Raw genomic sequence first — 57,671 nt, 5'->3', positions numbered from 1 at the left:
CAGCAAATTGCAGCCCTTGAAAAAGACTGGGCTGAAAACCCGCGCTGGAAAGGCGTGAAGCGCAATTATTCCGCTGCTGACGTCGTCCGTCTGCGTGGCTCGGTTCAACCTGAGCACACCTTTGCGAAGATGGGCGCCGAGAAGCTCTGGAACCTGGTCACCCAGGGCGCCAAGCCAGCCTTCCGTCCCGAGAAAGATTTCGTCAACTGCATGGGCGCCCTGACCGGCGGCCAGGCTGTGCAGCAAGTCAAGGCCGGCATCCAGGCGATCTACCTGTCGGGCTGGCAAGTGGCCGCGGACAACAACTCCGCCGAGTCGATGTACCCCGACCAGTCGCTGTACCCGGTGGACTCGGTTCCAACCGTGGTCAAGCGCATCAACAACTCATTCCGTCGCGCCGACCAGATCCAGTGGAAAGCCGGCAAGAACCCGGGCGACGAAGGCTACATCGACTACTTCGCACCGATCGTGGCTGACGCTGAAGCCGGTTTCGGCGGCGTCCTGAATGCCTACGAGCTGATGAAGAGCATGATCGAAGCTGGCGCCGCTGGCGTTCACTTCGAAGACCAACTGGCCTCGGTGAAAAAATGCGGCCACATGGGCGGCAAGGTCCTGGTACCGACCCAAGAAGCCGTGCAGAAGCTGACCGCTGCCCGCCTGGCCGCCGACGTTGCCGGTGTACCGACCATCATCCTGGCCCGTACCGACGCCAACGCCGCTGACCTGCTGACCTCGGACTGCGACCCGTACGACCAGCCGTTCGTCACCGGCACCCGCACCCAGGAAGGCTTCTACAAAGTGCGCGCCGGTCTCGACCAGGCCATCGCCCGCGGCCTGGCCTACGCGCCGTACGCCGACCTGATCTGGTGCGAAACCGCCAAGCCGGACCTGGACGAAGCCCGTCGTTTCGCCGAAGCGATCAAGAAGGAATACCCGGACCAACTGCTGTCGTACAACTGCTCGCCTTCCTTCAACTGGAAGAAAAACCTGGACGACGCGACCATCGCCAAGTTCCAGCGCGAACTGTCCGCCATGGGCTACAAGCACCAGTTCATCACCCTGGCCGGCATTCACAACATGTGGCACAGCATGTTCAACCTGGCGCACGACTACGCCCGCAACGACATGACTGCCTACGTGAAGCTGCAAGAGCAAGAGTTCGCTGACGCCGCCAAGGGCTACACCTTCGTGGCTCACCAGCAGGAAGTGGGCACCGGCTACTTCGACGACATGACCACCGTGATCCAGGGCGGCACTTCGTCGGTGACCGCACTGACCGGCTCCACCGAAGAAGAACAGTTCCACTGATCCATGAGGTAAACGGCCCTTGCGGACCGAATAAAAGCTAACCGCAAAGCCGACGATCTGAGGCCCCGACTGGTTCGGGGCTTTTTTTTGCCCATGCTTTGGCAGGCAACACACATCCCTTCAAAAGCAAACCTATGGGAGCAAGACCAGTGAGAGCAAGACCTGCGAGAGCAACCTGTGGGAGCAAGGCTTGCCCGCGATGAACGATAACGCTGTCCGCCTGGAAAGATCCCGTCGCTGGCATCGCGAGCAAGCTTTGCTCCCACAGGGGCATTTCCATACACAAATCTACGAACCGACAAAAAAATTGATCGAACGCAGTATCAGGCAGTCTGAAAAAGAGTAAAACGGCCGGCGCTGACAACTGCAGTTAACGAGCATGTAAGAAAAGTTCTCAGCCACTGCACCGCAGTATTGTTCAAAAGCAACGCCAAACAATAATAATTATCATTTAGCCGGGGCTTTCCTTGTTACAGCCTGCACGAAATATTATTGCTGAATAAACGGTCAATGCCCGCCCCGCCGGGGCTGCGGGGTCATGGAGGCGCGCTATGTCCTTATTCCAATAAATAATTTCGCTATAGGAATTTTACTTGCCCGGTGTTTAGCCATAAAATCACCGCGATTGATTGCTGCGACATATCGTCACTGCGTTATTTCATTCAAGCTCAGAGACCTTTGCTCTCTGTTAAGGATTTCCAGCATGTCCGAAGCGACAGGACTCATGGCCCACAACTGGGGCTTTGCCATTTTCCTTCTGGGCGTTGTTGGCCTGTGTGCTTTCATGCTCGGCGTGTCGAGCCTGCTTGGGTCAAAAGCCTGGGGCCGCAGCAAAAATGAACCGTTCGAGTCCGGCATGCTACCTACCGGTGGCGCCCGCTTGCGGCTCTCAGCCAAATTCTATCTGGTCGCGATGCTGTTCGTGATCTTCGATATCGAAGCCCTCTTTCTCTTTGCATGGTCTGTGTCCGTCCGCGAAAGCGGCTGGACCGGATTCGTCGAAGCTCTCGTTTTCATAGCAATTCTGTTGGCAGGTCTTGTCTACCTTTACCGGGTGGGGGCACTTGATTGGGCTCCGGAAGCTCGGCGCAAGCGGCAAGCGAAGCTGAAACAATGAGGCTTTGGCAATGCAATACAATCTCACCAGGATCGACCCCGATGCTCCTAACGAGCAGTATCCGATTGGCGAACGGGAAACCGTCGCCGATCCGTTAGAAGATCAAGTCCACAAGAACATCTTCATGGGCAAGCTCGAAGACGTGCTGAACAGCACGGTCAACTGGGGTCGCAAGAACTCCCTGTGGCCGTACAACTTCGGCCTTTCGTGCTGCTACGTGGAAATGACCACCGCCTTCACGGCGCCCCACGACATCGCGCGCTTTGGCGCCGAGGTCATCCGGGCATCGCCGCGCCAGGCGGATTTCATGGTTATCGCCGGTACCTGCTTCATCAAGATGGCGCCGATCATCCAGCGTCTCTACGAGCAAATGCTCGAGCCCAAGTGGGTCATCTCCATGGGTTCGTGCGCCAACTCCGGTGGCATGTACGACATCTATTCCGTCGTTCAAGGCGTGGACAAGTTCCTGCCCGTGGACGTCTACGTGCCTGGCTGCCCACCTCGCCCTGAAGCGTTCCTGCAAGGCTTGATGCTGTTGCAGGAGTCGATTGGCCAGGAGCGTCGCCCACTGTCCTGGGTTGTTGGTGATCAAGGCGTCTATCGCGCCGAGATGCCATCGCAAAAGGAACAGCGCCGCGAACAGCGTATCGCAGTCACCAACCTGCGCAGCCCCGACGAAGTCTGATCCAGCTCTGCTCTGCACAAGAAACGAGAACCTGGCTTCATTCTTTACGTTGACCGAAAGCGATAAATAACCATGACTACAGGCAGTGCTCTGTACATCCCGCCTTACAAGGCAGACGACCAGGATGTGGTCGTCGAACTGAACAACCGTTTTGGCCCCGAGGCGTTCACCGCCCAGCCGACCCGCACCGGCATGCCGGTGCTTTGGGTTGCCCGCGCCAAACTCGTCGAAGTCCTGACCTTCCTGCGCAACCTGCCCAAGCCGTACGTCATGCTCTATGACCTGCACGGCGTGGACGAACGCCTGCGCACCAAGCGTCAAGGGCTGCCCGACGGCGTCGACTTCACCGTGTTCTATCACCTGATGTCGATCGAGCGTAATAGCGACGTAATGATCAAGGTCGCCTTGTCCGAGAGCGACCTCAGCGTGCCGACCGTGACCGGCATCTGGCCGAACGCCAACTGGTACGAGCGTGAAGTGTGGGACATGTACGGGATCGATTTCCCCGGCCACCCGCACCTGACCCGCATCATGATGCCGCCGACCTGGGAAGGTCACCCGCTGCGCAAGGACTTCCCGGCCCGTGCCACCGAGTTCGACCCGTTCAGCCTGTCCCTGGCCAAGCAACAGCTCGAGGAAGAAGCCGCGCGCTTCAAGCCTGAAGACTGGGGCATGAAGCGTTCGGGCGCCAACGAGGACTACATGTTCCTCAACCTGGGCCCGAACCACCCTTCGGCCCACGGTGCGTTCCGCATCATCCTGCAGCTGGACGGCGAAGAGATCGTCGACTGCGTGCCTGACATCGGCTACCACCACCGTGGCGCCGAGAAAATGGCCGAGCGCCAGTCCTGGCACAGCTTCATCCCGTACACCGACCGCATCGACTACCTCGGCGGCGTGATGAACAACCTGCCCTACGTGCTCTCGGTCGAGAAACTCGCCGGGATCAAGGTGCCGGAGAAGGTCGACGTCATCCGCATCATGATGGCCGAGTTCTTCCGCATCACCAGCCACTTGCTGTTCCTGGGGACCTACATCCAGGACGTCGGCGCCATGACCCCAGTGTTCTTCACCTTCACCGACCGCCAGCGTGCGTACACGGTGATCGAAGCCATCACCGGTTTCCGCCTGCACCCGGCCTGGTACCGCATCGGTGGTGTGGCCCACGACCTGCCCCGCGGCTGGGAAAAACTGGTCAAGGACTTCGTCGAGTGGATGCCCAAGCGCCTGGACGAATACACCAAGGCAGCCCTGCAGAACAGCATCCTCAAGGGTCGTACCATCGGCGTCGCCGCCTACAACACCAAGGAGGCCCTGGAATGGGGCGTCACCGGTGCCGGCCTGCGCTCCACCGGTTGCGACTTCGACCTGCGCAAGGCGCGCCCGTACTCCGGCTACGAGAACTTCGAGTTCGAAGTCCCGCTGGCGGCCAACGGTGATGCCTACGACCGCTGCATGGTCCGCGTCGAGGAAATGCGCCAGAGCATCAAGATCATCGACCAGTGCCTGCGCAACATGCCGGAAGGCCCGTACAAGGCGGATCACCCGCTGACCACGCCGCCGCCCAAAGAGCGCACGCTGCAGCACATCGAGACCCTGATCACGCACTTCCTGCAGGTTTCGTGGGGCCCGGTCATGCCGGCCAACGAATCCTTCCAGATGATCGAAGCGACCAAGGGCATCAACAGTTATTACCTGACGAGCGATGGCGGCACCATGAGCTACCGCACCCGGATTCGTACCCCAAGCTACCCGCACCTGCAGCAGATCCCTTCGGTGATCAAAGGCAGCATGGTCGCGGACTTGATCGCGTACCTGGGTAGTATCGATTTCGTTATGGCCGACGTGGACCGCTAAGCATGAACAGCACGCTTATCCAGACTGACCGTTTCGCCCTGAGCGAAACCGAGCGCTCGGCCATCGAGCACGAGCTGCATCACTACGAAGACCCGCGCGCGGCGTCGATCGAAGCCCTGAAGATCGTCCAGAAGGAACGTGGCTGGGTGCCTGATGGCGCGCTCTACGCCATCGGCGAGATCCTCGGCATCCCGGCCAGCGACGTCGAAGGCGTAGCCACTTTCTACAGCCAGATTTTCCGCCAGCCCGTGGGCCGTCACATCATTCGTGTCTGCGACAGCATGGTCTGCTACATCGGCGGCCACGAATCGGTGGTCGGCGAGCTCCAGAGCAAACTGGGCATCGGCCTGGGCCAGACCACCGCCGACGGCCGCTTCACGCTGCTGCCGGTGTGCTGCCTGGGCAACTGCGATAAGGCACCGGCGTTGATGATCGACGACGACACCTTCGGTGACGTCAAGCCTGACGGCGTCGCCAAACTGCTGGAGGGCTACGTATGACCCTGACTTCCTTCGGGCCCGCCAACCGCATCCAGCGTTCGGCCGAAACCCATCCCCTGACCTGGCGTCTGCGTGACGACGGCGAAGCGGTGTGGCTGGACGAATACCAGGCCAAGAACGGCTACGCCGCCGCACGCAAGGCGTTCGCCGACATGGCCGCCGACGACATCGTCCAGACCGTCAAAGACGCCGGCCTCAAGGGCCGCGGCGGTGCGGGCTTCCCCACAGGGGTGAAGTGGGGCCTGATGCCCAAGGACGAGTCCATCAACATCCGCTACCTGCTGTGCAACGCGGATGAGATGGAACCCAACACCTGGAAGGACCGCATGCTGATGGAGCAACTGCCCCATCTGCTGATCGAAGGCATGCTGATCAGCGCCCGTGCGCTGAAGACCTACCGTGGCTACATCTTCCTGCGCGGCGAATACACCACCGCCGCCAAGCACCTGAACCGTGCCGTGGAAGAAGCCAAGGCCGCGGGCCTGTTGGGCAAGAACATCCTGGGCAGCGGCTTCGACTTCGAACTGTTCGTCCACACCGGTGCCGGGCGTTACATCTGCGGTGAAGAAACCGCGCTGATCAACTCCCTGGAAGGCCGCCGCGCCAACCCACGCTCCAAGCCGCCCTTCCCTGCCGCCGTCGGCGTGTGGGGCAAGCCGACCTGCGTGAACAACGTCGAGACCCTGTGCAACGTGCCGGCGATCATCGCCGACGGCGTGGACTGGTACAAATCCCTGGCCCGTGACGGCAGCGAAGACATGGGCACCAAGCTCATGGGCTTCTCCGGCAAGGTCAAGAACCCTGGCCTGTGGGAGCTGCCGTTCGGCGTCACCGGTCGCGAGCTGTTCGAAGACTACGCCGGCGGCATGCGCGACGGCTACACGCTCAAGTGCTGGCAGCCTGGTGGCGCCGGTACCGGCTTCCTGTTGCCGGAACACCTGGACGCACAAATGTACGCCGGCGGCATTGCCAAGGTGGGCACCCGGATGGGTACCGGCCTGGCCATGGCGGTGGACGACAGCGTCAACATGGTCTCGCTGCTGCGCAACATGGAGCAGTTCTTCGCTCGCGAATCCTGCGGCTTCTGCACCCCTTGCCGCGATGGCCTGCCCTGGAGCGTCAAGCTGCTGATGGCCATCGAGAACGGCGAAGGCCAGCCCGGCGACATCGAGACCCTGCTGGGTCTGGTGGGTTTCCTCGGCCCAGGCAAGACCTTCTGTGCTCACGCACCGGGTGCCGTGGAGCCGTTGGGCAGCGCGATCAAATACTTCCGCTCTGAATTCGAGGCCGGCATCGCGCCAACCCGCGCGGGCGACCTCAATCAGGTGGTCACGCCGACCATGGTCGGCGCGTAACGACGCTTTAAAAGGCGCAGGGTCCGTGCCCTGCGCCTTTCGTCCGATGACGCCTTTACCCAGGCTGTTTGGATTCGGACGAACGACAAGATTCCATTAGCCACGCCCGCTGACACCGGGCCAACGAAGAACTTTGAACCATGGCCACTATCCACGTAGACGGCAAAGAGCTCGAAGTCGATGGCGCAGACAACCTGTTACAGGCATGTCTGTCGCTGGGCCTCGACATTCCTTATTTCTGCTGGCACCCCGCCCTTGGCAGCGTCGGCGCTTGTCGCCAGTGCGCGGTCAAGCAGTACACCGACGAAAACGACAAGCGTGGTCGGATCGTCATGTCCTGCATGACCCCTGCCACCGACGGCAGCTGGATCTCCATCGACGACGAAGAAGCGAAAGTGTTTCGCGCCAGCGTCGTCGAATGGCTGATGACCAACCACCCTCACGACTGCCCGGTCTGTGAGGAAGGCGGCCACTGCCACCTGCAAGACATGACCGTGATGACCGGCCACAACGAGCGCCGTTATCGCTTCACCAAGCGCACCCACCAGAACCAGGACCTCGGCCCTTTCATCTCCCACGAGATGAACCGCTGCATCGCCTGCTACCGTTGCGTGCGTTTCTACAAGGACTACGCCGGCGGCACCGACCTGGGCGTGTTCGGTGCCCACGACAACGTGTACTTCGGTCGCGTTGAAGACGGCACCCTGGAAAGCGAGTTCTCCGGCAACCTCACCGAGGTCTGCCCGACCGGTGTGTTCACCGACAAGACCCACTCCGAGCGCTACAACCGCAAGTGGGACATGCAGTTCTCGCCGAGCATCTGCCATGGCTGCTCCAGCGGTTGCAACATTTCCCCGGGCGAACGCTACGGCGAACTGCGTCGCATCGAAAACCGCTACAACGGTTCGGTGAACCAGTACTTCCTGTGCGACCGTGGCCGTTTCGGCTACGGCTATGTCAATCGCAAGGATCGCCCACGCCAGCCGCTGCTGGCGGGCGGCGCCACGCTGAGCCTGGACGAAGCGCTGGACAAGGCCGCCGAGCTGCTGCGCGGTCGCAACATCGTCGGCATCGGTTCGCCTCGCGCCAGCCTGGAAAGCAACCACGCCCTGCGTGAGCTGGTCGGCGCCGAGCACTTCTACAGCGGCATCGAAGCCGGCGAGCTGGAACGCATCCGCCTGGTGCTGCAAGTGCTCAAGGACAGCCCACTGCCCGTGCCGACGATGCGCGACATCGAAGACCACGACGCAGTGTTCGTCCTTGGCGAAGACCTGACCCAGACCGCCGCCCGCATGGCCCTGGCCCTGCGCCAGTCGGTCAAGGGCAAGGCCGAGGACATGGCCGACGCCATGCGCGTGCAGCCATGGCTCGACGCCGCCGTGAAGAACATCGGCCAGGACGCGCTGAACCCACTGTTCATCGCCAGCCTCGCTGAAACCAAGCTCGACGACGTGGCCGAAGAATGCGTCCACGCTGCCCCAGACGACCTGGCCCGCATCGGTTTCGCCGTGGCCCACGCCCTGGACGCCAGCGCTCCGGCCGTCGACGGCCTGGACAGCGAAGCGGCCGCCCTCGCCCAACGCATCGCCGACGCCCTGCTGGCGGCCAAGCGCCCCTTGATCATTGCCGGCACCTCCCTGGGTTCCAAGGCGCTGATCGAAGCCGCCGCCAACATCGCCAAGGCCTTGAAGCTGCGCGAGAAGAACGGTTCCATCAGCCTGATCGTGCCGGAAGCCAACAGCCTCGGCCTGGCCATGCTCGGTGGCGAATCCGTCGATGCAGCCCTGCAAGCCGTGATCGACGGCAACGCCGACGCCATCGTCGTGCTGGAGAACGATCTGTTCACCCGCACTGACAAGGCCAAGGTCGATGCCGCGCTGAACGCCGCCAAGGTTGTGATCGTCGCCGACCATCAGAAAACCGCCACCACCGACCGCGCCCACCTGGTGCTGCCGGCAGCGAGCTTCGCCGAAGGCGACGGTACGCTGGTCAGCCAGGAAGGTCGCGCCCAGCGCTTCTTCCAGGTGTTCGACCCGACTTACCTGGACGCCAGCATCCTGGTCCACGAAGGCTGGCGCTGGCTGCATGCCCTGCGCGCCACCCTGCTGGACCAGCCGATCGACTGGACGCAACTGGACCACGTCACCGCCGCCGTCGCGTCGAGCAGCCCGCAACTGGCTCGCATCGTCGATGCCGCGCCATCGGCTGCGTTCCGCATCAAGGGCCTGAAGCTGGCCCGCGAACCGCTGCGCTACTCCGGTCGCACCGCGATGCGCGCCAACATCAGTGTCCATGAACCCCGGACTTCCCAGGACAAGGACACCGCGTTCTCGTTCTCCATGGAAGGTTACTCGGGCTCCGCCGAACCGCGCTCGCAAGTGCCGTTCGCCTGGTCGCCGGGCTGGAACTCGCCGCAAGCCTGGAACAAGTTCCAGGATGAAGTCGGTGGTCACCTGCGTGCCGGTGACCCGGGCACCCGCCTGATCGAAAGCCAGGGCGATGGCCTGGGCTGGTTCGCCGCCGTTCCGCGTGCCTTCAACCCGGCACCGGGCACCTGGCAGGTCGTGCCTTTCCATCACTTGTTCGGCAGCGAAGAGAACTCTTCCAAAGCCGCACCGGTGCAAGAACGCATCCCCGCCGCCTACGTGTCGCTGGCCAAGTCGGAAGCCGATCGCCTGGGCGTCAACGACGGCGCCCTGCTGAGCCTGAACGTGGCCGGCCAGACCTTGCGTCTGCCGCTGCGCATCAATGAAGAACTGGGCGCCGGCCTGGTGGCCCTGCCGGCTGGCCTGGCGGGTATTCCACCGGCGATTTTCGGCAAGACTGTCGACGGTCTGCAGGAGGCAGCGCAATGAGCTGGTTCACCCCTGAAGTGATCGCTGTGATCCTGACGGTCCTCAAGGCCATCGTGATCCTGCTGGCCGTGGTGGTCTGCGGCGCGTTGCTGAGCTTCGTCGAACGTCGCCTGCTGGGCTGGTGGCAGGACCGCTACGGTCCGAACCGCGTCGGCCCGTTCGGCATGTTCCAGATCGCCGCCGACATGATCAAGATGTTCTTCAAGGAAGACTGGACACCACCGTTTGCCGACAAGGTGATCTTCACCCTGGCGCCGATCGTGGCCATGAGCGCCTTGCTGATCGCCTTCGCGATCATCCCGATCACCCCGACCTGGGGCGTGGCGGACCTGAACATCGGCCTGCTGTTCTTCTTCGCCATGGCCGGCCTGTCGGTGTACGCGGTGCTGTTCGCCGGTTGGTCGAGCAACAACAAGTTCGCCCTGCTGGGCAGCCTGCGGGCCTCGGCCCAGACCGTGTCCTACGAAGTGTTCATGGGCCTGGCGCTCATGGGCATCGTGATCCAGGCCGGCTCGTTCAACATGCGCGACATCGTCGAGTACCAGGCCCAGAACCTGTGGTTCATCATTCCGCAGTTCTTCGGTTTCTGTACGTTCTTCATCGCTGGCGTGGCCGTGACTCACCGTCACCCCTTCGACCAGCCGGAAGCGGAGCAGGAACTGGCCGACGGTTACCACATTGAATATGCCGGCATGAAGTGGGGCATGTTCTTCGTCGGTGAATACATCGGCATCATCCTGATCTCGGCACTGCTGGTAACGCTGTTCTTCGGTGGCTGGCACGGTCCGTTCGGCATCCTGCCGCAACTGTCCTTCGTCTGGTTCGCCCTGAAGACCGCGTTCTTCATCATGCTGTTCGTCCTGCTGCGCGCCTCGATCCCGCGCCCACGCTACGACCAGGTGATGGACTTCAGCTGGAAATTCTGCCTGCCGCTGACCCTGATCAACATGCTGGTGACCGCTGCGATCGTTTTGATGAACGCGCCCGCGGCCGCGGTTCAGTGAGGATTTGACCCATGTTCAAATATATTGGCGACATCGTTAAGGGTACCGGTACCCAACTGCGAAGCCTGGTCATGATCTTCGGCCATGGCTTTCGCAAACGCGACACCCTGCAATACCCGGAAGAGCCGGTCTATCTGGCGCCCCGCTACCGTGGCCGCATCGTCCTGACCCGCGACCCCGACGGCGAAGAACGCTGCGTGGCCTGCAACCTGTGCGCCGTAGCGTGCCCGGTGGGTTGCATCTCGCTGCAGAAAGCTGAAACCGAAGACGGTCGCTGGTACCCGGACTTCTTCCGCATCAACTTCTCGCGCTGCATTTTCTGCGGCCTCTGCGAGGAAGCGTGCCCGACCACCGCGATCCAGCTCACGCCGGATTTCGAAATGGCCGAGTTCAAACGTCAGGACCTGGTGTACGAGAAAGAAGATCTGCTGATTTCCGGTCCCGGTAAAAACCCTGATTACAACTTCTATCGTGTTGCAGGTATGGCCATTGCCGGTAAGCCAAAGGGCGCCGCGCAGAACGAAGCCGAACCGATCAACGTGAAGAGCTTGCTGCCTTAAGGAAGAAAGATGGAATTCGCTTTCTATTTCGCATCGGGTATCGCGGTGGTGTCCACGCTTCGTGTGGTCACCAACACCAACCCCGTGCACGCCCTGCTCTACCTGATCATTTCGCTGATCGCCGTGGCCATGACCTTCTTCGCCCTCGGCGCGCCGTTCGCCGGTGCCCTGGAAGTGATCGCCTACGCCGGCGCCATCATGGTGCTGTTCGTGTTCGTGGTGATGATGCTCAACCTCGGCCCGGCCGCGGTCCAGCAGGAACGCGCCTGGCTCAAGCCCGGCATCTGGGCGGGACCGGTGATCCTGTCCGCCCTGCTGCTGGGTGAACTGCTGTATGTGCTGTTCGCTCACCAGAGCGGCCAGGCCATCGGCCATACCACCGTAGACGCCAAGGCCGTGGGCATCAGCCTGTTCGGCCCGTACCTGCTGGTGGTCGAACTCGCCTCGATGCTGCTGCTTGCCGCAGCCGTCACGGCGTTCCATTTGGGCCGTAACGAGGCGAAGGAGTAATCACATGCCTGCTATCCCTCTCGAACATGGCCTGGCGGTTGCCGGCATCCTGTTCTGCCTCGGTCTGGTTGGCCTGATGGTCCGCCGCAACATCCTGTTCGTGCTGATGAGCCTGGAGGTCATGATGAATGCCTCCGCCCTGGCCTTCATCGTCGCGGGCGCTCGCTGGGCGCAACCGGATGGACAGATCATGTTCATCCTGGTGATCAGCCTGGCAGCCGCCGAGGCCAGTATCGGCCTGGCGATCCTGTTGCAGCTGTATCGCCGCTTCCACACTCTCGATATTGACGCTGCCAGCGAGATGCGCGGATGAACCTTCTCTTCCTGACTTTCATATTTCCCCTTGTCGGTTTCCTGCTGCTGTCGTTCTCCCGTGGACGCTGGTCGGAAAACCTCTCGGCGCTGGTGGGCGTGGGTTCCATCGGCTTGTCCGCCATCGTCACGGCCTACGTGATCTGGCAATTCAACGTCGCCCCACCGGAAGGTGGCCGTTACGTGCAGGTGCTGTGGCAGTGGATGGCGGTGGAGGGCTTCACGCCGAACTTCGCCCTGTACCTGGACGGCCTGTCGGTGACCATGCTCGGCGTGGTGGTCGGCGTGGGTTTCCTGATCCACCTGTTCGCCTCCTGGTACATGCGCGGTGAAGCTGGTTACTCGCGCTTTTTCGCCTACACCAACCTGTTCATCGCCAGCATGCTGTTCCTGGTGCTCGGCGATAACCTGTTGTTCCTGTACTTCGGCTGGGAAGGCGTGGGCCTGTGCTCGTACCTGTTGATCGGTTTCTACTACAGCAACCGCAACAACGGGAACGCCGCTCTGAAGGCGTTCATCGTCACCCGCATCGGCGACGTGTTCATGGCCATCGGCCTGTTCATCCTGTTCCAGCAACTGGGTACGCTGAACATCCAGGAACTGCTGGTCAAGGCGCCCGAGCACTTCAAGGTCGGTGACTTCTGGATCGTCCTGGCGACCCTGATGCTGCTGGGCGGCGCTGTCGGTAAATCTGCACAACTGCCGCTGCAAACCTGGTTGGCGGACGCGATGGCCGGCCCTACCCCGGTCTCGGCACTGATCCACGCCGCTACCATGGTGACCGCCGGCGTCTACCTGATCGCCCGTACCCACGGCCTGTTCGCCCTGGCGCCGGACATCCTGCACCTGGTCGGCATCGTCGGCGGCGTGACCCTGGTACTGGCCGGTTTTGCCGCCCTGGTGCAGACCGACATCAAGCGCATCCTCGCCTACTCGACCATGAGCCAGATCGGCTACATGTTCCTGGCCCTGGGCGTCGGTGCCTGGGAAGGCGCGATCTTCCACCTGATGACCCACGCCTTCTTCAAGGCGCTGTTGTTCCTTGCGTCCGGTGCGGTGATCGTGGCCTGCCACCACGAGCAGAACATCTTCAAGATGGGCGGCCTGTGGAAGAAACTGCCGTTGGCCTACGCCAGCTTCATCGTGGGCGGCGCGGCCCTGGCGGCCCTGCCACTGGTCACCGCCGGCTTCTACTCCAAGGACGAGATCCTCTGGGAAGCGTTCGCCAGCGGTAACCAGGCACTGCTCTATGCCGGCCTGGTGGGTGCGTTCATGACCTCGCTGTACACCTTCCGCCTGATCTTCATCGCGTTCCATGGTGAAGCCAAGACCGAAGCCCATGCCGGCCACGGCATTGCCCACTGGCTGCCACTGTCGGTGCTGATCGTGCTGTCGACCTTCGTCGGCGCCATGATCACCCCACCGCTGGCCGATGTGCTGCCGCAAAGCGTCGGCCATGCCGGCGGCGAAGCCAAGCACAGCCTGGAAATCGCCTCGGGCGCCATCGCCCTGGCGGGTATCCTGCTGGCCGCCCTGCTCTTCCTGGGCAAGCGCCGCTTCGTCACGGCAATCGCCAACAGCGGCATCGGGCGTTTCCTTTCGGCCTGGTGGTTCGCTGCCTGGGGCTTCGATTGGATCTACGACAAACTGTTCGTCAAGCCATACCTTGCGATCAGCCACATTCTGCGCAAAGACCCGCTCGACCAGACCATTGGCCTGATCCCGCGCATGGCCAAGGGCGGCCACACTGCCCTGAGCCGTACCGAGACCGGTCAACTGCGTTGGTATGCGGCTTCCATGGCGGCTGGCGCCGTGCTGGTTATCGGCGCCATCGTGCTGGTAGCGGTCTGATATGAACCTTGCGAACTTGCGAAAGGAAACGAGCCCGTCATGATTCTGCCCTGGCTAATCCTGATCCCCTTCATCGGCGGCCTGCTGTGCTGGATCGCGGAGCGCTCCAGCTCCACGCTCCCGCGCTGGATTGCGCTGCTGACCATGTCCCTGGAACTCGCGCTCGGCCTCTGGCTGTGGGCGACCGGCGACTATTCATTTGCACCGGCCCCTGGCGCGGATCCGACCTGGGCGCTTGAGTTCAAGCACGCCTGGATCGCGCGCTTCGGCATCAGCGTGCACCTGGCCCTCGACGGCCTGTCGCTGCTGATGATCCTGCTGACCGGCCTGCTGGGTATCCTCTCGGTGCTCTGCTCCTGGAAAGAGATCCAGCGTCACGTCGGTTTCTTCCACCTGAACCTGATGTGGATCCTGGGCGGCGTCGTCGGCGTGTTCCTGGCGCTGGACCTGTTCATGTTCTTCTTCTTCTGGGAAATGATGCTGGTGCCGATGTACTTCCTCATCGCGCTCTGGGGTCATAGTTCTTCGGACGGCAAGAAAACCCGGATCTACGCGGCGACCAAGTTCTTCATCTTCACCCAGGCTTCCGGCCTGATCATGTTGGTGGCGATCCTTGGCCTGGTCCTGGTGAACTTCAACAATACCGGCGTGATTACCTTCAACTACGCCGACCTGTTGAAAGTACAGATGTCCAAGACCACCGAGTACGTGCTGATGCTCGGCTTCTTCATCGCCTTCGCGGTGAAGCTGCCGGTGGTGCCGTTCCACTCCTGGTTGCCGGACGCCCACGCCCAGGCGCCGACCGCCGGTTCCGTGGACCTGGCGGGTATCCTGCTGAAGACCGCGGCCTACGGCCTGCTGCGTTTCGCCCTGCCGCTGTTCCCCAATGCCTCGGCCGAGTTCGCGCCGATTGCCATGACCCTGGGCCTGATCGGGATTTTCTACGGTGCGTTCCTGGCGTTCGCCCAGACCGACATCAAGCGCCTGATCGCGTTCTCCAGTGTTTCGCACATGGGCTTCGTGCTGATCGGGATCTACTCCGGCAGCCAACTCGCCCTGCAAGGCGCGGTGATCCAGATGCTGGCTCATGGCCTGTCGGCCGCCGCACTGTTTATCCTCAGCGGTCAGTTGTACGAGCGCCTGCACACCCGGGACATGCGTGAGATGGGCGGCATCTGGTCGCGCATCGCCTACCTGCCGGCCATCAGCCTGTTCTTCGCGGCCGCTTCCCTGGGCCTGCCAGGTACCGGCAACTTCGTCGGCGAGTTCCTGATCCTAATCGGCTCGTTCGTCAGTGCCCCATGGATCACGGCGATTGCCACCTCCGGCCTGGTGTTCGGTTCGGTCTACTCGCTGATCATGATCCACCGCGCCTACTTCGGTCCGGCCAAGTCGGATGAAGTGTTGCGTGGCATGGACGGTCGCGAACTGATCATGGTGCTCGGCCTTGCGGTGCTGCTGGTTTACCTCGGCGTCTACCCGCAACCGTTCCTCGACACCTCTGCCGCCACGATGCATGGCGTGCAGCAGTGGCTCGGCACCGCCTTCTCTCAACTCGCTTCGGCCCGGTAAGAGCGCTATGGAATTCACGATTCAACACTTTATCGCGCTTGCGCCGCTGTTGATCACCAGCGCCACGATCATCGTGGTGATGCTGGCGATCGCTTGGCGGCGCAATCACTCACAGACCTTCCTGCTGTCGGTGGCGGGGCTGAACCTGGCCTTGCTGTCGATCTTGCCGGCCTTGAAAGTCGCGCCACTGGCAGTCACGCCGTTGATCCAGATCGACAGCTTCGCCTGCCTCTACATGGCGTTGATCCTGGTCGCCACCCTGGCCTGCGTCACCCTCGCCCACGCCTACCTCGGCGATGGCGGTTCGGGTTACCCGGGCAACCGCGAAGAACTGTACCTGCTGATCCTGATGGCCGCCGCCGGTGGCCTGGTCCTGGTCAGTGCGCAGCACCTGGCCAGCTTGTTCATCGGCCTGGAACTGCTGTCGGTACCGGTCTACGGCCTGGTGGCCTACGCCTTCTTCAACAAGCGCTCCCTGGAAGCCGGCATCAAGTACATGGTGTTGTCTGCGGCCGGTTCCGCGTTCCTGTTGTTCGGCATGGCCCTGCTCTACGCCGAAGCCGGCACCCTGAGCTTCGTCGGCATCGGCCAGGCCCTGGCCGCCACCGGCCTGCCTAGCCCGATCGCGCAACTGGGCCTGGGCATGATGCTGATCGGCCTGGCGTTCAAGCTGTCGCTGGTCCCGTTCCACCTCTGGACCCCGGACGTCTACGAAGGCGCCCCGGCGCCCGTGGCGGCGTTCCTTGCCACTGCGTCGAAAGTGGCGGTGTTCGCAGTGATGGTGCGGTTGTTCCAGATCTCGCCAGTGGCCAGCAGTGGTGTGCTGAGCAACGTGCTGACCATCATCGCCATCGCGTCGATCCTGTTCGGTAACCTGCTGGCGCTGACCCAGAGCAACCTCAAGCGCCTGCTGGGTTACTCCTCCATCGCCCACTTCGGCTACCTGCTGATCGCCCTGATCGCCAGCAAGGGCCTGGCCGTGGAAGCCATCGGCGTGTACCTGGTCACCTACGTGATCACCAGCCTCGGCGCCTTCGGCGTGATCACCCTAATGTCCTCGCCGTACAACGGCCGCGACGCCGACGCCCTGTACGAATACCGCGGCCTGTTCTGGCGCCGTCCGTACCTGACCGCCGTGCTGACCGTGATGATGCTGTCCTTGGCCGGCATTCCGCTGACCGCCGGCTTCATCGGCAAGTTCTACATCATCGCCACCGGCGTCGAGGCCCACCAATGGTGGCTGGTCGGCTCCCTGGTGCTGGGCAGTGCCATCGGCGTGTTCTACTACCTGCGCGTCATGGTCACCCTGTACCTGATGGAACCGAACCTGCGTCGCCACGATGCCGAGTTGCACTGGGAACAGAAGGCAGGCGGCGTGATGCTGCTGGCCATCGCCGTGTTGGCGTTCTTCCTCGGTGTGTACCCGCAGCCGTTGCTGACGTTGGTTCAGCAGGCTGGGTTGACGGGTTGATTGCCTGAGCGTCACCGAACAAAAATGCCCGTTTCGTGAGATGCGGGCATTTTTTTTGAGCAGGATTCGAGTGATCAAAAACCGTGGCGAGGGAGCTTGCTCCCGCTAGGCTGCGCAGCAGCCTCGATCAGTTCAACACGGACCATCGGGTAAACGATCGTTACGACTGCTACGCAGCCGAGCGGGAGCAAGCTCCCTCGCCACGGGTTTGGTGTTTTTTCTGAAAGTGAGACGGTTTCTTATTACATCTGATAGTTTTGCCGCAGAGAATATCGGCAACAATCATCTACGATCATCCTTCCAGAAGCGATTGCCTCAGAAGACAGGGCGTGTACCGCCAACTGCAATGGAGAGATCCGCCATGACAGCCACCACGAAAACCCGGTCGGTTACAGCTCACGTCCCGGTGCACCTGGCCGAAAAAGTCGACTTGATGGCCGAACGCCTCGGGCGCTCCAAGGACTGGATCGTTAAACAAGCGCTATCCGCCTGGATAAACCAGGAGGAGGAACGCAGTCTCCTGACTCATGAGGCCTTGGCCGATGTTGACACTGGCCGAGTGATTGAGCACCAGGCAGTCCAGGCTTGGGCCGATAGTCTCAACGGGGATCGATAACTTCGGCTCGACCAGCCTGACTGCCAAAGCGCAGTGGCCTTTCCATTTGGTGATCGGCTGAGATATGTCGATATCGATCGCGCCGTGTCAGGCCATCAGCGCAAACTGCAACGCGTTTTTTCCCCGGCTCATGCAGCTTGCACGACGCTGAAAATCAAGAACACTTCAATACATTGTTTTTAAAGCGTTTTAAAACCCGTCTCGGCTGGCACAGCTCATGCAATTCAGCTCTTACGCGGCGTCGGCGCTCGAAGCCTGCCCGCATCCGTGAATTGCCGAGGAGCTCCCCATGAATGCCATCGATCTGTTGAAAGCCGACCATGAGCGCGTCAAAGCCATCTTGACTCAACTGAGCGAGTCGACCGAGCGCGCCGTGAAAAAACGCACCGACCTGTTGGCGAAACTGGAAATGGAAATTTCCATCCACACCCGCCTGGAAGAAGAAATTCTTTATCCGGCGTTCAAGCAAGCCGGTGGCAAGGACGAGGCTGAAATGTATTACGAGGCCAAGGAAGAACACCGCACCGTCGACTCGCTGGTGCTGCCGGACCTGAAAACCACCGATCCAACCCAGCCGGAATTCGCCGGTCGGGTGAAAGTGGTCAAGGAACTGCTTGAGCACCACATCGAAGAAGAAGAAAAGGAAATGTTCCCCCACGCGAAAAAACTGCTGGGTAAGGCCAAGCTGGACGCCTTGGGCGCGGAAATGGAAACCATGAAAGCGCAGTACAAAAAAGAACTGAGCAGCGCCAACCTCGCCGCCTGATCAAAGCGCCAGATGCTTCAGCCGTCATGTGGCGGCTGAATGCGTTGCGCCCCTTGACTGCATTTGTTCGCGCAAGAATTCCACCAACGCCTGCACTGGGCGTGCACTTTGCCGATGCTGGGGATACACCGCCGATAGCGCCAACGGTTCGGTCTCGAAGCCTTCCAGGACCTTGATCAGCCGACCATCCTTCAAGGCATCGCCGAGGATGAAAGCGGGCAGATAGGTGATGCCCATGCCGGCAATGGCCGCGTCCCTGAGCAAATCACCGTTATTGGCGCGCATGCGCCCCGTGACCTCCAGCGTCAACGGTTTGCCCGCCCCCGCGAAACGCCACTGCACCTGACGACTGTGACCATAGGGCAGGCAGTCATGGTTGCGCAGGTCCTCAGGCCGCGCGGGTGTGCCTTTTTGCGCCAGGTAGGTGGGGCTGGCGCAATACACCCGCTCGATGGTCGCGATACGCCGGGCAATCAGGGTCGAATCCTCCAGCACGCCGATGCGCAGCGCCAGGTCATAGCCCTCCCCCAGCAGATCCACCGAACGGTCGCTCAGGTCCACCTCGACGCTGACGCCCGGATAGCGTTGCAGAAACAGCGGCAACAGGCTGCCCAGGTGCGCCACAGCGAAGGACAGCGGTGCGCTGAGGCGAATCGTGCCGCGGGGCTCGCTGGTCTGGCCGCTGATGCCCTGCTCCACTTGTTCGACGTCATTGAGCAGGCGCAGCGCCGCTTCGTAGTAACGCTGGCCCAACGGGGTGACGTCCAGCCGGCGGGTCGAGCGATTGAGCAGGCGCACGCCCAGGCGCTGCTCCAGTGCCATGAGCTTGCGGCTGACGAACTGCTTGGACAGCCCGAGCTTGTCCGCGGCGGCGGTGAAACTGCCCGACTCCATGACCTGGGCAAAGATGCGCATTTCTTCGAAGGGGTTCATTGTCATTCCTGGGGGGGACAGTCAGGGAGATGAGTTGGGCATTGTGGGTGGAGCAAGGCAGGTTGGGAAGGTGTCGGATGTGCCACCGTCATCGCGAGCAAGCTTTGCTCCCACAGGCCTTCCCCAGATCCCCCGTGGAAGCAAAGCTGATCTGGTCAGGCTGGGTCCCACAGGCTTTCCCCAGATCCCCTCTGGAAGCAAAGCTGATCTGGTCAGGCTTGTTCCCACAGGCCTTCCCCAGATCCCCTCTGGAAGCAAAGCTGATCTGGTCAGGCTTGTTCCCACAGGCTTTCCTCGATCCCATGTGGGAGCAAAGCTTGCTCGCGATAGCGGTGGCTCAGTTGGCAAGGACCTAATGCCAAACACACAAACGCCCGCACAAGGCGGGCGTCATTGAGCATGAACCGCTTACTTGGCCGTCAGCGCCGAGTAGCTGTTCATCAGGTTGCGGTAGTTCGGAATGCGCTGGGACAGCAGGTTGCCCAGGCCTTCGATGTCGTTGCGCCAGTCGCGGTGCAGCTCACAGGCCACCGAGAACCAGTTCATCATCTGCGCGCCGGCAGCGGTCATGCGCACCCAGGCGGCTTGTTGCACGGTTTCGTTGAAGGTACCCGAAGCGTCGGTGACGACGAACACGTCAAAGCCTTCAGCCAGCGCCGACAAGGTTGGGAACGCCACGCAGACGTCGGTGACCACGCCGGCGATGATCAGTTGCTTGCGGCCGGTGGCCTTGATCGCCTTGACGAAATCTTCGTTGTCCCAGGCGTTGATCTGGCCTGGACGCGGGATGTACGGCGCGTCCGGGAACATTTCCTTGAGCTCCGGCACGATCGGGCCGTTGGGGCCCTGTTCGAAGCTGGTGGTCAGGATGGTCGGCAGGTCGAAGAACTTCGCCAAGTCGGCCAAGGCCAATACGTTGTTCTTGAACTCGTTGGGCGAGAAGTCCTGGACCAGGGAAATCAGGCCGGTCTGGTGATCGACCAGCAGGACGACCGCGTCGTCTTTGTTCAGACGGTTGTAGGCGGGAACGTTGCTCATGGGGTGACTCCTTTGGGATGGATGTATTGAAAACCAATGTGGGAGCGAGCCTGCTCGCGATGACGGTGTGTCAGCTTGCGGCGATGTCGGATGTGCCGACACCTTCGCGAGCAGGCTCGCTCCCACAAAGGGAGAATCGGTGTGTTAGTCAAAAGGCAAAGCAGGAACAGCCAAACGCGCCCCAGAAGCCCTGGAAATCGCTGACCGGCACATTCGACAGTCGCGCCCGTTCGTGGCTATGGGAATGCACCTTGCACGGCCCGCTGCACTGGTGGACTTGCGCCTGCAGCGGTGAGGCCGGGCGCCAGTGGCCCGGGACCTTGACCACCGGCGACCAGTCCGGCAGCACCGGGACGCTGGCCGGCCCGAGTTTTTCGAAGTCGTCAGCGGCGTACACCACTTTGCCGTCCACTACGGTCAACACCGACTCGATCCACTTGATGGCTTCTTCCTCGACGCTGAAGAAGTCCGCGCTCAGGGCGGCCAGGTCCGCCAGTTGGCCGACCTTGATCTGGCCCTTCTTGCCTTGCTCCGACGAGAACCAGGCACTGCCGTGGGTGAACAGCTCCAACGCGGTCAGGCGCGGCAGGCCTTCTTCGTGCAACGACAGACCGCCAACGGTGCGACCGCTGACCATCCAGTACAACGAAGTCCACGGGTTGTAGCTCGACACGCGGGTGGCGTCGGTGCCGGCGCCCACCGGCACGCCTTCGGCGAGCATGCGCTTGATCGGCGGCGTGGCTTCAGCAGCCTTGGCACCGTAGCGGTCGACGAAGTATTCGCCCTGGAAGGCCATGCGGTCCTGGATCGCAATACCGCCGCCCAGCGCCCGTACCCGCTCGATATTCTTCGGCGTGATGGTTTCGGCGTGGTCGAAGAACCACGGCAGACCGTTGAACGGAATGTCGCGGTTGACCTTCTCGAAGACGTCGAGCATGCGGCTGATGGATTCGTCGTAGGTGGCGTGCAGGCGGAATGGCCAGCGCTGCTCCACCAGGTGACGCACCACCGGTTCCAGGTCCTGCTCCATGCCCGGTGGCAGGTCCGGGCGCGGTTCGAGGAAGTCTTCGAAGTCCGCCGCCGAGAACACCAACATTTCCCCGGCGCCGTTGTGCCGCAGGAAATCGTCGCCCTGGTGCAGCTTGACGCTACCGGTCCAGTTCTTGAAGTCGGTGAGTTCTTCCTTGGGCTTCTGGGTGAACAAGTTGTAGGCGATGCGCACCGTCAACTGCTGCTCCCGGGCCAACTGCTCGATGACCTCGTAGTCGTCCGGGTAGTTCTGGTAGCCGCCGCCGGCGTCGATGGCGCTGGTCAGGCCCAGGCGATTGAGTTCGCGCATGAACTGGCGGGTGGAGTTGACTTGGTATTCCAGCGGCAACTTCGGCCCTTTCGCCAGCGTCGAGTACAGGATCATTGCGTTGGGTCGCGCCACCAGCATGCCGGTGGGCTCGCCCTTGCTGTCACGGACGATCTCGCCACCCGGCGGGTTCGGCGTGTCGCGGGTGTAGCCGGCGACACGCAGCGCGGCGCGGTTGAGCAAGGCGCGGTCATACAGGTGCAACACGAACACGGGCGTATCGGGGGCGGCCTGGTTGAGTTCTTCCAGGGTCGGCATGCGCTTTTCGGCGAACTGGAATTCGTTCCAGCCACCCACCACGCGAACCCATTGCGGCGTTGGCGTGCGGTCGGCCTGGTCCTTGAGCATGCGCAAGGCATCGGCCAACGACGGCACGCCTTCCCAACGCAGTTCCAGGTTGTAGTTCAAGCCACCCCGGATCAGGTGCAAGTGCGAGTCGTTAAGGCCGGGAATGACCGTGCGGCCCTTGAGGTCGATGACCTGGGTGCCGCTGCCGCGCAAGGCCATGGCCTCGGCGTCGGTGCCCACGGCGACGAAGCGGCCCTGGCTGATGGCGACCGCACTGGCGCGAGGTTTCTCACGGTCGACGGTATGGAACTGGCCATTGAACAGAATCAGATCGGCGTTCATCGGATTTCCTTCAACAATAATGGATATGCGGACTAATCCGTGGCGAGGGAGCTTGCTCCCGCTGGGCTGCGAAGCGGCCCCAAAAGAGCGGACGCTACGCGTCCGGCGGGAGCAAGCTCCCTCGCCACAACAGTGTTTGTCACAAAAGTTCGGCGCTACTTAGGGCTCCAAGTGTTCGTGGGTTGTGGAAGCTTCCAGCCACGGCGCGAACAGCCGGGTCGCCAGCGGCATGCACACGTACACGACCGAGAGCACGATGGTCACGGTGATCAGGAACGTGGCGACCACGTAGTTGGACAGAAAGGCATTGAGTTGCAGCAGCGGGCCCCAGAGCAACGGCACCAGCAAGGTGTGCGGCAGGATGACCAGCAGCGTCACCACCGATTGCTTCCAGCGCGGCGGTGGCGTGGCGGCATCGGCCAACGGGGCGAACCAGAATTCCTTATGGGAACCGACCTCGATCTGATCACCGTCGGCCAACAGTGGCGCAGCCTCGGCCACCAATTCACGGCGCTCGGGAGAGTCCAGCCAGCGCTGCATGGCCTCGGTGGAGCGAAAACGCAGCACGCAGGTAAACAATGACAATCCGTCCTGCTTGCCCCGCACAACGTCGACGCCCAGATGGCCCGGCCACTGGCCTGCCACGGTAACGATGCGCCGCAACCAGGCCTCATAGGCATCGTTCTGCCCGGCTTTGATTCGGTGCTTGACCACCAAGGTGACGATTTCATCGAAACCGGGTACCGCCGGGCTCGCGGTGGATCCGAGGGTTTGGGACTCAGGCATGACGCAGCACTCCATCAAAACGCGCGTTCAGCGCCAGGCGTCCAGGGCCGGCAATGAACACGCTGGTAAATACAATCAACAGCAACCAGCCAAACTGGCCTTCTTCCAGGCTCCACTGCGGGTGCACCACCAGCAACGCCACGGCCAGCAGGAACAGGATCGGCAGGCACGCCAGGCGCACCAGCACACCGGCCATGATCAACAGTGGGCACAGCACCTCGGCGAAAATCGCCAGGACCAGGGTCGGCGCGGCGCCGAGGTGGAACGGGTCTTCGATGCGGGTCAGCTCGCTGCTGTAATTCAAGAGCTTCGGCAAGCCGTGGACCCACAGCAAAAACAATCCGCCACTCAGGCGCAGGAACAACAAGCCCAGGTCCTGCAACGGGCGCTCATCGGTCAGGTTCATCGGTGGGCTCCGTCCGCGGCCGCAGCGGCCGGCAGGGGTTGCGACATGTGGCTGGCGATGCGCGAACGCAGCCAGCGTTCGGCGGGGTCGTTGTCATGCACGCCGCTCCAGACCATCGACAGTTCGGCGGCGTTGATCTCGAACGGCGGGTCCTCGGCGCGCAAGGCGCAGCCTTCCACCAGTGCGCAGGCGGCGTAGTCGGGCACGGTGGCGATCAGCTCGGTGCCGGCCAACAATGCTCGCAGCCCGCTGAATTGCGGCACCGCCAGCACCACTTTGCGGCTTCGGCCGATGCGGGCCAGGTCCAAGTCGATGTTGCCGCTCAGGTCGCCCGAAAACGAAACCATGGCGTGGGGCCGCGAGCAGTATTCGTCCAGGGTCAGCGGCCCCGGGCGCTTGTCGCCGCGCAAGACCTTGCAGGGAATGTCCCGCAGTTTCTTGCGCTTGGCATTGGCCGGCAGGTCGGTGGTGTAGCTGACGCCGACGCTGATTTCCCCACTGGCCAGCAGCGACGACATCAGCAGGAAATTGGCCCGGCGCACCACCACGATGATCCCCGGCGCTTCTTCGCGCAGTTGGCTCAGCAGCGGAGGAAACAGGCCAAATTCGGCATCGTCGGACAGACCGATGCGAAACACGTCGCAACTGGTGGACGGGTCGAACGCCTTGGCCCGGCTGACCGCGCCGGAGATGGTGTCCATGGCCGGTTGCAGCTCTCGCAGGATCGCCAGGGCCCGCGGCGTCGGTTCCATGCCGCGACCGTGACGGATCAGCAACGGATCGTCGAACAGATCCCGCAACCGCCCCAGCGCCGCACTCACCGCCGGCTGGCCCATGAACAGCTTTTCGGCGACGCGGGTCAGGTTTTTCTCGAACATCAGCGCCTCGAAGATCACCAGCAGGTTCATGTCGAGACGGCGTAAATCGTTGCGGTTCATGGGTGTTGTTCCTGTTGAATGCCGATCTTGTGGGAGCGGGCTTGCTCGCGAAAGCGGTGGGTCAGTTGGCACTTATGTCGAATGTGCCACCGCATTCGCGAGCAAGCCCGCTCCCACAGTTTCATGGCTTGATCAACCCTGTATGAACGCCAGCAGGTCCGCGTTCAGCCGGTCCTTGTGAGTATCGGTCAGGCCATGGGGCGCGCCCGGGTAGACCAGCAACTGCGCGTTCTTGAGCAACTGGGCAGCGGCAATGCCGGCCGCTTCGATGGGGACCATCTGGTCATCATCGCCGTGCACCACCAAGGTCGGCACGTCGATGTTGCGCAAGTCTTCGGAAAGATCGGTCTCCGAGAACGCCTTGATGCAGTCGTAAGTGTTCTTGTGGCCGGCCTGCATGCCTTGCATCCAGAACCAGTCGATCATGCCTTGGGAGACCTTGGCGCCCGGACGGTTGGCGCCGAAAAACGCGCTGGCCACGTCTTTGTATAGCTGAGAGCGGTCGGCCAGGGAGGCTTGGCGGAAACCGTCGAACACTTCGATGGGCAAGCCGCCAGGGTTGGCCGCGGTCCTGAGCATCAACGGCGTCACCGCCGAGATCAGGCCGAGCTTGGCGACGCGAGCGGCGCCATGGCGGCCGATGTAGCGCGCCACTTCACCACCGCCCGTGGAGAAGCCGATCAACACCGCGTCTTTCAAGTCCAGCCGTTCGATCAGCTCGGCCAGGTCATCGGCGTAGGTGTCCATGTCGTTGCCTTCCCAGGGTTGGCTGGAGCGCCCGTGTCCACGGCGGTCGTGGGCGATCACCCGGTAGCCGTTGGACGCCAGGAACATCATCTGCCCCTCCCAACTGTCCGAGTTCAGCGGCCAGCCGTGGCTCAAGACCACCGGTTGGCCAGTGCCCCAATCCTTGTAGTAAATCTCGGTGCCGTCGCGGGTGATGAAGGTGCTCATGACAGGGTTCCTTGAGGTGGGTGGATCGCTGCATGGTCCGGTCAGAGGAGGCGTTTGCGTGAGTTAAACGTTGTTAATTTTTTCGGAACGGCGGTGTTAAAAAACCGCTTTTGTGGCGAGGGAGCTTGCTCCCGCTGGGCTGCGCAGCAGCCCCAGAACTGTCACCTCGGAGTGTCAGATTGATTGGGAGGTGGGGCCTTTGGGGCCGCTTCGCGGCCCAGCGGGAGCAAGCTCCCTCGCCACAGGTTCGGCGTCTGGAAGGCCGGGAGTAGAGGCTGCGCCGTTGCGCTTGACGCCAAACCTGAGGAATATGCTCGGGTAAAGCCCGGGCATCGGGACCAGAACATTGAGAGCACCATGAGCCACTACCTCAGCCTGCCCGTCGAACAGACGGTGCACTTCGGCCCTTACCGGGTCCATCCGCGCCAGCGCCTGGTGCTGGAGGGCGAGCAACCGTTGCGCCTGGGGCGGCGGGCCGTCGAGATCCTGCTGGTGTTGCTCGAACATGCTGGCGAGGTGGTGAGCAAGCAGCAACTGATCGCCCGGGTCTGGCCCAAAAGCGTGGTGGAAGACACCAACCTGCGCGTACACGTCGCAGCCCTGCGCAAGGCCCTCGGGGACGGCCAGGCCGGGCAGCGCTACATCGTCACCGTGGCGCAGCGTGGCTACAGCTTTGTCGCGCCGCTGTCTTTCGAATCCCTTGACCCATTGGCGCGCATCCCCCATCCGTCCCTGGCGCGCAACCTGCCACTGCAGCGCACGCGCCTGATCGGCCGCCAGGCCCTGGTGGAAAGCCTGGTGGCCCAGCTGCCGCGAAAACGCTTCATTACCCTGGTCGGCACCGGCGGCATCGGCAAGACCACCGTTGCCCTGCGGGTCGCTGAACGGCTGATTAGCCATTACCGTGACGGCACCCATCTGCTGGACCTGGCGTCGCTCAACGACCCGGCCATGATCGTTCCCAACCTCAGCGCATTGCTTGACCTGCCCCTGCAAGACGGCGATCCGCCGGACGCCCTCGCCCGGCAGCTCAAGGAACGGCATCTGTTGCTGGTGCTCGACAACTGCGAGCACCTGATCGACGCCATCGCCCAACTCAGCGAAACCTTGCTGCGCAGTGCCCCTCACCTGCACATCCTGGCCACCAGCCGCGAAGGCCTGCGCGCCGAAGGTGAACACATGCAGCGTCTGGACGCCCTGGCGTTCCCGCCCCGGGAAATGCCTATCGAGGGTTATCCCGCCCTGGAGTACCCGGCGCTGCAACTGTTTGCCGAGCGTGCGATGGCCAGCCGTGACGACTTCGAGCTGACCGACCGCGAGGTGCCGTTGGTGATCGACATTTGCCAGCGACTGGACGGTATTCCCCTGGCCATCGAGCTGGCCGCCGGACAGCTTGGCCGCTTCACCCTGGAAGAACTTCACCGACACCTGCAAGACAGCGTCGCCCTGCTCCACAACGACACCGGCGCCGCACCGCGCCAGCAGACCCTGCGTGCCACGCTGGACTGGAGCTTCGCGCTGCTCACGGCCTGCGAGCAGACCTGTCTGCGGCGGCTGGCGGTGTTCATGGGCAGTTTCAACCTGGCCTCGGCCGCGGCAGTGATCGTCGGCCAGCATGTCGCGCCCGAACAGGTGCTGGTGTCGATCAGCCAGTTGGTCGCCAAATCGTTGCTCAACGTCGAGATCGGCGATGAAGAGGTGCGCTATCGCCTGCTGGACACCACCCGCCGCTATGCCTTGGAAAAACTGACCGACGCCGGGGAACTGGCGGCCAGCCAGGAACGCCACGCCGAACGCTGCCTGGCGCTCATGGGGCAAGCGGAACGCGATTGGGAAAACACCCCTACCCGATTGTGGATCGCCCGTTACGCCGACTATCGCGATGACATCCGCGCCGCGCTCGACCGAGGCCTGGGCCCGCAGGGTTCACACGCCGTGGCGATTCGCCTGACGGCTCGCACCCTGCCCCTCTGGCAGGAGCTGTCGCTGCTCAAGGAACATGGCCTCTACGTCAACCGGGCACTGAAACTGCTGCGGGCCAGCCCCAGCCCCTGCCCACGCTTGACCCTGGCCCTGGAACTGGCCCACGCCAGTTTCAACTACCACACCGAGGGCGGTACAGCGGCCACCGTGCGGGCTTTTGCCACCGCCCGACAACTGGCCCGGCAATGCCAGGACCTGGCCGGCGAGTTGCGGGCCGTGTCCGGGCAAATGACCGTCGACCTCAGTTGCGGACAGTACCAACAGGCCTTGGAACACAGCCTGGATTTCGACCGGTTGGGTTTGCAGGGCGACCCGACCCTGTCCTTGAGCGCCCAACGCCTGCGGGTGTTGGCGCTGCATTTCACCGGCGACCAGGGCGCGGCGCGGCATGAAGCCGAGCAAGTGATCCAGCGCCTGGCCCAGAGCGGCCACCTCAGCCGCTTCAGTCACGGCTTCGGCGTGCAATACGACCAGAGCGTGGCGGCGCTGACGATTCTGGCGCGGATCCTCTGGCTACAAGGTTTTGCCGAGAAAGCCCGGCGCACCGCCAACCTGGCGTTGCAAATCGCGTTACAGATCAATCACGGCATTTCGATCTGCTACACCCTGGCCCTCAGCGGCTGCGTGATCGCCCACTACACCGGCGATCATTCAACCACGCAGGAACGGCTCGATCTGTTGAAGCAGCAGGCCAAGAAACATTCGGTGATGCTGTTCCATGACTGGGCCTGCCATTACGCCTGCGTATTCGATGGCGAGACGCTGGAGACGAACACGACCAACGGGCTGATCCAGGACATTGCCGCCACCCTGCGCCCTGATTTAGTCAGCCCCGCGCAACTGGAACGGGCCCGCAGTGGCGCCGCGGGCTGGTGTTCGGCGGAAATCCTGCGGGCGGGTGCCGAAACCTTGCTGGCGCGGAACGAGCCGTCCCTGGACGACACCGCCGAAGCGCAACTGCTGGACGCCATGGCCGTGGCCCGTCGTCAACAAGCCCTGGCCTGGGAGCTGCGCAGCGCGACCTCCCTGGCCCGCTTGTGGCAACGTCAAGGGCAGGTGCATGCTGCGCAGGAACTGCTCGGGCCGGTCTACCGCCGCTTCAGCGAGGGCTTCGACACCCCCGATCTATTGGAAGCCGACGCGCTGCTCCAAACGCTGACTCGCCGGTTGGGGCCGTGAACGCCGCGCCCCCCAAGCACCTTGCAGTACGTAACGCCGATGGAACACAGGCCACTGACCACTGCGCCGCAGTTTGTCCATGGCGTAGGCGCGGGTGGTGTGCAGCAGTCGAAAACGCCCGCCCTCGGCCAACGGCTCGACCATCAGCAGTGACACGCTCGCCAACCGCAACAGCAACCTGGGCACCTGCCCGACACTCAGTTCAGCGCAACTGATCACGGCCTGCGCCGCCTTGAGCGTAAACGGCCCCTCGAACACTGCCAGGCGCTGGAACGCGGTTCGTTCGTCAGCGCTCAAACGCTCGACACTCGAATCCAACACCGCCTCCAGGCTCCGATGCCGGGCCACTGCGGTACGCCGCCCATGGCTCAAGAGGGACAAACCGTAGTCCAACTGTTCGAGTACCCCAGCCACCCCCAAGGCGTCGACCTGGGCCGCCGCCAATTCCAGTGCCAGCGGCAAGCCGTCCAGGCGCTGGCAAATCTGGGCGAGGATCAGCCAGTCGCGGCCATGGGGCTTGAAATCCTGCTGCCGGGCGCCTACCCGCTCAATCAACAGCTGCACCGCCGGGCATGCGACGATCTGGTGCTCCGGCTCGAGGGGCGATGCCACGGTCAGGCCCGGCAGTGGCACAATTTTTTCGCCCGACAGCTCCAGCGGTTCGCGGCTGCTGCACAACAGCGCCACCCCCGGTGCCGTCACAGCCAACGCCTGGGCCAGTTCCCGACAGGCGCCGAGCACCTGCTCGCAGCCATCGAGCACCAGCAACATCCGGCAGGATTCCAGGCGCCGGCCTAAAGCCCCGTGCGCCAGGCCCAGCGCACCGGCCACCTGAGCCGTCACCTGCGAGGGCTCGCTGATGGCGGCCAGGTCAACGAACCAGGCACCGTCGTCAAAATGTTCAAGCAACAGCTGCGCCGCCCGCAACACCACCGTGGTCTTGCCGACCCCGCCCGGGCCGGTCACTGTGGTCAGGGCTTGACGAGGCACTTGCGCCAACAACCGTCCCAGGATTCTGTCGCGGCCGACCACCGGGCTCAAGCGCGTGGGCAAGTTGTGTCGCTCGGCTGGGGGACTGAACGGTGCCTCGATGTCCTCGTGAACCGCCAGGCAATAGCCTTGTCGCGGGTGGTTGAGGATATAGCGCGCGCCATCGCGCCCGTCGCCGAAGGCCCGCCGTAGTGCCGCGATGTGCACCCGCAGGTTGATGTCTTCCACGACGCTGTCAGGCCAGACGTGGGCGATGAGGGTTTGTTTACTGACATAACGGCCGGCGTGCTCCACCAGCACCTGCAAAACATCCAGGGCGCGACCACCCAATGCGAGTGGCTGGCCGTCACGGGTGACCAGCCGCTGCTGCCGGTAGAAGGCAAACGGACCGAAGCTCACCGCCGGCTCGCTGTCGGGTTTGACGAAACTGTTCATGGGCGATCCAGCGCCGGAAAACCGGTGCGGGCGTCAGCGTGCGGATCACCGAACACGTCTGCCCTGGGCTCCTGCGCATCCTTTCCAAGGGGTTCGCCGTTATCTTGGCAGGCGCACGCCGCAGGACAATGCTGGCACAGGGAGCACCACGGACATCACGGTGCCTTGGACGGACACCGACGGCTCAACTGAACTGCTGACGATATTGCACCGGGGTCAGGCCGAGCTTTTCACCGAACAGAAAACGCATGTGCCGCACACTGCCGAAGCCGCTGCGAAACGCCACGGTCTTGAGTGGCAGGTCAGTGGTTTCCAGCAACTGACGCGCCCGGTCGATGCGTGCGCCTTGCAGGAACTCCATGGGCGTCATCTTCACTTCCCGGGCAAAGACCCGGGCGAAATGCCGCGCACTCATGGCGGCCAGCGCGGCCATGCGTTCGATGGTGAAGGGCTCTTCCAGGTGCTCCATCACATGATTCTGCACCCGGGTAATGGCCGATTCCTGTGTCGACACCGCCGCCACCGAAGGGCTGAACTGCGCCTGCCCACCCTGGCGTTTCATCACCACCAGCAGCACCTTGGCCACGTCCAACGCGACTTTGCGGCCATGGTCCTGGGCGACGATGGACAGGGCCAGGTCGATCCCGGCGGTGACGCCGCCCGAGGTGATCAGGCGGCGGTCCTGCAGGAAGATCTTGTCGGTTTCCACCAGGGCCTTGGGGAAACGTTGGACCAAGCGTTCGGTGTAATGCCAGTGGGTGGTGACACGATAACCGTCGAGCAAGCCCGCCTCACCGAGCACAAAGGCGCCGGTGCAAATGGAGCCGTAGCGTGTCGCCCGTTGCGCCGCGGCCCGCAGCCAAGTGTGCAGCCCCGGATGTTGATCGTTATAGGCCCCCGGCCCGCCCGGCACCAACAACACGTCATAGGCCGCCCAGGCCTGGTCGATATGGATATCGGCCTGCACCGCCACGCCGTTGGATGCACGCAACGGCCCGCGCTCGGTCCCCAGGGTCAGCAGTTGATAACGCTGGTTCGTGTCGAGGTAACGATTGGCGATGGAAAACACCTCCAGCGGCCCGGCCATGTCGAGCAGCAAGAAATCCGGGAACAGCACCATTGCAACGGTTTTCATCGGGGATACGCCAAAAATCCATAACTTGTAGATGTCCCATGTGGGAGCGAGCCTGCTCGCGATAGCGGTATGTCAGTTACATTGATACTGGCTGATCCGGCGCTATCGCGAGCAGGCTCGCTCCCACAGGGTTTATCGTCAGCATTATGTCGAAGCGAAGCATCCGCCGGTAGGCATTCTCCATTGTCCACTCAAAACGGACAGTTTTTCGCTTTCCACCTGCTTATTGAATATCTCGGTAACCATTAACCTTCTTCTGAACCCGGCGAACGGCCCCAGCCGCCGCCCAAAGACATCAGGAGAATTCATCATGCTGACCCTTCGCAAAGCTTCGGACCGCGGCATTGCTCGCCACGGCTGGCTGACCTCGTTCCACACCTTCTCGTTCGCCAGCTACCGCAACCTCGACGAACAGGGCTTCTCCGACCTGCTGGTCATCAACGACGACCGGGTCGCCGCCGCCAAGGGTTTCGGCCAGCACCCCCACCGGGACATGGAGATCTTTTCCTATGTGCTCGAAGGGGCGCTGGAACACAAGGACACCTTGGGCACGGGCTCGGTCATTCGCCCCGGTGACGTGCAGTTGATGAGCGCCGGCAGCGGCGTGGCCCACAGCGAGTTCAACCACAGTGCGGACGAGCCGGTGCACTTCCTGCAGATCTGGATCGTGCCCGACGTCAGCGGTGCCACACCCCGTTATCAACAGGAGCACTTCAGCCGCGAGCAGAAACAGGGACGCCTGCAATTGATCATCTCCCCGGATGGCGCCGACGGCTCGCTCCAGGTGCGCCAGGACGCGCGGGTCTACGCCGGGTTGTTCGATGGCGAGCAACGCGCCACCCTGACCCTGGCAGCGGATCGTTATGCCTATGTGCACGTGGCCCGGGGCGCTGTCGAGCTTAACGGCGTGCCCTTACAGGAAGGTGATGGCGTGCGGGTGCGCCAGGAGCAGGCCCTGACCTTGAGCAATGGCCAGGATGCCGAGGTGCTGGTCTTCGATCTGCGGCCGCAGGAATTGCCGCAGATGCCATGAAGCAAGTGACTGCACCACCCATGAACCTGTGGAAGCAAGGCTTGCCCGCGATGAACGAAAACGAGGTTTAGTTGTTAAAGCGCGGCGCGGCCATCGCGGGCAAGCCTTGCTCCCACAAATCGGATCTATTACGGATTCTCCAACGCAAACACCTCGACAATCTCCTCGATACACCGCCCGCACCCGCACGCTATGCCGCAGGTCCGCGTGGGTGACCCGCCAGACCTTGTAGAGCGGATGACTACCGCTCGAAAATCTCAAAGTGCTGATCACGCCGGCAGCTCAGACGAAAAACGTCTAAAAAAAGTCAGGCAAAGAGTCAAGTTCAGGCTTTGATCTATTTGGAGCTACAGCACGCTTCGGACAGCATCAATGGGCAATCTCAAATACGCTCGCCTGTTGCCACGAGGCACGGCGATCTATAAAGTTCCCGAAAATATTTCGTTTCTGACCGACGGTCGTTGATACTGCCCGAAGCAAATTGACCCGACACAAGAGCCTAGGCAAAATGATTTCACTTTGCCATTAATTCTCTCCTGACTTGCTTATTCACGGAAGAAAGCATGAAAACCGTCATATCCCTCGCTTTAATCTCGATTGCGTGCAGTGCGGCTGCGGACGTCCAGAACATCAAATACCTCTATGATGATTCGGATGCCGTGTACTCCATCGTCTCGTCTGTCGACAGCGGTTCAGCCATCCAGGCCACCGTGCAGAGAAAGGGCACTTACTTCACCAACTACACGAAACTGGAACTCGACTGCGCCAGCCGCAATGTACGGCACATGGGGATGTACAACAGTCTCGCAGGGTTGGATAAAGCCGAGTTCGACCAGATGCAAGGGCGAATCATCGATGGCTCGATCGCCGATGAAGTCGGCAAGGCGCTGTGCAAGGAGACTACCTTGACCGCATCGCAAATCGCTCCGCAAACCGAAGACCTGCCTACCGAAACACAAGCCGACGATAACAGCTGACGCGTGAGCTGTGTGGGAGCAAAGCTTGCTCGCGATGCAGGCGCCTCGTTTTCCTGCAAGACCGCGTCGTCTTCATCGCGGGCAAGCCTTGCTCCCACATAGCTCCCCGGCAATGCCCTCTTCCCGCTCTAGATACTCATCCCTGATCGACCAGCGGCTTCATCGCAAGGCTTGCTTGCGCTCCGATTTCGAGCGGTAGCTGCCAGGCGGCACACCGAAGAAATCCCGAAAACGGCGCTGGAAATGCGGCGAACTGACGAAGCCTGTCGCCACGGCGATTTCGGTCACCGACCGATTGGTCTGCTGGATGAGTTGGCGGGCGCGCGTCAGGCGCAGTTCCAGGTAATAACGCGTGGGGGTCGCACCGAGAAAACTGCAGAAGCGCCGCTCCAACTGGCGCTTGGAAATCTTTACGCACGCCGCCAGCTCATCGATGGTCAGGGGCTCCTCTACGTTCTGCCACATCAATTCCAATGCCAGCTTGAGGCTTTCCGGCAGCGTCGGATCGGTCTCGACAAAAACCGGCGGCAGGTCTGTCGCATCCTCGCCTGACTCATCGCAACGCAGGATTTCCTCGATAGCCCCCACCAACATCGCCCCGCCCGTCTGGCGGATCAACTGGAGCATCATGCGCAGCGAACTGTTGGCACCCGCGCAACTGACCCGCTCCCGGTCAACCACATAGGCTCGGTTGGACACCTTCACGTGGGGAAACACCTCCGCCATCATGGCGCGGCTTTCCGGATGGACAGCGCATTCGAAACCGTCCAGCAGATTGGCATCCGCCACAAAAAATGCACCGTTCCACAGCCCGCCCAAGATCGCTCCCGATGTCGCATTGGCCCGCAGCTTGCGGCGCAGCAAGGGATGGCCTTGCAACTTCACGCGAAAGCCTCCGGCGACGATCAGTACATCCTGGTTTTCCGGCATCTGCGCCAGTTCGATGTCCGTCGAGATGACTATGCCTAGGTCGCTCGTCACCTGCCCACCCGATACCCCCACCGTCAGCACTTCGTAGAGGGGCATGTCGCTCATCAGGTTGGCGGTCACCAGCGCGTCCACGGCACCGGTGAAGGACATCATCGAGAAGTTGTCCATCAATACAAACGCGACGCGAATCGGCGCCTGGCTGGCGGGTGCCGACCCGAGTGGCCGATAAGCCATGTTCTTGTTTTTGAGTACGCTCTCGAATGCGCTTGGCATAAGGCCTCGTTAATACATCAAAGATGAGGATTGGCTGCACGTGGGTGCCCTGCCGCAGGGCAAAGGCGCAGGACAGACCACGTTATCTTCCAGGCAAGTCAAGCCGACTGCATTCGCACCTGCGCCGTCTACCGGTCGGCCCGCGCCAAAAAAGGCAATCCTCAAGTGCCTACGACTTTGGTCGATACACTGGCAGTAGGCATGGGCGCTTTTCCCTTCCAGAGACTCGCAACGCCAACCACAGCTGTTTCCGCCGTTCCAACACTTAAAATATTCCGCGGGAGAAGTCATGAATATCAAACAGAAGCTGACATGGGCGTTCGCGACCATCGCCTGCCTTCCGGTTATCCTGGTGGCGGTGCTTGTCGTACTGAACCTGCGCGACGCTGCGAAAGCCAACTTCCTGGACAGCAGCGGCCGGGAAATCCGCCAGATCGACAACGGCATGAAGCAGTTCTTCGATGGCATCAGCCAGAACGTCGAATTCTTCGCCAAGGATCCACGGATCGTTGCGGCCAAGGATCTGAAGAACTACTCCGGTGCCGACGCCGCACAAATCCCGCTTCCCGAGAACAACAAACAGCTTCTGGAGATCTTCGACCGATTCGCCAAGAGTCACCCGACCACCGCCTACCTTTCCCTGGGCCTGGCCGACGGCGGTTATGCCAGTTGGCCTGACGACCCAAAAATCTCCAACTACGACCCACGGGTGCGTCCATGGTACAAGGCCGCCGTCGCCGCGCCAGGCACCACCGTGCGCACCGACGCTTATTATTGGGCGCCGGATGATGTGTCGTTGATCGGCATCGTGCATACGGTTTCCGACGCCGCCGGCAAGCTTGTGGGTGTCGTTGGCCTGGACGTGTCGCTCAAGCAACTGACCGAACTGGTCAAGAACATCAAGCTGGGCGACAGTGGCTACCTGATGCTGGTGGAAGCCAACGGCAACGTCCTGGTGGACGCCGCCGATGCCAAGCACAACTTCAAGCCGCTGGCCGACCTGGGCCCCAACTATGCCGAGCTGGCCAAAAGCAGCGATGGTGTGACCCAGATCGAGATCGACGGCGTGCCCTACATGGCCAACGTGGTCAGTTCCAAAGGGTTGGGCTGGCGCTTCATCGGCCTGATCAAACGCGATGAAGTGATGGCCGAGGCTTCGAGCCTGACTTGGCTGATCGCCGTCATCGCCGCCGCGCTGGCCGTGGTCTTCGCTGTGGTGGGCGCCAGTTTCGCCAGCGTCATCGTGCGGCCGATTCGCGGCGTAGCCAACGGCCTGCAGGAAATCGCCGAGGGTGAAGGCGACCTCACCCGTAAACTCTCGGTGCAAGGCAAGGACGAAACGGCCACCCTGGCGGGCTGGTTCAACCAATTCCTGGGCATGATCGCGCAATTGATGCAGCGCATCGGCAGCGCCTCTTCCGACTTGCAGACCGCCGCAGCCGATACCAGCCACGTGGCCCAGAACATGAACGACGCCGCCGGGCGCCAACGCCAGGCCGTGGAATTGGTGAGCACCGCGTTCAACGAAATGGTCGCCACCGCCAACGAAGTGGCCCGCTCGTGCAGCCAGGCCGCCACCAGCGCGGACGAAGGTTATCGAGACGTGCACGACGGCCAGCATCACATCGGCGAAGCCACCGGCAGCGTGCTGAAACTGAGCGAGGACCTGCAGCAATCGACCCAGACCATGCAGGCGCTGGAGCAGGACAGCAAGAACATCAACACCATCCTCGACACCATTCGTTCCATCGCCGAGCAGACCAACCTGCTGGCCCTCAACGCCGCCATCGAGGCCGCGCGCGCCGGTGACCAGGGTCGTGGCTTTGCGGTGGTAGCCGATGAGGTACGGGCCCTGGCCCGCCGCACCGCCGACTCCACTGGCGAGATCGACAGCCTGCTGGGCAACCTCGCACGGCGCACCCAGGAAGTGACCCAACAGATGCAAAGCAGCCTGCAGGTGTCACACACCAGCGTCGAGCGCATCCAGCAGGCGCGGGACAGCTTCGACAAGATCCGCAACTCGGTGGACTCGATTCGCGACCAGAACACGCAGATCGCCACGGCGGCAGAGCAACAGCACCAGGTCGCCGAGGACATCAACCGGCACATCGCGCAGATTCATGCCGATGCGCAACTGGTCGAAGAGTTTGCTCACACGGCGCAGACCGGCTCGGGACGCTTGACGGATATTTCCGGACAGCTCAAGGGGTTGGTGGGGCGCTTCAAGTTCTAAACCGGGCTTACGTCCACTGAAGATCGAATGTGGGAGCGGGCTTGCTCGCGATGGCGGCGGTACATTCAGCATTCCGGTGACAGGCACACCGCTTCGCGAGCAAGCCCGCTCCCACAATGGACTTGTGGTGTCAGCCATATCTGTATTCACCACAAAACCCTGTGGGAGCCGAGCTTGCTCGCGATGGCGGCGGGACATTCAGCATTCCGGTGACAGGCACACCGCTTTCGCGAGCAAGCCCGCTCCCACAATGGATTTGTGGTGTCAGCCATATCTGCATTCACCACAATGGACTTGTGGTGTCAGCCATATCTGTATTCACCACAAAACCCTGTGGGAGCCGAGCTTGCTCGCGATGGCGGCGGGACATTCAGCATTCCGGTGACAGGCACACCGCTTTCGCGAGCAGGCTCGCTCCCACAATGGATTTGTGGTGTCAGCCATATCTGCGTTCACCACAATGGACTTGTGGTGTCAGCAATATCTGCATTCACCACAAAACCCTGTGGGAGCCGAGCTTGCTCGCGATGGCGGCGGTACATTCAGCATTCCGGTGACAGGCACACCGCTTTCGCGAGCAGGCTCGCTCCCGCAGTGGATTTGAGCGGTACGCAATGTCTGTGTTGCTCGGTATCTGCCAGGCCACTACCCTTTCGCCTTGATCGCATACATGCCACCGGCAATCACCAGGCACGCCCCCACCACCGTCCAGGTGTCTGGCAGCTCGCCGAATATAAACAGGCCAATCAGCGTGGCAAACACCAGCAGCGTGTAGTTGAACGGCTGGAGCGTGGCCGCGGTTGCATACTTCAGCGCCTGGAGAAATAACAGCTGGGCCACCACGCCTGTCGTGGACAGTACCGCAATCAGGCCCCATTGCGGCGGGCTCGGCGCCACCCATCCGGGAAGGCCTACCGAAGTGATGAAGATCGCGCCGAAGAAGCCCATGTACAGCATGTTCGTGGCGAACGAATCATGCTGGCTGATACGACGCGTCAGCACGCTGAAAACCGCGAATCCCAAGGCAGACGCCAGCGGAATCAGCGCTACAAGCTCGAAGACACCAGTGCCAGGCCGAAGGATGACCAGCGTCCCCGCGAAGCCCACGGCGGCGGCAACCCATCGACGCACGCCGATGAACTCACCCAGGAACACCCCAGCCAACGCCAGTGTCATCAAAGGGAACACCGCATACAGGGCATGCATCTGCGCCAGTCCCAAATAGCGCAGCCCCCATCCAAACAGCACGATTTAACCCACCCCGATCAACGCACGGATGACCTGCAGGTAAGGATGGCGGCTTCGGCACGCGGTCCGCAGGCTGCCCTGATAGACGCTATAACCGACAGCAAAAGCCAGGAACGCCCAATAACGCACCATCACCAACTGCGCGACGGGAAGGTCTTTGACCAGCACCTTGGTGATCCCGTCCTGGCTGGCGAACACCAGCATGGACAAAAGACACAAGGCGATACCTAACTGAGGCCGCGAAGCATCATCACGCACCGAGTCCACCGCCCCGGGCCGATTCGATCGGGAAGTTATCTTCAAGCAGGCCGGTCTCTCTGCGCCGTCGTGAAATGCTATGGCGCAACGTGTCCCTCTCCAACGCCTCGACCGCAACAAACGCCTCAACGCCGGCTCCGGCTTCTACTTTTTCAATGAAACTCAAAATCGCCTTCTTCATGAACCAATGAGAAGTGCGATCCAACGTGGCCGACGCCGACTTTAGCCTGGTACGCGTTTCCTCATCCAATTTAATACCCAGTGTGGTTACCGTCATAGCTCAGCCTCTGAATGGAGCAAGCCCCATAAAGCAAGCAGCGGGACACACCTCGATTTCATCGCGTGGACACAGGAGGGCGGATTGAATACAAGGCCCCCTGCCCCAGGGCTCCACCAACCCACGTCCTCCCGATACCAATCCCCCGGCGAAAGAACGAGATAGAACTCGGCGGGCGGGTGCTGGTGATAGGGGTAGCAGGTCTCGGGCATCATCAGCGCCAACCCAAGGGTCAAGGTGGAACATTCAAATAACCCTTCTGAGCCGACGATCATCCCGTGGCGATGCCGCTCCACGAAAGCGCCGTCCTGGTCAGCGTGGGCTTGGCGGTTTATCCAGGTGACGTGAGGCAAGAGTGTGCGTAGTACCTCCAGTATCGACACCAGGTGTTGGTTGGTCCTGGGTGCAGCGTCGAGGGCCTGGGATAAACTGGGAACCAGGGGTTCTGGTAGCTCGCGTGGCGTTTCTAATGTTCTTTTCAAGGCCCATGGGGCTGTATCCAGGACAGTCGCAAATGCCTGTATCGACGCTGGCGAACCCTCGCGGACCTGATTCAGCAGAATTGCATGGAGCGATCGCTGCAGTAATTTCCCGCGGCTAATAAGGTCCGGGGGCAAGGATAAATGCCCGGTACTGTTCATCATCATATTCGAACCCATCCCGAGCCAGGCCGAAGCCTTCAAGGGTATCGCTTTTGACTTCTCGATACAGCCGGAGCCCTTCACGCTGAGCCAAGGGCACCGGACTGCAACGCCACTATCGAATGACAACGACCCTTACTGAGCCGGTGTCGCGGAAGCGGTCTGACTGCCGAACATCGCCTCGAAGCGCGGCTTGTTGGCGGCGTAATACTCCGCAACGACCTTGTCCGCCGAACTGTCACGAGCGGTCGCCATCAACTTCTCGAGATCGGCCTTGGGGATCTTGAAGTTGGCGAAGAACCGAGCGACATCGGGATGTTCAGCGCTGAAGCCTTTGCGAGCCACCGCGTGAATCTGTTCGGCCCCCCCGAAAATCTGCTTCGGATCGTCCAGGTAACGCAGCGGCCACTTGGCGAACATCCAGTGCGGGCTCCAGGCGTTGATCAATGCCCATTTGTCGCGTTTGAGGTTGCGATCCAGCTCGCTCAACATGCCAGACTCCGAAGAGGCAACCATCTTGTAGCCCTCGAGCTTGTATTCCTTGATAGCCTTTTCCGTGAGTTTGTATTGGCCATTGCCCACCTCCGAGGTCAGGATCTTGCCACCCAACTTTTCCCGCACTTCAGGCTTGTTGAGGTCCTCGACAGTGGCCAGTTCGCTGGTTGGAATGGACGTTGGCACGGCCATGCCGATCCGACCTTCATACAGCACGCCGAGGTCTTCGAGCTTGTCCTGGTATTTGTCGTAGAACGCCTTGTGCGTGCTCGGCAGCCAGACCATCGGGATCAGGTCGATATTGCCGTTGGCCAAGGCCTGGAACTGAATGCCAATATCGGCGAGCACCAATTTGACCGGTTGCTTCAAGTGGTCGCGCAATGCGGTATCCGCCAGCTTTACGGCAATTTCCGTATCCGACCAATTCACCCATCCGATGCGGATAGGCGTGGCTTCCTCGGCGTGGGTCATCAGGCTGCTGGCGGCCATCGCCAGGCCAGCAAACCAGCCGATACACGTCTTACTGGACAACGTCATCATGGTGCATCTCCGCGTACTGTATTAATAGTTATTGGCAGGGCAGCAGAAGAATTAACGTTCCCTCATCACAGCAGAGTGCCATTACACTCCTCAAGGGATTTAATGCTATGCATGGATAGGTTCTAGTTATGGGAAAACCTTCATGTATTCAGGTTGTTCGGCCCTCCTCCGCCATTTGGCGAAATTGTTTTTTTGGGGCCGCTTCGCAGCCCAGCGGGAGCAAGCTCCCTCGCCACGGGTTTAACGTTTTGCATTGAGTACTCACAATGCTTTTTCGAGCGCCGGCAAGGCCTCGAACACATCCGCCACCCACATGTAATCCGCCACCTGGGCAATCGGTGCTTCTGCGTCCTGGTTGATCGCGACGATGACCTTTGAACCACTCATGCCCGCCAAATGCTGAATGGCGCCACTGATGCCCGCCGCGATGTAAAGCTCTGGTGCGACGATCTTTCCGGTTTGCCCGACCTGCAAATCGTTGGGGGCGAAACCCGAATCCACCGCGGCACGCGAGGCCCCGACGGCGCCGCCAAGTTTGTCCGCCACTCGCTCGATCAGGGCGAAATTTTCTTTGCTCTGCATCCCTCGGCCACCGGACACGACGACGCGGGCGCTCGACAAATCCGGCCGTTCGCTGGCCGTCAGTTGTTCGCTCACGAAACGCACGTTGCTTGCGCTTTGCCCGCCCTCCACCGCCACCACTTCACAGCGATGTTCATGGGACAAGGCCTGGGCGAACGCCGAGGCGCGGACCGTGAGCAACTTGATCGGATCGAGGGACTGCACGGTGGCGATGGCATTGCCGGCATAAATGGGCCGCTGGAAGGTGTCCGCCGAAACAATGTGGGTGACGTCGGACAGCATGCCGACATCCAGGCTGGCCGCGACCCGAGGCAGCACATTGCGCCCCATGCTGCTGGCGTCGGCAACGACATGCGTATACCCATCGGCCACCAGTGAAGTGATCAGTGGCTGGACATTTTCCGCCAGGGCATGTTCGAACATCGCCCCGTGTGCGAGCAGCACCCGGTCCAGGCCCTGGGCCAGCGCTGCCTGTTGCGCCACTGCCGACGCGTGCGCCCCGCCCATCACCAACAAATCCGTCTTGGCACCTAACGCCAGGGCGGCGGTCACGGCACTCCACGTTCCCGCCGTCAGTTGACCGGCGCTGTGTTCGGCGATCACCAATGTGCGCATCAAATCACCCCCGCAACGTTTTTCAGTTTATCCACCAGCTCGGCCACCGAACCGACGTTGATCCCGGCTTTGCGCACCGCCGGCGGGATCACGCTTAATAATCGAGCGTGTTCCTTCACGCTCGCGCCCAAGGTGTCGGCGGCAATGATTTCAAGCGATTTTTTCTTGGCTTTCATAATGTTCGGCAACGACGCATAGCGCGGTTGGTTCAGGCGCAAGTCGCAGGTCACCACGGCCGGCATGGCGAGGGCGACCACCTGGCTGCCTCCGTCGACCTCACGTTCGACGACCCATTGCCCGTCGACCTGATTGACGGCCGAGGCGTAAGTGGCCTGACCGCTGCCGATCAACTGCGCGACCATTTGCCCGACCTGGTTGTTCTCCTGGTCGATTGCCTGTTTGCCGAACAGGATCAGTTGCGGCTGTTCCTGGTCGATCACTTTGCTCAGGTACTTGGCGACGTTGAGCGGCTCAAGCAGCGCATTCGTCTCGACCAGCAGCGCCCGGTCCGCACCGAGAGCCAGGGCCGTGCGCAGTTGTTCCTGCGCCGCCGACGAGCCCACCGTGACCACCACCACTTCGGATGCCAGCCCCTTCTCCTTGAGGCGAATCGCCTCTTCCACTGCGATCTCGCAGAACGGGTTCAAGGCCATCTTCACGCCATTGAGTTCGACGTCTGAACCGTCGGCTTTCACCCGAACTTTCACATTCGGATCGATGGCGCGCTTTACCGCAACGAGCACTTTCATGGTTCTTCCCATAGCCCCCTTGCACTGTGGATCGATGCGAGATGACCGGCCGCACGAGCCGGTGCACCCCTGTTTCAACTGGATGGTATGCCTGGTTTTTCCGTCACGCAAGAAAAATGTACACCTGTGTCCCAATCGTTGACACACATGAACATTCAACATACCGTTATGTCAAACCAAGCCTGATGTTCTGTTCCCGGAGCGCAACACCATGTCCAGCGATCCTCTGCTGCAGCCCTATAAGATCAAACACCTGACCCTCAAGAACCGGATCATGACCACCTCCCATGAGCCGGCTTATCCTGTCGACGGCATGCCGAAGGATCTGTACCGCGCCTATCACGTCGAACGGGCCAAGGCCGGCGTGGCGCTGACCATGACGGCGGGCTCCGCCGCCGTTTCCCGGGACAGCCCGCCGGTGTTCAACAACGTGCTGGCGTACAAGGACGAAGTGGTCAAATGGATGAAGGACCTGACTGACGAGTGCCACGAACACGGCGCGGCGGTGATGATCCAGCTGACCCACCTGGGCCGGCGCACACGCTGGGACAAGGCTGACTGGCTGCCAGTCGTCTCGCCGTCCCATCGCCGCGAAGCGTCCCACCGGGCCTTCCCGAAAAAGCTGGAAGACTGGGACATCGACCGGATCATCAAGGATTACGTGGACGCCGCCGAACGCATGAAGGCTGCCGGTCTTGATGGCTTGGAACTGCAGGCCTACGGACACCTCATGGATCAGTTCTGGTCGCCACTGACCAACGATCTCGACGGGCCCTACGGCGGTTCGCTGGAAAACCGCATGCGCTTCACCTTCGACATCCTGCGTGGCATTCGCCAGCGTTGTGGCGAGGATTTCCTGCTCGGGGTGCGCTACACCGGCGATGAAGACCTGCCCGGCGGCTTCGGCGCCAGCGACGGCCTGCAAATCTCCCACATGCTCAAGGACAGTGGGCTGGTGGACTTCCTCAACGTGGTGCGCGGGCACATCGATACCGATGCCGGCCTCACCGATGTGATTCCCATCCAGGGCATGCGCAATTCGCCGCACCTGGATTTTGCTGGCGAGATTCGTTCGGCCACCGGTTTCCCGACGTTTCACGCCGCGAAGATTCCAGACGTCGCCACGGCGCGACACGCCATCGCCTCCGGCAAGGTGGACATGATCGGCATGACCCGTGCGCACATGACCGACCCGCACATCGTGCGCAAGATCATCGAAAAGCGCGAAGAAGACATCCGCCCTTGCGTCGGCGCCAACTATTGCCTGGACCGCATCTATCAGGGCGGCGCCGCGTACTGCATCCACAACGCCGCCACCGGCCGCGAAACCACCATGCCCCACGAAATTCCCAAGGCGTCGGTCAAGCGCAAAGTGGTGGTGATCGGCACTGGCCCGGCGGGACTGGAGGCGGCACGAGTGGCCGGGGAACGCGGTCATGACGTCACGGTGTTCGAAGTGGCGGATCAGCCCGGTGGACAGATCCGCTTGACCGCCCAGAGCGAGCGGCGGCGCGAGATGATCAGCATCATCGATTGGCGCATGGCGCAATGCGAACGGCTGGGGGTGAAGTTCCAATTCAACACCTGGGCCGAAACCGAGACCGTGATGGCCGAGGCGCCGGACGTGGTGATCGTCGCCACGGGCGGCTTGCCCCATACCGAGGTGCTCAAGCACGGCAATGAACTGGTGGTGTCGACCTGGGACATCATTTCCGGCGACGTCAAACCCGGCCAGAACGTGCTGATCTTCGACGACGCCGGCGACCATGCGGCGTTGCAGGCGGCCGAGGTCATCGCCAACAGCGGTGCGAAACTGGAAATCGTCACGCCGGACCGGTCGTTTTCGCCGGAGGTGATGGCGATGAACCTGGTGCCGTACATGCGCAGCCTGCAAGACCTGAACGTCACCTTCACAGTGACCTATCGGGTCGACTCCGTGGAGAAGCGCGACGGTCAACTGGTCGCCAACTTCGGCAGCGATTACGGCCAGGTGCACAAACAGCGCGTGGTCGATCAGGTGGTGGTCAACCATGGCACCCTGCCCCTGGACGACCTGTACTTCGAACTGCGTCCGCATTCGAGCAATAACGGCGCGGTGGAACAGCACAACCTGATCGCCGGGAAAACCCAGGACATCGTGACCAACCCCGAGGGCCGTTTCCAGCTGTTCCGGATCGGCGACGCGGTGTCGGCGCGCAATACCCACGCGGCGATCTACGATGCGTTGCGGCTGGTCAAGGACATCTGATGTCTTGCCCCTGATCTTAAGGGTCAGGGACTGATGTTGCATTTAAGGCATTCGATGAGCCCGTGGCGAGGGAGCTTGCTCCCGCTGGGCTGCGCAGCAGACCCATTTTGTGAGCGCTTCGCGCTCAAGCGGGAGCAAGCTCCCTCGCCACAGGTTCATCGTTTTTCTCAAGTGGATAGCATTGCAACTAACACGAGGCTCTTCCATGTCAGCACAGACCTTGAAACCAAGGGCTGCGGTCGCATTCGCACCGCCACTCATTTCTGAAATCCGCTCGAAAATACAATGACCCCATAGAAAGGAAACCAAGATGTCCGTTTTTACCCATGTCACCGTCGGCACCAACAACCTGGCAAAAGCACGTGCGTTCTATGACGCCACCCTGAAAGAGATCGGCCTCAAGCGTGTTGCCGATCTCAACGAGGCCGGCTCCATCTGGGGCGTCGACAAGCCGTCGTTTTTTGTCCTCAATCCGGCCAACGGCAGTGCGGCCACCATCGGCAACGGTGTCACGGTGAGCTTCGAAGCGCCGAACCGCGCGGCGGTCCAGGCATTCCATACGGCCGCCCTGGCAAACGGCGGCGTCTGCGAAGGCCTGCCAGGCCCGCGTGGCTGGGCGGACAACGCCTTTGCCGCTTATGCCCGGGACCTGGATGGCAACAAACTGGCGGTGTATTGCTTCAAGGCTGAATAAACGCAGGCAGACCCACCGCTTTCGCGAGCAAGCCCGCTCCCACAGGGATTTTGGGTGTTCATGAGTTTCTCATTCACCAAAGGACCACTGTGGGAGCGAGCCTGCTCGCGAAGGCGGTGGCACAGACAACATTGATACAAGCTGACCCACCGCTTTCGCGAGCAAGCCCGCTCCCACAGGGATTTTGGGCGCGTATGAATCTCATATTCACCACAAGACCATTGTGGGAGCGGGCTTGCTCGCGAAGAGGCCGTCACAGTCAACCTACATGCAGATTGACTCACAGCTTTGGCTACCAGGCTAACCCCCATCGGTATCGATATCGGCATCCGTGCTGTCACCGGATTTCGGCCGGTCCGGATCAGGCTTGAAGCCGGGGCTGAAGGTGTTGTCATTGTCCTGGTGATGCTGCTTCTGATCGACCTCAGAGGCGGCGCTGTCAGCCTGGTCCGCTCCGGCGGGGCTGGCTGGCTCGGCACTCGACGGCTTGCCCGGGACCTGGGGGTCGATGGCCGGATCATTACGCGCAGACGGCGTCTGTGGCTGAGTGTTTGCGGGATCGTCGTTCATAGGCACCTCGTTCATGGCAGGGCCGGATGGTTGACCGGTCTTGAACATTCGAAGGTGACGCAACGGCTTCGGTTCCATTTGTTTAAGACGCCGCGCTCAACCGCCCAACACGCTTCTCACCATCCGGGCCAGTGCGTCCGGGCCGTAGGGTTTGCTCAACAAATGAGTGTCGGGACTCAACTGATGGTTTCGGGAAATGATGTCCCGGGTGTGGCCCGAAGTGAACAGCACCGGGACCGGCGGGTCCTGCACCTTGGCCCAGGCGGCCAGGTCGGAACTCTTGATCAGGCCAGGCATGACCACGTCGGTAAAAATCAGGTCCACTGCGGTGCCGTCCAGCAGCAGTTTCATCGCCTCATCGCCGTTGGCGGCCGTAAGGGTCCGATAACCGGACTGCTCCAGCAGGTCCACCGACGCACTGCGCACCTCGTCGTTGTCCTCCACCACCAGAATCGTTTCTTGCCGGCCGGACTGAAGCACATCGTCTTGCTCGGTTTCCCCTACTTCAGGCGCAAGACTTCGAGGGAAGTACATCCGCACCCGCGTGCCTTCACCCAGGTCGCTGGAAATCTCGATATGACCGCCGCTCTGCTTGACGAACCCGAACACCATGCTCAATCCAAGCCCAGTGCCCTGGCCATCGGTCTTGGTGGTGAAAAACGGTTCGAACACCTGCTGCAGGACGTCGGGCGGCATGCCGGCACCGCAATCGATCACCGACAGTCGGACATAGTCGCCGGTCGGGATTTCCTTACCGGCACAGAACGCTTCATCGAGCACGATGTTCTCGCCGAGCAGGCGGATCGTGCCCTCGCCGTCCATGGCGTCACGGGCATTGATTGCCAGGTTCAACAGGGCATTTTCCAGTTGGTTGCGATCGACGTGGATGCACCATGGTGCCTGGGGCAGGCTCACTTCAATCTGGATGGTTTCGCCCAGGGCCCGTTGCATCAACTCACCCATGCCCTCATAGATGCGCCGAGGGTTGTAGACCGCCGGTGACAAGGGCTGGCGCCGGGCAAAAGCCAGCAGTTGCGAGGATAACTTGGCCCCCCGCTCCACGGCTTCGATGGAGGCACTGACCCGCCGTTGCACATTGGCATTGTCCCGTTCGTGGCGTGCCAGCAGGTGCAGGTTGCCGGCGATCACCTGCAGCAAATTGTTGAAGTCATGAGCCACGCCGCCGGTGAGGCCGCCAATGGCCTCGAGCTTCTGCGACTGGCGCAACTGTTCTTCCGCTGCCAACCGCGCCTGCACCTCGTTGGCGACACGCTGCTCCAGGTTGCGGGTGAACTTGAGCAGCGACGCTTCGGCCGTCTTGCGTTCATCGATATCGATCAGCACCCCCGGAAAACGCAAGGGCTTACCCGTGCCGTCGAACTCGCACCGACCGCTGGCCAGCACCCAGCGATAGTTGCCGTCCAGGCGGCGAACCCGATACTCGGCGCTGTAAGGCACGCCGGTGCGCACGGTCAGTTCGACCCGCTGGTTGACCTCTTCAAGGTCGTCCGGGTGGATACCCTGGCGGGCAATTTCGATGGGCAATGCGTCCAGCGAACAGTCGGGTGGGTAGTTGAAAGTACGGGCGAAACGCTCATCGCCCGATAACGTGTCGGCCTGGATGTCCCAGACGAACGACCCCAGCAAGGGCCCGGCCGAGAGCGCCAGCTGGATGCGTTCATTGACCGCGCGGTAACTGCGTTCGGCCGCTTGCCGGGCGCGCTCGGTCAATACGTGCTCGGTGGTTTCCACCACAATCGCCAACACCCCCGCCGGAGATTGATCGTCATCGGGCACCGGGCTGTAGTAGAGGTCCATCCACACGTCTTCAGGCTTGCCATCGCGTAGCAGGACCAGCTCTTTGCTACGGTAGGACAAGGTGCCGCCGGCCAGGCAGACGTCCAGGACATGGCGATTGAATTCGGCGACCTCTGGCCAGCCCAACTCCACCGCACACCCCAGCAGGTAGGGATGGCGGCCGCCAGCGAACTCGGCGTAGGCGTCGTTGTAGATCATGAAGCCCTGGCGGCCCCACAACATCACCATCGGCAAGGGCGAAGCCAACAGCAATTGGACAGCGCTGCGCAAGCTGGCGGACCAGTGCTCGATGGCGCCCAACTCGGTTCGGCTCCAATCGAACGCCCGGATACGCCCGGCCATCTCACCGCCCCACCCAGGGCACCCGTGATTCTGGGATAGAAACTGCATGGTCGACTCTGAGCCTCAAAATACCTGCAGGGAATCGGCATACACAAATCCCTTGCGATCAGAGCTTCGAGCGTTGGGTTGGCGTTTGGTTTCATGCTGACCGGTTTGCGCACGATCCTTGTGGCAAAAGTAAAAATCTGTGAGAACTCTGTGGCGAGGGGATTTATCCCCGCTGGGTTGCGCAGCAACCCCCTGCGTCCTGTCTGAGACATCAGTGGCTGAATCATGGGGCTGCTTCGCAACCCAACGGGGATAAATCCCCTCGCCACAGAGTTCTTTGTTTGCCACAGGAATCATGTCCCGGAACCAGGCAGGGTTTGCAACCTCAGCGGAAATCGCGGCTTTGCACCTGGATACCCGCCAGCAACTCAGTCAGGTCGCTCAAGCGCCCGGCGATCAAGTGGCGGACCTCGCCGACGCTTTCCCAGCGCCCGTCGACCCTGAGCAATTGCGAGCCTACCAGGATCTTGCGCTGGCGCTCGGCCAAGTCGCGCCAGACCACCACGTTGAGATTGCCGAATTCATCTTCCAGGGTGACGAAGGTCACGCCGCTGGCCGTGCCCGGGCGTTGGCGGCCGGTGACCAGCCCGGCGACGCTGACGTTGCGGCCATGCTCCACGCCCTGCAACTCCCGGGAGCTGCGGCAGCGCCGGGCGCGCAGTTCGGGACGCAGCAGGGCCAGCGGATGAGGGCCGAGTGTCGTGCCCAGCGTGGCGTAATCGGCAAACAGGTTTTCCCCCAGCGTGGGTTCGGGCAGGGTCACGGGCGGTTCTTCCTGGCTGGGCAAACCGGCGAAAAGCCCCAGTTGCTTCTGCACCCCGGCCACTTCCCAGCGAGCCCGATGGCGATCCCCGGCCAAGCCCTGCAAGGCCCCCGAGTCCGCCAGTTGCGCCTGGGCCCGGGCATCGAGTTGCGCACGGTCACCCAAGTCGGCCACGTCACTGAAGGGCCGCTGCCGGCGCGCCGCTTCGATGCGGCGGGCATCTTCTTCGCGAAAGCCCTTGACCAGGCGCAGCCCCATGCGGATCGCCGGTTGCCGGCCGTCCATGGGCTCGAGGCTGCACTCCCAATCGCTGGCGCGCACGTCCACCGGGCGGATCGACAGTTGATGTCGGCGGGCATCCTGGAGGATCTGGTCCGGGCTGTAGAACCCCATCGGCCAACTGTTGATCAAGGCACAGGCAAACGCCGCCGGTTCGTGGCATTTGAGCCAACTGCTGGCATAGGTCAGCAAGGCGAAACTGGCGGCGTGGGATTCGGGAAAACCGTAATTGCCGAAGCCTTTGATCTGTTCGAAAATTTGCGCGGCGAATTCGGCGGTGTAGCCATTGTCTTTCATTCCCTGCGCCAGGCGTTCCCGATGGGGCTCCAACCCACCGTGACGTTTCCAGGCAGCCATGGAGCGCCGCAATTGGTCGGCTTCGCCCGGGGTGTAGTCGGCTGCGACGATGGCGATCTGCATGACCTGCTCCTGGAACAAGGGCACACCCAGGGTGCGGCTGAGCACCGCTTTCAGCGCTTCAGAAGGATACGTCACCTCTTCTTCTTTATTTCTGCGCCGCAGGTACGGGTGCACCATCCCTCCCTGGATCGGCCCGGGCCGTACGATCGCCACTTCGATGACCAAATCGTAGAACGTCTCGGGTCTCAACCGAGGCAACATCGACATTTGCGCCCGGGATTCGATCTGGAAGACACCGATGGTGTCGGCTCGCGAGATCATTTGGTAGGTCGCCGGATCTTCCTTGGGCAACGACGCCAAGGCATAACGCTGCCCCCGGTACTGCTCGATCAGGTCGAAACAACGCCGAATCGCGCTGAGCATGCCCAAGGCCAGGATATCCACCTTGAGCAGCCCGACCGCGTCCAGGTCGTCCTTGTCCCACTGGATGATGGTGCGCTCGGCCATGGCGGCGTTTTCCACCGGCACCAGAGTGTCCAGGGGCTGCTCGGAAATCACGAAGCCGCCAGGGTGCTGGGATAAATGCCGGGGGAAACCGATCAATTGCTGGGTCAGGCCCAGGACCCGGCGCAACACCGGGCTGTCCGGGTCGAAGCCGCCTTCGCGCAAGCGCTCCACTGGCGGCGCCTCGTCGCTCCAACGGCCGCAGCAATCGGCCAGGGCATTGACCTGGTCCGGCGGCAGGCCCATGGCCTTGGCCACATCGCGGACCGCCCCGGCGCCGTGGTAGCTGCTGACCACCGCCGTCAAGGCCGCACGATGACGACCGTAGCGCTGGAACACGTACTGCAGCACTTCCTCGCGACGGTCGTGTTCGAAGTCGACGTCGATGTCCGGTGGCTCGTTGCGCTCCCGGGACAGAAAACGCTCGAACAGCAGGTTGGTGAGGCTGGGGTCGATTTCGGTAATGCCCAAGGCGTAGCACACCGCCGAGTTGGCCGCCGAACCGCGCCCCTGGCAGAGGATATGACGGCTGCGGGCAAAGCTGACAATGTCCTGCACGGTGAGGAAATAGCTGTCATAGCCCAGCTCGGCGATCAGGTTCAGCTCCTTGTCGATCTGTGCCCGCACCTTGTCTGTCACGCCCTCCTTCCACCGCTCGCGCATGCCCCGCTCGGTCAGTTCCCGCAGCCAGGACGCCGGATCATGCCCCTCGGGCACCAGCTCACGCGGGTATTCGTAGCGCAGTTGGCCAAGGTCGAAGGTGCAGCGCCGGGCGATGGCCAGGGTTTCGTCGAGCAAGGCCTGCGGGTAGAGCTCGGCCAGATCCTTGCGGCTGCGCAAGTGGCGCTCGCCGTTGGGGTGCAGGCGTTGGCCGGCCTCGGCCACCGTGACGTGGTGGCGGACAGCGGTCATGGTGTCCTGCAAGGCGCGACGGCCGCGCACATGCATGTGCACATCGCCGCTGGCCACGGCCGGAAGATCCAAGCGTTCGGCCAGTGCCAGGCAGTCCGCCAGCCGTCGGCGGTCGTCCTGCCCGCAATGCAACTGGACCGTCAGCCACAGGCGCCCGGCAAAGATCGGCTGGAGCCAACGCCCGTGCTCCTCGGCGTCCTTGCCCTCGGCGACCCACAACGCCAGCAGCCCCGGCAAGGGCTGGTCGAAGTCCTCCCGCACGATGCGATAGTGGCCCTTCTCGCTGCGGCGCCGGGCGCGGGTGATCAACCGGCACAAGGCTTGATAGCCGTACAGGTTTTCCACCAGCAGCACCAGTTTCGGACCGTTCTCGACCTGGATTTCGCTGCCGACAATCAATTGCAGCGCCAACTCCTTGGCCGCCTGCCAGGCCCGGACGATCCCGGCCAGGGTGCATTCATCGGTGATCGCCAAGGCCTGATAGCCCTGCTGCTTGGCGCGACGGCACAACTCCAGGGCACTGGAGGCGCCGCGCTGGAAGCTGAAGTTCGACAGGCAATGCAGTTCGGCATACTCAACGCTCATGCGAACCAGCCCTGCAGCCACAGCGGCCCGCCCTCGCCCACCGGTCGATAGGCCCAACCCCGTTGTCCGCTACGGGTTTCGATCAGGTAATAGTCGCGGCGCACATCCGCGCCATCCCACCAACCGGTCTCGATACGCTCGGGCCCCATGAGGATCTGTGCCTGGCCTTGCGGCAAAGCCTGGGGTTCATCCAACAGCCAGCCGGGACGCTGCACGCCCTCGCGCGCCGGACAAGCCTGGGATCGGGGTTGGGAAGTCATCTGCCAGGCGCACTCAGGCCGATGGTCGTCGCGAAACCCCAGGCCTTGCACAGCATCATCCCCCAGGCGGGCCCGCAGCCGTTCCCGCAGTTGCTCCCAGGGCAATGACTGTTGCGGGCGCTCGTCGAACAGCTCCAGGCGCTGGGGCACGAAACTCGGCAGGTCTTCGGCACACAAGCGAAAACCCCGCACGGGGGCCTCGACCTGCACTTGCTCCAAGCGACCGCGGGCCAGTTCGAAGAGCATCGCCGGGGCGCGTTCGGCGCTGAGCAGGCCGACCTTGATCACCGTATCCGACAACCCGGCGTGTTCCAGGTGCAAGTCGAAGCGCTGCACGCCGCTGTCGCGTCCGCAGAGGAAGGCCGATAGGTCACCAGTCAGGCGGCGCAACGGGAACAGCAGCGCCTGATGGGATTGCACGTCATAGTTGAGTTCGATGCGCACGTCGAAACGGTCGGGCGGCAGGTAGAACGACAGCGCCAGGGTGCGGCTGCCCGTCAACGCGTCGAGGTGCTTGAGCACCTGGGCCTCGAAACGCCGAGCCAGGGTCTGCCGGGGCAAGGCCTGGACCTGGCTCAGGCGGCGCAGGCCCATACGCGACAGCGCCGTGGCGACCTCGGGTTCCAGGCCGATGCGTTCCACGGGCATGTGGCCCAGGCAGTGCTGCAAGGTCTCGGCATCGGGCACCACCAAGGCGTCATAGGCATTGGCCAACACCCGCGCCGCCACCGGGTTGGGGGCGGCGACGATGCGATGACGAAAGCCCAGCTCAGTCAGCTCGGCTCGCAAGCGCGCCTCGAACACCGGCCAAGGCCCGAACAGGCCCAGGCTCGACTCGATCTCGAATATCAAGGTACGCGGGTAATGCACGCTGACCTGGGAGCTGAAACGGTAGGCCCAGGCCGCCAGGAACTGTTGCCAATACTCGATCTGCGCCGCGTCGTACTCGGCGGTGGCAAAGCCTTTGCTCAAGGCCTGGGCGGCGGTCATGGTCTGGCCGGGACGCAAGCCCAGGGCCCGTGCCGGCGCGTTCACCGCTTGCAGGATCCGGCGCTGGGCCGGACCAGTCAGCAAGGCCAGGGGCTGCTCGGGATCGGGGCGCTGACGCAGCGCGGCGTCCAGCGCCAATTGCGGGAAAAGAATACAGACCCAGCGCATCGCAACCTCAATGCCCGGTGTGTGGGGCGAGCGTGGCAAAGGCAATCGGCGCCGAACGGGCCAGCCCGCCCCGGCACTTGAGCACGCGCAATTGCGCAGGCCGGGTATCGATGGCGATGCGCAGGGCCGCCGGCGACGGGTTGATGGCCTCCTGGATCGGGCGCCAGGCGAATGCCAGGGTCTGGCCGGTTTCCGCCGCCACTTGCAAGCGGCGCAAGGCGCGGTCGTCCGCTTGGCGGGGCCAGCACAGCACCGCGCCACAACTGCCCGACCGCAGGCATTGTTCGGTGGCCCAGAGGGCCTCACGTTCATCGGCACGGATGATCGACAACTGGCGCAGATCGATGCCGGCGTTCTGCCAGGCCTGGGGGTAAGGCACGAATGGCGGCGCCACCAACACAATCCGCTCCCCCGCCGCCGACAGCCGCGCCAGGGTCGGCCAGACCAATTGCAGCTCGCCCACGCCCGGCGCGGCGATGAGCAGCTCCGTCAACGCCGCTTCCGGCCAGCCGCCACTGGGCAACGCCGCGTCCAGTGCATCATGGCCAGTGGGTTGCGGGCTGGCAGCCGGCGGCGCAGGCCGGCCTTTCCAGACCTGGCCGCCATTGAACAGCGTGTCCAGCGCAACGACAGCGCCCATCAGCCTTGCCTCACCAAACCACAGAACACTCCTTCTATCGCCAGGTCCTGGTCGGCCTCGACGATGATCGGCTGGTAGGCCGGGTTGCGCGGCAGCAAACGCACCCGCTCGCCAATGCGTTCGAAGCGCTTGATGGTGACTTCACCGTCCAGGCGCGCCACGACGATCTGGCCGTTGGCAGCCTGGGGTGTGCGCTGCACGCCCACCAGGTCACCGTCGAGAATGCCGTCCTCGATCATCGAGTCGCCTTGGACCCGCAGCAGGTAATCCGGCGCCTTGATGAAAATCGCCGGGTCCAGCATCAAGCGACTGTGGACCTCGGCATCGGCGCCAATCGGCAGGCCGGCAGCCACTCGCCCCAGCACCGGCACGTCAAGCAGTTCGGGCCGCGACGGCTGGTTCAGCAAGCGAATGCCCCGGGCCTGGTGCGGATTGACCTCGATGAAACCAGCCTCGGTCAACGCCAGCACATGCTTACGCGCCACGCTGCGAGAGGCAAAACCGAACGCCTCGCTGATTTCAGCGAGGCTGGGAGGCTGACCCTGATCGGCGATGCGTTCGCGGATAAAAGTCAGGATGGCGGTACGGCGGGGAGTGAGAGTCGTCATGGAGTACATTTGTACTCTTTCGAGATTTTTCTGACAAGCGCCGCCAGTCAGTTCACACAGCAATACCCTGTGAGCGAGCTTGTTCGCGAAGGCATCAGCACATTCAACACCCAGGCAAGCTGATCCACCGTTATCGCGAGCAAGCTCGCACAATGGGATCGAAGTACGACTGTCAGAGCAGGTCGGTTGAAAGACTGTCTTCGCGAGCAGGCTCGCTCCCACAGGGGGAACGCGGTCGCACCAGGAACCAGGTCGGCTATCAGGCCGCCTCGCTTTTGCTTTTGATCTTGAGGCCCCGTTAACCACGATGGCCGAACGCAGGCATTGCGCAGTGGGCATCCCGGCATGGATGCCGGGATAGCCGCGCTGGGCCATGGATGGCCCTTCGCGGCGGCCCACGGAGCAATGCCGGAGAGAGGGCATGCCGAGCCCAGGCGAGGCACCGAGTGGTGGGGCAAAGCCTTTTTTGCTTACTTTTTTTGGCGTTTGAAAAAAAGTGAGCCGCCGTCAGGGCGGAACCCTAAGTGGCCGTTACCGCAGCAACGGATATACACACAAAACCCGCCCCCTCTCAAAAAACCAAAAAAAACGACGCTTCCCATTTCTGCAGAAGCGCCGTTTCTCTAAATGAGCAGCATTACAACCAAGTTTGAAAAAGCATCAAGCAATCAAAAACGCTTGATATCCGCCTGACTCTCCAACTGCTTGCGATACGCTGCAAAATCCTGCTGACCCACACGGGACGCAAGGTAGCGGCGATATTCCGCCTTCTCTTCGTCAGTCGGTGCCGCCGCTTCGTTTACACCGTTCAGACGCACGACCACCAGGCTGCCGTCAGGCAAGGTCACGCTGCTGAAGGTCGGCTTGTCCTTGGACTCAGGCTTGGGCATGCGGAACAGTGCTTGCAGCACCGCAGGGTCAATGCCTTCCTGGTTGCGGGTGACCGCCTCGATGGCTTTCCAGTCCTGGCCGTCGACCGACTTGTCCAGCGCCGTCTTGCCGTCACGCAGGCTGGCGATCAACTCGTCGGCGCGGGTCTTGGCCGCTGCGCTGGCGTGTTCCTTGGTCAGTTGAGCACGAATCGGGCCGGACACTTTTTCCAGTGGCAGCTGCTCAGGCTTGCGGTGCTCCTTGGCACGCAACACCACGACGGTTTCCGGATCCAGCTCGATGGCGGTGCTGTTGGCACCCTCCTCCAGCACTTCCGGGCTGAACGCCGCGGTCACCACCGCGCGATTGGCCGCAATGCCTTCGCCGCCTTCACGACCGAACGGGGCCGATGTATGGACGGTCAGCTTCAGGTCCTGGGCCGGTTGCGCCAGATCGGACGCTTCGAACGAGGCATCTTCCAATTGCTTGGTCGCCTCCACGAAACGCTGCTCCACCTGCTGGGTCTTCAGATCGCGGGTCAGCTTATCCTTGAGGCTGGCAAAGCTCGGCACTTCAGGCGCTTCGACACCCAGCAGCTTGATCAAGTGCAGACCGAAATCGGTGCGTACCGGCGCCGAAACCTGATCCTTGTTCAAGGCGTACAAGGCCTTTTCGAACTCCGGATCGTAGACGCCCGGGCCGGCATAGCCGAGATCGCCGCCGTTGTTCGCCGACCCCGGGTCCTGGGAAAACTCCTTCGCCAAGGCTTCAAACGATTCGCCCTTGGCCAGGCGGGCCTGGATCTCTTCGATCTTCGCCTTGGCCTGCGCTTCGGTGACCTTGTCGTTCACTTCGATCAGGATGTGCGCAGCCCGACGTTGCTCGGACAGGTTGGCGATTTCTTTCTGATAAGCCGCTTGCAGGTCTTCGTCCTTGACGCTGACCTGATCGAAGAAAGAGGCTTTCTTCAGCTCGAGGTAATCGATGACCACCTGATCAGGCGTCATGAATTCCTTGGCGTGTTGGTCGTAGTAAGCCTTGACCTCATCATCGCTCAGCTTTACCGACGCAGGATCGGCCTTGATGTTCAAGGTGGCGAAATCACGAGTCTGCTTTTCCAGGCGGGCGAATGCCAGCACTTGGGCATCGGTGACAAAACCGCTGCCCGCCAGGCCGGCGCGCAACTGACCGATCAGCATTTCCTGAGCCAGCATCTGGCGGAATTGCATACGGCTGTAACCCAGCTGGCGGATCACTTGATCGAAACGCTCGGCGCTGAATTTGCCGTCGACCTGGAACTCAGGCGTTTGCAGGATCACTTGATCGAGCGCGGCTTCGGAGAAAGCGAATTTCGCATCGTGTGCGCCTTGCAACAGCAACTTGCGATCAATCAGGCCCTTGAGTGCCGAATCGCGCAGCATTTTTTCGTCCAGCAGGGAGGCGTCGAAATCCTTGCCCAACTGTTGCATAAGCTGACGGCGTTGCATGTCGACCGCTTGGCTCAGCTCGTTCTGGCTGATCTCTTCGCCGTTGACCTTGGCCGCTTCATTGGTGTTCGAGGTGGCTTGAAAAATGGCTTCGAAACCGGTCAACGCCATCAATGCGACGATGATCCCGATGATGGTCTTGGCAATCCAGCCTTGTGAATTGTCCCTGATATTCTGCAGCATGCGTCCCCCAGAAACGGTTGAACTTCAAATTTAGGCAACCGTGGAGCGTGGGTAGAATCCGGATAGAAGAAAGGCGCATCCGAGGATGCGCCTTCTCGTAACTGGCGGAGCGGACCGGGCTCGAACCTGCAAGCCCTGGCGTGCCAGACCGGTTGAAACCGGCCGTATTACCGCTCCGCTGCCAAGCCAGGCATGACCCGACCCGGATAAACTCAACGAAACCTTAGTTAACGGCTTCTTTCAGTGCTTTACCAGCTTTGAAGCCTGGCTTTTTGGCAGCAGCGATTTCCAGCGTCTTACCGGTCTGCGGGTTGCGACCGATACGAGCAGGACGATCGGTCACGGAGAAGGTGCCGAAACCAACCAGAACAACGGAGTCGCCAGCCTTGAGAGCGCCAGTGACGGATTCGATTACAGCGTCCAGCGCACGGCCAGCAGCAGCTTTCGGGATATCAGCGGATGCAGCGATAGCATCAATCAGTTCCGACTTGTTCACTCTAAGTCCCCTTATATCTATTTGAGATGATTCTAAGTTTTTTTGGTGAAAGCAAAAACGAGTGCTGAATGGCCTGCAGACACTTAAGAGCCGCTTTATAACAAGGGCTCTAAAAAACTGTCAAGGAAGGCCCCCCAGGCAAATGCGTATTAATGCGTGCTAATTCTTTCCTTAGAGTCAGACTCTCGCTTTTCTTCCTTCGCGACAATCTCCGGAGCCACATCCGGCAAGGGCTCCGGCGCGTATTGCAGCGCAATTTGCAGGACCTCGTCAATCCATTTAACGGGTTTGATCTGAAGATCTTGCTTGATGTTGTCAGGAATTTCCTTCAGATCGCGGACATTCTCTTCGGGAATGATCACGATCTTGATCCCGCCACGGTGTGCCGCCAGCAGTTTTTCCTTCAGGCCACCAATCGCCAGCACTTGCCCGCGCAGCGTAATTTCACCCGTCATGGCCACGTCGGCGCGCACCGGAATACCGGTCAAGGCCGAAACCAGCGCCGTGCACATGCCTACACCGGCGCTAGGGCCGTCCTTGGGCGTAGCCCCTTCAGGCATGTGGATATGGGTGTCGCGCTTCTCATGGAAGTCCAGGGGAATGCCCAGGCTCCGGGCGCGGCTGCGAACCACCGTCAGTGCCGCGGTGATCGACTCGACCATCACGTCGCCCAGGGAACCGGTCTTGATCAGTTGCCCCTTGCCCGGTACCACGGCCGCTTCGATGGTCAGCAATTCGCCACCGACCTGAGTCCACGCCAGGCCAGTCACCTGGCCGATCTGATCCTGCTGCTCGGCCAGGCCGTAGCGGAACTTGCGCACGCCCAGGAAGTGCTCCAACAGGTCCGAAGTGACCTTGACCGCGAAGCGTTTTTCCAGCGCATGTTCCTTGA

48 protein-coding genes (2 of these 48 running past the window's edge) are annotated in these 57,671 nt (G+C 61.9%); 22 read left to right on the top strand and 26 right to left on the bottom strand.

What is annotated here, in order from left to right:
• From aceA to J3361_RS00680, 16 genes are all read left to right on the top strand, one after another.
• On the top strand, positions 1-1,308 hold the 3' portion of the coding sequence (gene aceA / locus J3361_RS00755; protein ID WP_014337679.1) for an isocitrate lyase. Its footprint begins 18 nt before the window's first position; only the last 1,308 of its 1,326 coding nucleotides appear in the window; its start codon lies off the left edge, out of view; its stop codon occupies positions 1,306-1,308.
• Positions 1,309-2,011: 703 nt separating this feature from the next.
• Complete coding sequence (locus J3361_RS00750; protein ID WP_003203367.1) at positions 2,012-2,425, top strand: NADH-quinone oxidoreductase subunit A; 414 nt, start codon at positions 2,012-2,014, stop codon at positions 2,423-2,425.
• 10 nt (positions 2,426-2,435) lie between these two features.
• Entirely contained in the window at positions 2,436-3,110 is a 675-nt protein-coding gene (locus J3361_RS00745) for an NADH-quinone oxidoreductase subunit B (protein WP_003180065.1), read from the top strand.
• A gap of 72 nt (positions 3,111-3,182) precedes the next feature.
• Positions 3,183-4,967 carry an NADH-quinone oxidoreductase subunit C/D gene (gene nuoC / locus J3361_RS00740; protein ID WP_207961474.1) on the top strand — a complete coding sequence of 595 codons (1,785 nt, stop codon included), beginning with the start codon at positions 3,183-3,185 and terminating at the stop codon, positions 4,965-4,967.
• 2 nt (positions 4,968-4,969) lie between these two features.
• Entirely contained in the window at positions 4,970-5,467 is a 498-nt protein-coding gene (nuoE, locus tag J3361_RS00735; protein ID WP_092196990.1) for an NADH-quinone oxidoreductase subunit NuoE, read from the top strand.
• A complete protein-coding gene (gene nuoF, locus J3361_RS00730) occupies positions 5,464-6,822 on the top strand; it encodes an NADH-quinone oxidoreductase subunit NuoF (protein ID WP_207961472.1) in 1,359 nt (452 codons plus the stop codon). Before nuoE ends, nuoF begins: the two co-directional genes overlap by 4 nt.
• Before the next feature lie 140 nt (positions 6,823-6,962).
• Positions 6,963-9,677: an NADH-quinone oxidoreductase subunit NuoG gene (gene nuoG, locus J3361_RS00725; RefSeq protein WP_207961470.1), complete on the top strand. Its 2,715-nt coding sequence runs from the start codon at positions 6,963-6,965 to the stop codon at positions 9,675-9,677.
• On the top strand, positions 9,674-10,681 hold the full coding sequence (nuoH, locus tag J3361_RS00720; protein WP_053123213.1) for an NADH-quinone oxidoreductase subunit NuoH: 1,008 nt from the start codon (positions 9,674-9,676) through the stop codon (positions 10,679-10,681). The genes nuoG and nuoH overlap by 4 nt, the downstream gene beginning before the upstream one ends.
• Positions 10,682-10,692: 11 nt before the next feature.
• Positions 10,693-11,241, top strand: a complete 549-nt coding sequence (gene nuoI, locus J3361_RS00715; RefSeq protein ID WP_003180051.1) for an NADH-quinone oxidoreductase subunit NuoI — start codon at positions 10,693-10,695, stop codon at positions 11,239-11,241.
• A 9-nt stretch (positions 11,242-11,250) separates the two neighbouring features.
• Positions 11,251-11,751, top strand: coding sequence for an NADH-quinone oxidoreductase subunit J (nuoJ, locus tag J3361_RS00710; protein ID WP_186709763.1), 501 nt, complete (start codon positions 11,251-11,253; stop codon positions 11,749-11,751).
• 4 nt (positions 11,752-11,755) lie between these two features.
• On the top strand, positions 11,756-12,064 hold the full coding sequence (nuoK, locus tag J3361_RS00705) for an NADH-quinone oxidoreductase subunit NuoK (RefSeq protein ID WP_003180046.1): 309 nt from the start codon (positions 11,756-11,758) through the stop codon (positions 12,062-12,064).
• Positions 12,061-13,914, top strand: a complete 1,854-nt coding sequence (gene nuoL, locus J3361_RS00700; protein ID WP_186730308.1) for an NADH-quinone oxidoreductase subunit L — start codon at positions 12,061-12,063, stop codon at positions 13,912-13,914. The genes nuoK and nuoL overlap by 4 nt, the downstream gene beginning before the upstream one ends.
• A 39-nt stretch (positions 13,915-13,953) precedes the next feature.
• Complete coding sequence (gene nuoM, locus J3361_RS00695; RefSeq protein ID WP_053123219.1) at positions 13,954-15,486, top strand: NADH-quinone oxidoreductase subunit M; 1,533 nt, start codon at positions 13,954-13,956, stop codon at positions 15,484-15,486.
• A gap of 7 nt (positions 15,487-15,493) precedes the next feature.
• On the top strand, positions 15,494-16,957 hold the full coding sequence (gene nuoN / locus J3361_RS00690) for an NADH-quinone oxidoreductase subunit NuoN (RefSeq protein ID WP_003203388.1): 1,464 nt from the start codon (positions 15,494-15,496) through the stop codon (positions 16,955-16,957).
• Between the two features lie 361 nt (positions 16,958-17,318).
• Positions 17,319-17,573, top strand: a complete 255-nt coding sequence (locus J3361_RS00685) for a ribbon-helix-helix domain-containing protein (protein WP_207961468.1) — start codon at positions 17,319-17,321, stop codon at positions 17,571-17,573.
• 289 nt (positions 17,574-17,862) lie between these two features.
• Positions 17,863-18,339, top strand: a complete 477-nt coding sequence (locus J3361_RS00680) for a hemerythrin domain-containing protein (protein WP_053123224.1) — start codon at positions 17,863-17,865, stop codon at positions 18,337-18,339.
• A 24-nt stretch (positions 18,340-18,363) separates the two neighbouring features.
• On the opposite strand, the gene J3361_RS00675 is transcribed toward J3361_RS00680, so the two are convergent.
• The 7 genes from J3361_RS00675 to J3361_RS00645 all read right to left on the bottom strand — a co-directional run bounded on the left by J3361_RS00675 (position 18,364) and on the right by J3361_RS00645 (position 25,381).
• Positions 18,364-19,272, bottom strand: a complete 909-nt coding sequence (locus J3361_RS00675) for a LysR family transcriptional regulator (RefSeq protein WP_207961460.1) — start codon at positions 19,270-19,272, stop codon at positions 18,364-18,366.
• Positions 19,273-19,680: 408 nt separating this feature from the next.
• Complete coding sequence (gene ycaC / locus J3361_RS00670) at positions 19,681-20,310, bottom strand: isochorismate family cysteine hydrolase YcaC (protein ID WP_207961458.1); 630 nt, start codon at positions 20,308-20,310, stop codon at positions 19,681-19,683.
• Between the two features lie 148 nt (positions 20,311-20,458).
• Positions 20,459-22,297: an amidohydrolase gene (locus J3361_RS00665; RefSeq protein ID WP_207961456.1), complete on the bottom strand. Its 1,839-nt coding sequence runs from the start codon at positions 22,295-22,297 to the stop codon at positions 20,459-20,461.
• 159 nt (positions 22,298-22,456) lie between these two features.
• Positions 22,457-23,083: an antibiotic biosynthesis monooxygenase gene (locus J3361_RS00660; protein WP_186730307.1), complete on the bottom strand. Its 627-nt coding sequence runs from the start codon at positions 23,081-23,083 to the stop codon at positions 22,457-22,459.
• The gene (locus tag J3361_RS00655) at positions 23,076-23,489 is read right to left on the bottom strand and encodes a DoxX family protein (protein WP_186709749.1); all 414 of its coding nucleotides are present in this window, start codon (positions 23,487-23,489) and stop codon (positions 23,076-23,078) included. Before J3361_RS00655 ends, J3361_RS00660 begins: the two co-directional genes overlap by 8 nt.
• Positions 23,486-24,427 carry a LysR family transcriptional regulator gene (locus tag J3361_RS00650; protein ID WP_207961447.1) on the bottom strand — a complete coding sequence of 314 codons (942 nt, stop codon included), beginning with the start codon at positions 24,425-24,427 and terminating at the stop codon, positions 23,486-23,488. The genes J3361_RS00655 and J3361_RS00650 overlap by 4 nt, the downstream gene beginning before the upstream one ends.
• A 132-nt stretch (positions 24,428-24,559) precedes the next feature.
• Positions 24,560-25,381, bottom strand: a complete 822-nt coding sequence (locus tag J3361_RS00645; protein ID WP_207961445.1) for an alpha/beta hydrolase — start codon at positions 25,379-25,381, stop codon at positions 24,560-24,562.
• A 357-nt stretch (positions 25,382-25,738) separates the two neighbouring features.
• On the opposite strand from J3361_RS00645, the gene J3361_RS00640 reads away from it, so the two are divergent.
• Positions 25,739-28,543 carry a winged helix-turn-helix domain-containing protein gene (locus J3361_RS00640; RefSeq protein WP_207961443.1) on the top strand — a complete coding sequence of 935 codons (2,805 nt, stop codon included), beginning with the start codon at positions 25,739-25,741 and terminating at the stop codon, positions 28,541-28,543.
• On the opposite strand, the gene J3361_RS00635 is transcribed toward J3361_RS00640, so the two are convergent.
• Together J3361_RS00635 and J3361_RS00630 are read right to left on the bottom strand one after the other, a co-directional pair.
• Entirely contained in the window at positions 28,490-29,968 is a 1,479-nt protein-coding gene (locus tag J3361_RS00635; protein WP_207961441.1) for a winged helix-turn-helix domain-containing protein, read from the bottom strand. The two genes, J3361_RS00640 and J3361_RS00635, sit on opposite strands and share 54 nt — an antisense overlap.
• A 184-nt stretch (positions 29,969-30,152) precedes the next feature.
• A complete protein-coding gene (locus tag J3361_RS00630; RefSeq protein WP_207961439.1) occupies positions 30,153-31,103 on the bottom strand; it encodes a GlxA family transcriptional regulator in 951 nt (316 codons plus the stop codon).
• Positions 31,104-31,413: 310 nt separating this feature from the next.
• Between J3361_RS00630 and J3361_RS00625 the strand changes: the two genes are divergently transcribed.
• Both J3361_RS00625 and J3361_RS00620 read left to right on the top strand, forming a co-directional pair.
• Positions 31,414-32,136, top strand: coding sequence for a pirin family protein (locus tag J3361_RS00625; RefSeq protein ID WP_207961437.1), 723 nt, complete (start codon positions 31,414-31,416; stop codon positions 32,134-32,136).
• Positions 32,137-32,699: 563 nt separating this feature from the next.
• On the top strand, positions 32,700-33,113 hold the full coding sequence (locus tag J3361_RS00620; RefSeq protein WP_207961435.1) for a hypothetical protein: 414 nt from the start codon (positions 32,700-32,702) through the stop codon (positions 33,111-33,113).
• 159 nt (positions 33,114-33,272) lie between these two features.
• On the opposite strand, the gene J3361_RS00615 is transcribed toward J3361_RS00620, so the two are convergent.
• Entirely contained in the window at positions 33,273-34,316 is a 1,044-nt protein-coding gene (locus tag J3361_RS00615) for a GlxA family transcriptional regulator (RefSeq protein ID WP_207961433.1), read from the bottom strand.
• Between the two features lie 289 nt (positions 34,317-34,605).
• Between J3361_RS00615 and J3361_RS00610 the strand changes: the two genes are divergently transcribed.
• A complete protein-coding gene (locus J3361_RS00610) occupies positions 34,606-36,549 on the top strand; it encodes a methyl-accepting chemotaxis protein (RefSeq protein ID WP_207961431.1) in 1,944 nt (647 codons plus the stop codon).
• Positions 36,550-37,194: 645 nt separating this feature from the next.
• On the opposite strand, the gene J3361_RS00605 is transcribed toward J3361_RS00610, so the two are convergent.
• From J3361_RS00605 to J3361_RS00580, 7 genes are all read right to left on the bottom strand, one after another.
• On the bottom strand, positions 37,195-37,797 hold the full coding sequence (locus tag J3361_RS00605; RefSeq protein ID WP_347709605.1) for a DMT family transporter: 603 nt from the start codon (positions 37,795-37,797) through the stop codon (positions 37,195-37,197).
• Between the two features lie 3 nt (positions 37,798-37,800).
• Positions 37,801-38,016: a hypothetical protein gene (locus J3361_RS29370; RefSeq protein ID WP_243458689.1), complete on the bottom strand. Its 216-nt coding sequence runs from the start codon at positions 38,014-38,016 to the stop codon at positions 37,801-37,803.
• A gap of 31 nt (positions 38,017-38,047) precedes the next feature.
• Positions 38,048-38,332, bottom strand: coding sequence for a transcriptional regulator (locus tag J3361_RS00600; protein WP_207961429.1), 285 nt, complete (start codon positions 38,330-38,332; stop codon positions 38,048-38,050).
• Positions 38,329-38,973: a dimethylsulfonioproprionate lyase family protein gene (locus J3361_RS00595; RefSeq protein ID WP_243458699.1), complete on the bottom strand. Its 645-nt coding sequence runs from the start codon at positions 38,971-38,973 to the stop codon at positions 38,329-38,331. The genes J3361_RS00600 and J3361_RS00595 overlap by 4 nt, the downstream gene beginning before the upstream one ends.
• A gap of 135 nt (positions 38,974-39,108) precedes the next feature.
• The gene (locus J3361_RS00590; RefSeq protein WP_207961427.1) at positions 39,109-40,008 is read right to left on the bottom strand and encodes a glycine betaine ABC transporter substrate-binding protein; all 900 of its coding nucleotides are present in this window, start codon (positions 40,006-40,008) and stop codon (positions 39,109-39,111) included.
• A gap of 261 nt (positions 40,009-40,269) precedes the next feature.
• Positions 40,270-41,205 (bottom strand): FAD-binding protein, encoded by a 936-nt coding sequence (locus tag J3361_RS00585; protein ID WP_207961417.1) that lies wholly within the window; start codon positions 41,203-41,205, stop codon positions 40,270-40,272.
• Entirely contained in the window at positions 41,205-41,954 is a 750-nt protein-coding gene (locus J3361_RS00580; protein ID WP_207961415.1) for an electron transfer flavoprotein subunit beta/FixA family protein, read from the bottom strand. Before J3361_RS00580 ends, J3361_RS00585 begins: the two co-directional genes overlap by 1 nt.
• Positions 41,955-42,165: 211 nt before the next feature.
• Between J3361_RS00580 and J3361_RS00575 the strand changes: the two genes are divergently transcribed.
• Together J3361_RS00575 and J3361_RS00570 are read left to right on the top strand one after the other, a co-directional pair.
• On the top strand, positions 42,166-44,202 hold the full coding sequence (locus J3361_RS00575) for an NADH:flavin oxidoreductase (RefSeq protein ID WP_207961413.1): 2,037 nt from the start codon (positions 42,166-42,168) through the stop codon (positions 44,200-44,202).
• Positions 44,203-44,512: 310 nt separating this feature from the next.
• Positions 44,513-44,896 (top strand): VOC family protein, encoded by a 384-nt coding sequence (locus tag J3361_RS00570; protein WP_186708349.1) that lies wholly within the window; start codon positions 44,513-44,515, stop codon positions 44,894-44,896.
• Positions 44,897-45,196: 300 nt separating this feature from the next.
• Here J3361_RS00570 and J3361_RS00565 read toward each other — a convergent pair whose 3' ends face one another.
• The 9 genes from J3361_RS00565 to lon all read right to left on the bottom strand — a co-directional run.
• On the bottom strand, positions 45,197-45,466 hold the full coding sequence (locus tag J3361_RS00565) for a hypothetical protein (RefSeq protein WP_207961411.1): 270 nt from the start codon (positions 45,464-45,466) through the stop codon (positions 45,197-45,199).
• Between the two features lie 96 nt (positions 45,467-45,562).
• Positions 45,563-47,674 carry a PAS domain-containing hybrid sensor histidine kinase/response regulator gene (locus tag J3361_RS00560; RefSeq protein WP_207961409.1) on the bottom strand — a complete coding sequence of 704 codons (2,112 nt, stop codon included), beginning with the start codon at positions 47,672-47,674 and terminating at the stop codon, positions 45,563-45,565.
• Positions 47,675-47,999: 325 nt separating this feature from the next.
• Positions 48,000-51,098, bottom strand: a complete 3,099-nt coding sequence (locus J3361_RS00555) for an error-prone DNA polymerase (protein ID WP_207961407.1) — start codon at positions 51,096-51,098, stop codon at positions 48,000-48,002.
• On the bottom strand, positions 51,074-52,495 hold the full coding sequence (locus tag J3361_RS00550; protein WP_207961405.1) for a DNA polymerase Y family protein: 1,422 nt from the start codon (positions 52,493-52,495) through the stop codon (positions 51,074-51,076). Before J3361_RS00550 ends, J3361_RS00555 begins: the two co-directional genes overlap by 25 nt.
• Positions 52,496-52,502: 7 nt before the next feature.
• Positions 52,503-53,135, bottom strand: a complete 633-nt coding sequence (imuA, locus tag J3361_RS00545) for a translesion DNA synthesis-associated protein ImuA (RefSeq protein WP_207961403.1) — start codon at positions 53,133-53,135, stop codon at positions 52,503-52,505.
• Positions 53,135-53,752: a transcriptional repressor LexA gene (lexA, locus tag J3361_RS00540; RefSeq protein ID WP_207961401.1), complete on the bottom strand. Its 618-nt coding sequence runs from the start codon at positions 53,750-53,752 to the stop codon at positions 53,135-53,137. Before lexA ends, imuA begins: the two co-directional genes overlap by 1 nt.
• A 659-nt stretch (positions 53,753-54,411) precedes the next feature.
• The gene (locus J3361_RS00535; protein ID WP_207961399.1) at positions 54,412-56,283 is read right to left on the bottom strand and encodes a SurA N-terminal domain-containing protein; all 1,872 of its coding nucleotides are present in this window, start codon (positions 56,281-56,283) and stop codon (positions 54,412-54,414) included.
• A gap of 223 nt (positions 56,284-56,506) precedes the next feature.
• Positions 56,507-56,779 carry an HU family DNA-binding protein gene (locus J3361_RS00530; RefSeq protein ID WP_002552737.1) on the bottom strand — a complete coding sequence of 91 codons (273 nt, stop codon included), beginning with the start codon at positions 56,777-56,779 and terminating at the stop codon, positions 56,507-56,509.
• Positions 56,780-56,928: 149 nt separating this feature from the next.
• A protein-coding gene (gene lon / locus J3361_RS00525) for an endopeptidase La (RefSeq protein WP_053120840.1) crosses the window boundary here: on the bottom strand, positions 56,929-57,671 show its final stretch. 1,654 nt of this gene lie beyond the right edge of the window; only the last 743 of its 2,397 coding nucleotides appear in the window; its start codon lies off the right edge, out of view — the gene reads right to left on this strand; it ends in the stop codon at positions 56,929-56,931.

Source organism: Pseudomonas sp. OA65, from assembly GCF_017498305.1.
Classification (GTDB): Bacteria; Pseudomonadota; Gammaproteobacteria; order Pseudomonadales; family Pseudomonadaceae; genus Aquipseudomonas; species Aquipseudomonas zanjanensis.
Note: the sequence above shows the minus strand (reverse complement) of the source record. Positions and strands in the feature narration are given on the sequence as shown.

Coding starts and splice junctions, on each gene's coding strand:
- J3361_RS00640 (WP_207961443.1), top strand. CDS start 25,739: ATGAGCCACTACCTCAGCCTGCCCGTCGAACAGACGGTGCACTTCGGC.
- nuoG (WP_207961470.1), top strand. CDS start 6,963: ATGGCCACTATCCACGTAGACGGCAAAGAGCTCGAAGTCGATGGCGCA.
- J3361_RS00565 (WP_207961411.1), bottom strand. CDS start 45,466: ATGAACGACGATCCCGCAAACACTCAGCCACAGACGCCGTCTGCGCGT.
- J3361_RS00680 (WP_053123224.1), top strand. CDS start 17,863: ATGAATGCCATCGATCTGTTGAAAGCCGACCATGAGCGCGTCAAAGCC.
- nuoJ (WP_186709763.1), top strand. CDS start 11,251: ATGGAATTCGCTTTCTATTTCGCATCGGGTATCGCGGTGGTGTCCACG.
- lexA (WP_207961401.1), bottom strand. CDS start 53,752: ATGTACTCCATGACGACTCTCACTCCCCGCCGTACCGCCATCCTGACT.
- nuoL (WP_186730308.1), top strand. CDS start 12,061: ATGAACCTTCTCTTCCTGACTTTCATATTTCCCCTTGTCGGTTTCCTG.
- J3361_RS00745 (WP_003180065.1), top strand. CDS start 2,436: ATGCAATACAATCTCACCAGGATCGACCCCGATGCTCCTAACGAGCAG.
- J3361_RS00615 (WP_207961433.1), bottom strand. CDS start 34,316: ATGCCAAGCGCATTCGAGAGCGTACTCAAAAACAAGAACATGGCTTAT.
- ycaC (WP_207961458.1), bottom strand. CDS start 20,310: ATGAGCAACGTTCCCGCCTACAACCGTCTGAACAAAGACGACGCGGTC.
- nuoH (WP_053123213.1), top strand. CDS start 9,674: ATGAGCTGGTTCACCCCTGAAGTGATCGCTGTGATCCTGACGGTCCTC.
- J3361_RS00580 (WP_207961415.1), bottom strand. CDS start 41,954: ATGAAAGTGCTCGTTGCGGTAAAGCGCGCCATCGATCCGAATGTGAAA.
- nuoI (WP_003180051.1), top strand. CDS start 10,693: ATGTTCAAATATATTGGCGACATCGTTAAGGGTACCGGTACCCAACTG.
- J3361_RS00645 (WP_207961445.1), bottom strand. CDS start 25,381: ATGAGCACCTTCATCACCCGCGACGGCACCGAGATTTACTACAAGGAT.
- nuoE (WP_092196990.1), top strand. CDS start 4,970: ATGAACAGCACGCTTATCCAGACTGACCGTTTCGCCCTGAGCGAAACC.
- J3361_RS00600 (WP_207961429.1), bottom strand. CDS start 38,332: ATGACGGTAACCACACTGGGTATTAAATTGGATGAGGAAACGCGTACC.
- J3361_RS00630 (WP_207961439.1), bottom strand. CDS start 31,103: ATGAAAACCGTTGCAATGGTGCTGTTCCCGGATTTCTTGCTGCTCGAC.
- nuoC (WP_207961474.1), top strand. CDS start 3,183: ATGACTACAGGCAGTGCTCTGTACATCCCGCCTTACAAGGCAGACGAC.
- J3361_RS00590 (WP_207961427.1), bottom strand. CDS start 40,008: ATGATGACGTTGTCCAGTAAGACGTGTATCGGCTGGTTTGCTGGCCTG.
- nuoN (WP_003203388.1), top strand. CDS start 15,494: ATGGAATTCACGATTCAACACTTTATCGCGCTTGCGCCGCTGTTGATC.
- J3361_RS00550 (WP_207961405.1), bottom strand. CDS start 52,495: ATGCGCTGGGTCTGTATTCTTTTCCCGCAATTGGCGCTGGACGCCGCG.
- J3361_RS00655 (WP_186709749.1), bottom strand. CDS start 23,489: ATGAACCTGACCGATGAGCGCCCGTTGCAGGACCTGGGCTTGTTGTTC.
- J3361_RS00570 (WP_186708349.1), top strand. CDS start 44,513: ATGTCCGTTTTTACCCATGTCACCGTCGGCACCAACAACCTGGCAAAA.
- J3361_RS00620 (WP_207961435.1), top strand. CDS start 32,700: ATGAAAACCGTCATATCCCTCGCTTTAATCTCGATTGCGTGCAGTGCG.
- J3361_RS00665 (WP_207961456.1), bottom strand. CDS start 22,297: ATGAACGCCGATCTGATTCTGTTCAATGGCCAGTTCCATACCGTCGAC.
- J3361_RS00585 (WP_207961417.1), bottom strand. CDS start 41,205: ATGCGCACATTGGTGATCGCCGAACACAGCGCCGGTCAACTGACGGCG.
- J3361_RS00635 (WP_207961441.1), bottom strand. CDS start 29,968: ATGAACAGTTTCGTCAAACCCGACAGCGAGCCGGCGGTGAGCTTCGGT.
- J3361_RS00625 (WP_207961437.1), top strand. CDS start 31,414: ATGCTGACCCTTCGCAAAGCTTCGGACCGCGGCATTGCTCGCCACGGC.
- J3361_RS00575 (WP_207961413.1), top strand. CDS start 42,166: ATGTCCAGCGATCCTCTGCTGCAGCCCTATAAGATCAAACACCTGACC.
- J3361_RS00595 (WP_243458699.1), bottom strand. CDS start 38,973: ATGAACAGTACCGGGCATTTATCCTTGCCCCCGGACCTTATTAGCCGC.
- J3361_RS00610 (WP_207961431.1), top strand. CDS start 34,606: ATGAATATCAAACAGAAGCTGACATGGGCGTTCGCGACCATCGCCTGC.
- J3361_RS00660 (WP_186730307.1), bottom strand. CDS start 23,083: ATGCCTGAGTCCCAAACCCTCGGATCCACCGCGAGCCCGGCGGTACCC.
- J3361_RS00650 (WP_207961447.1), bottom strand. CDS start 24,427: ATGAACCGCAACGATTTACGCCGTCTCGACATGAACCTGCTGGTGATC.
- J3361_RS00560 (WP_207961409.1), bottom strand. CDS start 47,674: ATGCAGTTTCTATCCCAGAATCACGGGTGCCCTGGGTGGGGCGGTGAG.
- J3361_RS00675 (WP_207961460.1), bottom strand. CDS start 19,272: ATGAACCCCTTCGAAGAAATGCGCATCTTTGCCCAGGTCATGGAGTCG.
- J3361_RS00535 (WP_207961399.1), bottom strand. CDS start 56,283: ATGCTGCAGAATATCAGGGACAATTCACAAGGCTGGATTGCCAAGACC.
- nuoM (WP_053123219.1), top strand. CDS start 13,954: ATGATTCTGCCCTGGCTAATCCTGATCCCCTTCATCGGCGGCCTGCTG.
- J3361_RS00750 (WP_003203367.1), top strand. CDS start 2,012: ATGTCCGAAGCGACAGGACTCATGGCCCACAACTGGGGCTTTGCCATT.
- J3361_RS00685 (WP_207961468.1), top strand. CDS start 17,319: ATGACAGCCACCACGAAAACCCGGTCGGTTACAGCTCACGTCCCGGTG.
- nuoF (WP_207961472.1), top strand. CDS start 5,464: ATGACCCTGACTTCCTTCGGGCCCGCCAACCGCATCCAGCGTTCGGCC.
- imuA (WP_207961403.1), bottom strand. CDS start 53,135: ATGGGCGCTGTCGTTGCGCTGGACACGCTGTTCAATGGCGGCCAGGTC.
- nuoK (WP_003180046.1), top strand. CDS start 11,756: ATGCCTGCTATCCCTCTCGAACATGGCCTGGCGGTTGCCGGCATCCTG.